Here is a 57671-nt window from a genome sequence, read left to right as displayed (position 1 = left end):
CGGCGAGTTGTTTTTTAAGGACAAGACGGTCAATATTTGGCAAATAACAGATTCGTTGCCCGTTCCTGTCTGGGTTACCCAACTTTCCAGATTGGCAGCGATTATTGGACTGTCTTTTATATTAAGTGTGAGCTTTATTGTAGTATCCGTGTTTACCCAAGTGTTGTTGGGTGGAGCTTCTTATATAGATTTAGGACAATTTGCAGAGGACCTTTTGCTCTATCGTTGGGCCTTTTTGAACTTTGTACTTTGGGCGTCTTTGGTGTTTTTTGTGGGAGCTTTGACCAGCCATCGAATTTTCACACACCTTCTTTGTGTGGCCATTTTCATCTTCTTGATTGTTTCCTTTGATATGGGCATCATTGAAGATTTAAGGCTAGGATATGGTTTTACTCCTGGAGTTGAAGATTATTCGGAAATGAGCGGTTATGGTATATTTCAAGAATCGGCCAATTGGTTCTTCCTATTGTGGTTGGCTTTGGCCATTACCTTGGTCATGACCGGTGTTTGGCTATGGAAGCGGGGCTCGGATAAAAAATGGAAAAACAGACTTTCGTTGAAGAATATGCAACTTAGCATGGTTTCCAAAGGTGTGATGGTGTTGTTTTTTGGGGCATTCTTGTTTTTGATGTCGTTCATCACCAAAAATGTGTATGATAATGGCAACTTTATCCCAGATGCCGAAGAGGAACGATTGGATGCCTAGTACGAGATAAAATACAAGTATCTGGAAACCAAACCACAGCCCAAATATGAAACAATCGATGTAAAATTGGATCTATTTCCTTCAAAAAGAAGGGCAGAATTTACTGCTGATATCACATTGAACAACGAAAAGGGGGCAGATACCTTGTTTTTCAATACCAAGGATTTTGTCCAATTATCCAATGTGAAGCTGAACGGACAAGAATTGACCATGGGAAAAGGGGATGTCGAGCAAAACCTGACCGCCTATCCAATCCCGTCTACCTTACAAAAAGATAGCGTGTTGCAGCTTTCCTTGGTAGGGAGCAAACAATATGTCGGTTTTGTGCAGAGCGATTTTCAGGCAGATTTGACCAAAAAGGGAAGTTTTGGTAGTCTTCAGGATTTTTTACCTGTGAAAGGATATGATAGCGACAAGGAGTTATTGGAAAACCGGAAACGCCAAGAACAGGGATTGGAACGTCTGGATTCCAGAATGGCCACTGTTGATAATGCCTTTGCCCTTACCCAAAATGTGTTTGCTACGGATGCCGATTGGGTTACAGGTAAAATTATTATTAGTACCGAAGAAGGCCAAATTCCGTTTACGGCCGGAGCCTTACAAAAAATGGAAACTGAAGATGGTAGAACCACTTCCATCTATACCATTAAGAAACCCCAAGTGTTCAATTGGCAGGTAGGATCATCAGACTATAGCGTTGGCAAGGGCAAGGCCGGGAATATAGACTATTCCATTCTGCATAAACCCACCCATTCGTTCAATGTGGACCTCTATCAAGAAGCATTAAAAAAAGGGGTTGCTTTTATGCAAACCAACTTTGGGGCCAATTCGGTCGACAATCAACTTCAATTGGTAGAAATACACCGTTGGCAAGACGATCGGTATACCTTTGCCAATACCATTGCACTTTCTGAAAAAGAAGGTTGGGTGGCCGATACCGAAGGTTTACAGGAAAAAGCCTATCTCTATCAAACCATCGGTAGTGGATTGGCCAAACTGTGGCTGCAAAAAAACTTGACCATTGCCAATGTGCAAGGGGCGGATATGCTTACAATAGGGTTGCCAGAGGCGTTGGGACTCTTGTATGTGAAAAATGAAATAGGTGGGGAAGCGGTAATCAGCTTATCAAGAAAAGTTGGAAAAGTATGGCAAGGACAAAAATAACGAGCCCAACCAAGAACCACCATTGCTCTATGCCGATGGAGCGGAATATCTTGAAATCAATAAAGGGGCCGTGGCATTTTATAAGCTGATCCAAACCATGGGTTTTGAAGGATTCAATGGATATTTGGCAGAATGGGTCAACGGTAACCTGGACAATCCTACATTGTTCAATGACTTTTGCCAAAAAGCAGTAACTCATATAAAATCATCCGAAAAAAGGGAGATAAGGGCACTTTTTGAAACCAACGAACCGTATACAAACAATACTACAAACAGTAACTAGGACAGATTGATTTTTGGGTGATAACTTATATGCATGTGCATTACACTTATTGGAAAATTTAAGTAATGTCGATTGGGTTTCTGTTATTTCTTCTTTTTGACAGGAAAGCCAGATAAAGAATATGTCAAAGCAGAATGCAATAACAGTCCCTTATAGAATTCAGTGGGAATGTCACAGTATAGGAATATGACAAAACAGTGAGTTTGTTCCCAATTTGATATCAACATCCTCTGGATCACTCATAAAAACAAGAGGACGCTTTATCGCCCTCTTGCATTTATTCTCTCACCGCTACCAAAAAGATTTCTCCATTCCGTTAAATTGGTTGTTTCCCTACAAGAAACCATTGTGTTTTGGTCATGGAAGGTGGCGCCCTGTCGGGCGCTCTTTTGTGGAAAGGGAGAAAGAAGAAAGGATTGGAAATCTCTTTGGATTTCCTATGTTCCTAATCGTATAATCCAAATCACTTAATATTGAATTACATGTAGGTATCATGTTCTTGGGCCATTTAACCCTTGTCTTGTCCTAGAATAGGTTGTCATGATAGAAGCAATAATTTAAATTTAATCATGAAAAGTGTAAACTCCTATTCGGACGATTTTAAACGAAAGGTTGCCTCCCACTATCTGGGATCGGATCTCAGCATGGCGGCAACGGCAAAACTGTATGGTCTCAAAACACCTTCATCCGTGCAACAATGGGTGAAAAGGTTCTGTCCGGACCAGGCCCTGCCGAACGACGGTACCACCAAGGAACCGGCCTCAACTGTCCTACCGGACTCCCCGGAGGGGATGCTGGCCAGGATCAGGGAACTTGAGTCCGATCTGGCAAGCGAGAAGCTCAAAAATCTGGCCGCCAACAAAATGATAGACATTGCGGAAAGGGACCTTAAGATCAACATCAGAAAAAGTCTGGTGCCAAACAGTCCAAGAAATGAAAGAGACCATGCCCAAAACAAGTGTTGGGACGCTGTGCGGACTGTTTGGCAAAACGAGACAGGCCTATTATAAGTTTTTGAGATACGAGTACAGGACACTTGCCGAAAAGCAGTTGGTGCTCGAGATGGTTCAGAATGAACGCGCCATACTTCCCGGCGTGGGCGTGCGCAAGCTCCACAGCATCATCTTCGGGCCATCCTGCCCACAACAGGTTTCAATGGGCATGGATGCGCTCTTCGCCCTCCTGCGGGAAAACTCGATGCTGCTGCGACGCTCCAGAGGCAGGGCAAGGACCACCAATTCACACCATTCGTTTCGGCGGTACCCCAACCTGGCAAGGGAGATGACGGTCGATGCCCCACACCAGCTCTGGGTCAGTGACATAACCTATATCGACACGATGGAGGGATTCATGTACCTTTCGCTCGTCACGGACGCATATTCCAGGAAGATAATAGGATGGGACATATCCCCAAAACTAACGGCCTCCGGTGCGATCGGCGCCCTGAACATGGCCATATCACAGTTGCCGCATGGGACCGGTCCCAAACCGGTGCACCATTCGGACAGGGGCATCCAGTACTGCTGCGACAGGTACATAAGCATCCTTAAGGGTGCCGGCATCGGGATCAGTATGACAGAAAAGGTGGATCCCTTGGAAAATGCAATAGCCGAAAGGGTGAACGGCATACTGAAGACCGAATGGCTCAAGAACAATAGACCAAGGCTCAAAGTGGAGGCAATAGATATGTTCGGGGACATCGTCTCCTCTTACAATGGCCGTAGGCCCCATCTAAGTCTCAATATGCAGACCCCCGATTCGGCCCACATGTCCCACGGACCGATACCAAGGGCATGGAAAAATTATTGGAAGGAAAGACATAAATATGATCAGGGAACAAACCCCTGCATGATAACAAAGGGAACCTTGGGTGTAAACCTGACCTAAGATTATTGAAAAATGTGTAAACTCGTTATAGTATCAACCGCTTTAAGTGACAACTTTTTTCAGGACGAGACACATTTTTTGTACGATCGTACAAATGTATGATCATTTAAATGATCATGTGCTCCAAGGAAAATAAAGGAGGATTAAAGTAAAATATACAGGAAGGAAACTGGACAAAAGAACACTGGTAATCATCGTATAGAGGTAAGGATTTTTCAAAACGCTAATAAATTTGTCTTGATGATTTGCTATGTTAAGGCTGTTTGCGGATAAGGTGCCAAGCCTCATTATTGAACAATCACCATTTTTAAGTTCCCTTTCCTCAATGTCATACCCTTTCTGTTTTTTCCCTTTCCACTATTGGCCCAAACGGGCTTTAAAAATCAGTTTGGAAAATGACAATTGGACAACTGGTAAAGAGATTAAAATTAAGGGTATATTCATACATTGACCATTTTTCTCCCTTTCCATAGAAACTCACCCCTGTGATTTCGTCCAATTCCTTATTTCCAACACTGGATAAATTTACCGTACATATAACTCTGTACGGCAAATCCCTTGTAAACAATCAATAGACAATAGGTTTGTGGTATAGTTGATCGGAGGTCACGGAGCAAGTTGTGTTTTTGTAAACAAAAACTGCGCACTTCGTTTACAAGTGACCTTTTGAACAATACCAAAACCATAGAAAATGGCAAGACCTAAAAAGGACATATCAAAACAAAGGACGATTGTCATCGCCTTTAGGGTTTCACAAAGAGAATACGTGATCATTGCAAATAATGCGGAGACAGTCGGATTGTCCACGGCCGAATATATCCGGAGAAAATGTACTGGAAAATCCCTGCCAACCAAAAAGGTAAATCCAATGGACCGGAAACTTTTTGTCGAGCTGAGCAGGGTGGGAAACAACCTGAACCAACTTGCCAGGGTCTCGAACTCAGGTATCCGTGACCCTTTCAGCATTCATAAACAATTGGAGGAGGTAAAAATGTTGTTGCAACAGCTCAAATCAAATATCACCAACAATGATAGGTAAGATAGCCATAGGAAAGGATTTTTACGGTGTTCTTGCCTACAATGAAAAGAAGGTGAGCGAAGGTGTAGGACATGTGATCGATTCCAATATCGAACAATCCACAGCGGTAAACATGGCACAGGAATTCAATTTGATCAGGCATTTGCGTCCGGGACTTGGGAATGTGGTATTCCATGTTTCCTTGAACCTGCCCTACTCTGACCAATTGGACGATAAAGAATTTGCTTCATTGGGATGCGACTATCTGATGAAAATGGGTTTCGATAACAACCAGTTCATTATGTACCGTCATACGGACACAAAGCACGAACATATCCATATAGTGGCCAACAGGGTCAGGTATTCGAGCAGATTGGTAAGTGACAGCAACATTAAAAGAAGGAGCCGGGAAGTGATCAATGATCTGGAGAGGAAATATGGACTGACCCAAATTTCAACAAAAGCCAGTGCAACAAAATCACTTGACCAAAGAGAAATCGAGAAAACCCTAAGAACGGGCAGCTTACCCATCAAACTGATACTTCAGGAGAGGATCGGTTCGACAATTTCAAGGGCAACGGACACAACAGAATTTATCAAGTTGCTACAAGAGCAAAATATCTCGCCAAGATTCAACATAAGCAAGACCACGGGCAGGGTCTCGGGCATATCGTTCAACTATCAAGGCATAGTGTACAAAGGCAGTACGCTCGGCAAAAAATATTCATGGAACAGTATCGTAAAACAAATCGATCATGAGCAAGACAGAGACCGTACAGTTATACTATCGACTAATGGAAAAGAACGGGGAACTGATAGAGCTGGCAAAGGAAACCTTGGAACGACAATCAAACCTGAGCCAAGAAGTGAGGGAGTTGCAAAAGGCACTGAAGATCCTACTCAACAATCAAAAGGTCATGTGGGAGAAATTGAGGGAAATGGAATGACCGGGCCTTTGGCAAATGAAACGGATTGGACTCCCTTTAAACTGGAACTCAATGACCATGGTGCGAGGAAAAAGTCCAAAAGAAAGAAGAAAAGGAAAGGGCTGGGCCTGTAGAACATGAACTTATGAAAGATAACAATAAGCAGGAACATTCAGGATTGTCCCCTTCCGAGATCCAGGTATTGGAGATGGTACGCAGCAAAAGGTTCCTGTCCATCAAAGTGATCATCAAGAACGGGGAGGTCGATGCCATTGAAGGTCTGGAACGATTGGACACAGGGGAACGTATCATCGATATGTTGAAACAACATGATTTTCAAAATCTGGAAATCAAACAAAGTAATGGTAAGATCGTCTGTGTGAACAGGATCTTTAGAAAAAAGATCGACCCTGTCGCAAAAACCAAAAGTTGTTGACCGACAACCCATAAGTATGGAATAAAACAATGGTCCCACAAGGGACCGGATCGATTAAAAAAGGTAAATTAAAGCCTGCTTTACAAATACGGTAGTGACCTTCAAGATTCAGGAGCTATTGCTATTTATAGGAAATGTCAAACCCGATAATCGAGCTAAAGCGGAAAAACAGAACATTCAACAGTACATGGCTCAGAACATATAAAGGTTTTGAGGACTGCCCGGAGAAAGAAGCGAAAAAGATCGTGGAACAACTCCAGGAACTCGCCGACATAGTTTGCCGCCATGTCCAAAAAGGGAACATATGAACTTAGAGGTATTCAGTCAATTTGCGAAAAAGGAAAAGGGAAGGATCATAGGAAAGAACAATACGGCCGTTATCTACACCCGTGTTTCCAGTAAGGAGCAATTTGACAACAATGCCAGTCTCAGCACCCAACTCAAATATTGCCAGGAATATGCAATTCGAAAAGAATTGGAGGTATTGGAATATTTTGGGGGAACCTATGAATCTGCCAAGAGCGATGAGCGCAGGGAGTTCCAAAGGATGCTCAGCTATGTCAAAAGGAGAAAGAACATCGGCTATATCATCGTCTATTCCTACGATAGGTTTTCGCGCACGGGTGCGAACGGCGCGTATATCAGCGAACAGTTAAAAAAGCAGGGAGTTGCCGTTATATCGGCCACCCAGGAAATCGATGTGACCACAAGTGCGGGTACTTTCCAGGAAAACCTGTACCATATGTTCTCCCACTTCGATAACCAGATCCGTAGGGACAAATCCATTACGGGAATGCGGGAGAAGCTGCGAAGGGGCCATTGGACGGGTGCCTATCCATTTGGGTATACCAATACGAATCCCGGGAAAGGGAAGATCCCGAATTTTGTGATCTCGGAGGAAGGAAAATTGCTCAAACAAGCTTTTTTATGGAAGGCAAATTCCAACATGTCCCACGTCGAGATTGCAAAACGACTTAAAGACAAGGGCTTGGACATACGTGCAAAAAGATTGACGGACCTTTTCAGGAACCCGTTCTATTGTGGCCTTATCGTGAACAGTCTTATTCCAGGTGAAGTGATCCAAGGGAAACACGAGGCCCTGATATCGAAAGAAATGTTTCTTAAGATCCACAATCTGCTCCATGCAGGTGAACCACCGAAGAAATATTCGTTCGATGACGAAAACCTGCCGTTGAAGATGTTTGTCAGATCTTCGGTCTGTGGAACACCCTACACTGGATATATAGTCAAGAAAAAGGGCCTGTACTATTACAAGAACAGGCGTAAGGGCAGCAAGGAGAACAGAAGTGCCAATAAGCTCCATAAAGAGTTCCTGAATGTATTGGGGAGGTTTACACTGGCCGACAAAAAGTATATCGAGCCTTTGACCGATATCATACACGATACCTTGATCGATAAAAACCAAGAGGCACTTGAGGATCAAAAGCGGTTGACCAAAGAACTCGGCCAACTTAAAGAAAGGATGGACACATTGGAGAGAAGATATGTCATGCTGAACGAGATCACAAAGTCCCAGTACGACCTTTTCATGCCGGAACTGAAAGCCGAGCAAAGGGAACTGGAGATGAAATTGGAAAATGGGGGAATAAATAGTTCGAACCTCAAAAAGTCCGTAAAATTGGCACTTGGTTATGCCTGTAACCTGCCATCATTGTGGAAGTTAGGGGATCTGGAAACAAAAAGGTCCATACAATATATGGTGTTCCCAGACGGGATTGGGTATGACTTCAAAAACAAGCAAGTTCGAACTTTTCGGGTCAATGAGATTTTTGGCGCAATCTCTTTGTTTACAGGGGATTTGAAGGGTAAAGGAAAAGGGGACTTCCACTCGATCTGTAGAAAATCCCCTTTAGTGACCGCGGCAGGATTCAAACCTGCAACCTTCTGAGCCGTAATCAGATGCGCTATTCAGTTGCGCCACGCGGCCTTTAACAGGGGTGCAAATATATTTCTTTTTACCTTTACTACAAAACCACCTCATCTAAAAATATATATGGATTTTGCTGCCTACGTCCGTGATATAGAAGACTTTCCAAAGCAAGGGGTAATCTTTAAGGACATAACTCCGCTTTTAAATAATCCCGAAGCCCTCAAAAAAGCTTGCGATGCCCTATTAGGTTTTACCACAAATATGAAAATTGATAAGGTGGTGGGTGTGGATAGTAGGGGTTTTATTTTTGCCCCAATGCTAGCGGAACGACTCAACGCGGGTTTTGTTCCTGTGCGTAAAAAGGGAAAATTGCCGCATAAAACGGTTTCCGAGGCCTATGAACTGGAATATGGTTCTGAAATTTTGGAAATTCATACCGATGCCATAAAGAAAGGGGAGAAGGTGTTGATTCATGATGATGTGTTGGCAACCGGAGGAACGGCCAGTGCTGTCTGCAAATTAGTGGAAAAATTAGGTGGAGAAGTGGTGCAGTGCAATTTCTTGATAGAACTCACCTTTTTGAATGGAGCGGGAAAACTGAACGGCTATCAAATTGAGGCTCTATTGCAATATTAACTGTCCAAAGCCCTTGTGGTGACATAGTAGCGCCATCCAATTATCGCCAATTGTAATTTGGAAGCCTTGGCCAAATCCAACCCCCGTTTGGTGTAGGAGGGGAGGAGGGCTTTGTTGATTTTGGCAAGTATTTTATAGAACATGGTTCAATGGGTTGGTCTATACAAATATAACCAACTTACAACGAATCATTGTCTTCTTGATAGGTACAAAAAAGGGCCATCACCGATGACCCTTTTTAAATTTATTTGTTGGCTTCTATCCAGCCGTCAATTTTGTCTTCCAACAATGCCAAGGGTACGCATCCTGTTTCCAATACCTGGTTGTGGAACTGACCAATGTTAAACTTGTCCCCAAGTGCATCTTCTGCTTTTTTGCGCAATTCGCGAATCTTCAGTTGGCCAATTTTATAGGAAAGTGCCTGCCCTGGATTAGCCATATACCGCTCAATTTCAGAAATGATACTTGCTTCGGGTTCGGCTTCATTATCTAAAGAATATTGTATGGCCTCCTCACGCGTCCATCCCTTGGAATGTAACCCGGTATCCACAACTAGCCTGACCGCTCGGTGCATTTCGGCTCCCAGCATACCAAAATATTGATAAGGGTCTGTGTACAATCCCAATTCTTTACCCAAAGACTCTGCATAGAGGGCCCAACCCTCACCATAACCACTGTACCAAAGGGTCTTTCTGAATTGTGGTAATTCTTCATTCTCTTGCGTTAATGAAATTTGATAATGGTGGCCTGGAATAGCTTCATGCAAGAAAAGGGATTCGTCTGAATAAATATTGTATTGGGTCGCATCAGGAATCGGTACATAAAAAACGCCGGGACGGGTACCGTCCAATGAGCCCGGATTATATTCCGCACTGGCGGATTTTTCACGGAAGGCTTCGGTCCTTCGAACTACAAATGGTGTTTTGGGCTTATTGTCGAACAACTTTTCCAATTGCGGTTTCATCCGATCATGAATCTCATTAAAATGTGTAATCACTTCCTCAGGTTCGGTAAATGGCATGAGTTCTTCATTGCCACGGACATAATCAAAGAACGCTTTTAGATCGCCTTCAAAACCGACCTGTTCCTTTATTTTTTCCATTTCTGAACGAATACGTGCCACTTCGCTCAATCCCAATTCATGGATTTCGGCAGCCGTCATGTTGGTGGTGGTATATTTCTTTATTTGATGGGCGTAATAAGCATCGCCATTGGGCTCGCCCTGAATACCGCTGGATTCTCTTCCCGCATCCAAGTATTCAGTGCTCATAAAAGCATGTAATTTGGTGTAGGCCGGAACAATTTTGTTGGAAATCATATCCGAATACGCTTCAGTAAGCATAGCTTTCTCTTCGTCCGTAAAATCAGCAGGCATATTTTGTATGGGTTGGTAAAACAAATGCTGCTCCACATCTTCCTCCACTTGCGACTCCAATTGGGGTAAGACTTTAATGATCAACGATTTTGGAAGTACATATCCTTTTTCAATACCTTCCCTCATCTTATCCTCAGCACTGGAGAGCCATTCCAAATATTCTTCCACACGCTTCATCCAATTTTGGTAGTCCTCAACGGTTTCAAAAGGTTGTGCACTGGCGCCACTGGCCAATTGCCCCATGAAAAGGTTTTGGGACCACATTTGATCAATTGGAGTGAGGTCGGCATTATAGTTGAACTCTGCCAAATTAATGTCGCATTCCCATTCTAAAATGGCCTTGCTCATCTGTTCGCTTTCGGTGAGTGTTTCATCAGGAAATTCAGAAAGCTTGTTCTTATAGCTTTCGTAATACGCCTTTTCTTCGGCTTTGTATGTATCCGAAAGCACATTTGGAAACGAATCATCATATCTATGGTCACCGGCAAGTGTGGCCGTAATGGGGTTCAACTTTAAACCATCTTCATAATAATTCTCCAACAATGCTCCAAATTCCGCATTTGGGGAAGGCATTTCTTCTTTTTTGGATTCTTGTTTACAGGCCACCATGAATATTAGGGCCACCAGTAAAATTGTTATTTTTTTCACTTTTTAGGTTTGATCTGTTACAGATGTAAAGTAACTAAATCAAAACTACAAGGCATAATTCGAGTGCTAAAGTTTTAATAAAATGAAAAATACAACAGTCTAAGTAATGTGATAAATGGTAAAAAAGGACAAAATCTTCATATACTACAAAAGGATAGTTTCTATGAGCTGTATCAGCAAAAACACGAGAAACTTTACAATGGAAATCATGGTTTTGTTTGATTTAAATGGTTACGAATTAAAGCTGTAAACCGGTTCTATTTTTTGAAGATAAAATGATAAACTTCATGTTTCCAAGTATTTACCCTAAAATCTATGCAATTGCATACAAGATTGTAGTTTTTTAAACGAGATACTACTTGAATATTTTATTGACGCCTTGGTTCATGTTTTAAAATGTAACATGAAATTAACGTTTGTATTGCTATTTGTAACATTTGTAGGGGCTTTTTGAGGCTGTTTTTGAAAACCAAGGGGCGTTTCGCTTAAAAAAGGGCCTTTTTGGGTAATCTCGTTTTGGAGAAGGACATAAAAAAAGCCAACCCAAGGAGGTTGGCCTGATGCTTTTTTTGTCTTTTTTTAAAAATTAATTCTTCTTTTTGGTGGTAATTTCAATAACGCCGTTTTTGCCTTTTGTACCGTATTTTTTTTCAGCTGGGTCATCTTTCAAAACGTCAATGCGTTCAATCTCCTCGGGAGCCATTCCAAGATTGCTCATATCGGTGTTTGGGTGTTCAACACCGTCAATAACAATAAGTGGAGGGTTATCCGAAGAAATCCGTACTGCAACCTCATTATTTTTGTTGTCTACTTGGGTTGTGGCAGGTTCATCTTCGGGAGTGTCAAATTTAGTTTTAAGACCTCTATACTTTTTAGTGGTGATTTCAACAACACCGTTCTTTCCCTTTGAGCCATACTTTTCTGTGGCTGTTTCATCTTTCAGGACATTGATGCTTTTAATATCTCCAGGAGTTATTGCAAGATTGTCTATATCTACATCTTTTTTAATGATTCCATCTATGACAACCAAAGGTTTTTCTTGGGAACTGTTTCTAATACTTACAGGTTTATCAACAGAACCATAATCGGTAGCCTTTACTTGCGCAACAGTGGTGGTTTGAAAACTTAGAACAAAAACCACCAAGAAGGGTAGGACAATTCCAAATTTCCAAACGTTGCTTTTCTGGGATTTCTTTTTGTTTAACATGACTATTCGTTTTTTGATTATTGAATTATAAAATGAATTTGAAAAATAGGGATGCGTTGCGCCCACTGTGGTCTTCAACATTAAATTTTGGTACCCAACTCTATCGCTACCTGATTTTAATGCTCCTTGGTCTGCAATGAACTCCAAATTATGCTCCAGATTATCCTTGTACAGCCAGATAAAAGGATTGAACCATTGTATTAGGATTACGGTATGCATCAATAGAATGTCCAGGGAATGAAAGCCGCGGATGTGCACTTGCTCGTGGGTGACAATCGTTGCAAAATCTGATTGAGTCAACGTTTCTGGGTTATAGATCAGGTAATTGAAAAAGGAGAAAGGGGTAGTGTTATTCTGGGTTTCAACAAAGTTGATGCCGTCTTCTCTTTGGCAGTCCCCCTTTGTAACGATTCGCTTCAAGGATAAAAAGTTTACTGCCAGACGTATCAATAGAAAGGTAGTTCCCAAAACATAAACTACGGATAGCATGGTAAGCCAAACAGAAGTCGAGGATTCATTTGGGATGGTCTCAGCCATCCCATTTGCGCTGTTCAGGGACAGAGCAATCGGTTCGATCCAAACATTTTCCTCGATACTGATGAAAGGAATTAAGAATGACAAAACCAAACCAGCGATAAGGAATACCCGATTTGCGTTGAAAAAGGTTTCTTTTTTCAGAAAAAGGACATAGCAGAGCAAGAAAAGTGTGGAAATTCCTGCTGATTTCAAGATGTAAAGTAAAAACCCTTCCATTTATTTATTTTTTTCGATGAGTTCAAGGATCTCTCTCAGTTCCTCTGCCGAGATTTTCTCTTCCTTCGCGAAAAAGGAGACCAAGCTTTTATAAGAGTTATCGTAATAATCCATTATGGTGGAGTTGATGAATTTTTTTCGATACGCCTCCTTCGTTACTAATGGGTAGTATCGATGAGTGTTCCCAAAAGCCTCATGGTCCACATAATTTTTTTCCTCAAGATTTCGGACAATGGTGGATAAGGTATTGTAATGGGGTTTTTCACCGGAAAGTTCAGCCATAATTTCTTTTACAAAGGCTTTTTCCAGACGCCAAAGTATTTTCATTACTTCTTCTTCCTTGTTGGTCAATTTTTGCATGACATGAATTTTATATCGACCAAAATAAAACTAATTATTAAGTTATACAACTATTTTTATAGTTAAACTACTAAAAAAACAGTTCACTCTTTTTCGACCTTCTCCTTTACAGGCGTAAATCTTCCTCTATATTTGCCACAAATTGTTTTTTTTGGAAAACGTACTTTTTATTCTTCTTGGATTGGTTTTGCTTATTGCTGGGGGAAATTGGTTGTTGAAATCTGCTGTGGCCTTATCCCTTAGATTGGCCATTCCCAAAATTGTCATTGGAATGACCATAGTCTCTTTTGCCACCTCAGCACCAGAACTTATTGTAAGCGTCAAGGCTGCTTTGGATGGGTTTCCCGATCTTGCCTTAGGAAATGTGGTGGGGTCCAATATCGCCAATCTTGGATTGGTGCTGGCCATTACTGTGATTATGGGCAGTATTGATGTCCGCAAAAGTTTTTACACAACAGATTGGCCCGTGATGATGGTAGCTTCCTTGCTCTTTTGTGGGTTTATTTACTTTGATGGGGTTCTGCAAAAATACGAAGGGGTTATTCTTGTGGCTTTGTTGTTTGTATTTCTTATATATCTACTTCGATTTCAAAAGACAGCAGTTGTAGATGAAATGCCGGAAGATGATGTAATTCTTCCTTTGTATAAAATTGTATTGTATTTGTGCATTGGAGGCACGGCGCTTTGGGGCGGATCCGAGCTCTTGATCAATGGAGCTGTTGGAATGGCCTCAACCCTTGGGGTCAGCGATAGGATTATAGGCATAACCGTGGTATCGGTAGGGACCAGTATTCCGGAGTTGGCCGCTTCTGTCATTGCGGTACTGAAAAAGGAAAAAGCCATTTCTTTGGGAAATTTGATTGGATCCAACATTTTTAACCTTTTGGCCGTACTTGGAATTACATCCATAATAACCCCTATCACTGTTATGGATCAAGGATTGCTCTCCAGTGATATTTTTTGGATGTTGGGCATCTCTTTCTTGATACTGCCCTTGGTGTTTTTTCCAAAAGGATTGCGCCTGGGATGGAGAGACGGTTTGGTGCTGCTCCTATTTTATGGAAGCTTTGTCTATATGACCATAAAATAAAAACCGCCCCAAAATTGGGACGGTTTACATCTATAATCAACAACTAATTTATATACCTTATACCTTAGCGGATTTAACGGTCTTGATGATTCTTGCCGCTACTTTGTAGGGATCGGCATTAGAAGCAGGTCTTCTATCTTCCAACCAACCTTTCCAACCTTTTTCAACGGTCATAATAGGAATTCTAATGGAAGCGCCCCTATCAGAAACACCATAGCTGAAATCCTTAATGGAAGCAGTTTCGTGCTTACCGGTCAAACGCTCGTCGTTAAACTCACCATAAACAGCAATATGCTCGGCAGTAACAGGTCTGAACGCCTCACAAATTTTCTCATAAATTTCTTTGGAACCAGCAGTTCTCAAAGTAGTGTTGGAGAAGTTGGCGTGCATACCGGAACCGTTCCAATCCCCTTTAATGGGTTTTGGGTGGTACTCAATGTAGTATCCGTAGCTTTCGGTCAATCTTTGAAGTAAGTAGCGGGCAACCCAAATTTCATCGCCTGCTTTTTTGGCACCTTTGGCGAATAATTGGAATTCCCACTGTCCAGCAGCAACTTCTTGGTTGATTCCTTCAAATTGAAGACCAGCTTCCAAACAAAGATCGGCATGCTCTTCAACAAGGTCTCTTCCCCAAGTATTTCTTCCGCCTACGGAACAATAGTATAGACCTTGTGGTCCTGGATAACCACCAACAGGGAAACCAAGCGGTAACAATGTGGCAGTATCCATGATGAAGTATTCTTGTTCAAAACCAAACCAGAAATCATCATTTTCATCATCGATTGTCGCTCTTGAGTTGCTTTCGTGTGGAGTCCCATCTGGGTTCATAACCTCGGTCATTACCAAAAATCCATTTTTTCGTGCAGGGTCTGGATAAATGGCAACAGGTTTTAGCAAACAGTCAGAAGAACCACCCTCAGCCTGTTTTGTTGATGAACCGTCAAAAGACCACAGTGGACAATCTTCCAACTTTCCGCTGAAATCTTCCTCGATCCTTGTCTTGCTTCTAATGTTGGCCGTTGGCTCATAACCATCCAACCATAGATACTCTAATTTAGATTTGCTCATAATTCTGGTAGTTATTTGTTCTCAAATTCACGATTGACAAAAATAGTTTTTTCATTGAATAATATGCATTTTGAAGGGTTAAAATCACAAACTACATCCTATTATTTATATTACCCCATATTTTAGGTAGGGTTGACTGAAAAAAAAGTATTTTTTAGAGGATTTATTATTAAATTGTTAATTGTAGCTTTGCGGAATTAATACAAATCAAGATGCCAAAAACAAGATTTCAGGCCTTGGCCGAAAGCCAAAGAAGGGAGCACAAAAACATAGAGGAATCGGGAAAGCGTTCAGAACTTTTCGGAAAGCAGGTGTTCAATGAAGAGAAAATGCTCCAATTTCTAACAAAGGAAGCTTTTGATAATGTAAAATCGGCCATATTCCAAGGTAGTAAAATCGATAGAAAAATAGCCGACCAAGTGGCAGAGGGTATGAAAGCGTGGGCCCTGTCCATGGGTGCAACGCACTATACCCACTGGTTTCAGCCCTTAACGGGCGCCACAGCGGAAAAACACGACGCCTTTTTTGATGTTTTGCCCGAAGGAAAGGCCATGGAAAAGTTTGGCGGTGCCCAGTTGGTGCAACAAGAACCCGATGCATCAAGCTTTCCCAGTGGCGGGATTCGAAACACTTTTGAGGCCCGTGGGTATACCGCTTGGGACCCAACATCACCAGCATTCGTCTACAAGACCACACTTTGTATCCCAACCATTTTTGTGGCTTACACCGGAGAGGCTTTGGACAACAAGGCTCCACTTTTGAGAGCATTGCATGCCGTAGATCAAGCGGCTACCAGTGTAGCCCAATATTTCGATAAAAACGTACGGAAAGTGTACGCCACCTTGGGATGGGAGCAAGAATATTTTTTGGTGGACAAGGCACTGGCCCAATCCCGATTGGACTTGACCATGACTGGTAGGACATTGGTCGGGAATTTTTCAGCGAAAGGCCAGCAATTGGACGACCATTATTTTGGGGTGATACCACCACGGGTCTTGAGTTTTATGAGCGATTTGGAAAAACAGTGTACCCAATTGGGCATTCCGGTTAAAACCAGGCACAATGAAGTGGCACCTAACCAGTTTGAGCTGGCCCCTGTCTTTGAAGAGGCCAACCTTTCCGTGGACCACAACCTCTTGTTGATGGACGTGATGGAAGAAATTGCGAGCAAGCATAATTTTAAGGTGCTCTTCCATGAGAAACCCTTCGCGGGGATCAATGGTTCCGGAAAGCACAACAACTGGTCTTTGGCCACGGATACAGGTGTGAATCTGTTGAGTCCGGGTACCACCCCCATGAAAAACCTTCAATTTTTGACTTTCTTTGTCAATACCATAAAAGCAGTGGATACCTACGAGGAACTGTTGCGTTCTTCCATTGCATCTGCCAGTAACGATCACAGGTTGGGGGCCAATGAAGCCCCGCCGCCCATTCTTTCCATATTTATTGGAAAACAATTGAGCGATGTGCTGGATGAACTGGAAGGCGTTTCCAAAGGAAAACTGTCCCCAGAGGAAAAAACAGAGCTCAAACTCAATGTGGTTGGTAAGATTCCTGAAATTTTGTTGGATAATACGGATAGAAACCGAACTTCTCCCTTCGCCTTTACAGGAAATAAGTTTGAAATGAGGGGGGTTGGGGCCAAGATGAATTGCGCCAAACCCATGACACTGCTCAATACCATTGTAGCCAAACAACTCACTGATTTTAAAAAAGAAGTAGATGCGCTGATTGACAAGAAAAACCTGAAAAAGGATGAAGCTGTCTTCAATGTTTTGCGGGAATACATTAAAACCTCCAAAAGAATCCGTTTTGAAGGTGATGGCTATGGGATGGAATGGCAAGAAGAGGCAAGAAGGCGAAAGCTAAGCTTCAATAAAAACACGCCTGAAGCCTTGCAGATAATCACCTCAAAAGAAAGTGTGGGGCTGTTCAAGGAAATGGATGTTATGAGTGAGGTGGAGCTCAAGGCACGGCAAGATGTGGAGTTGGGCGCCTATATTTTCCATATCCAGATTGAGGGAAGGGTATTGGGAGAAATGGTATACAATCATATTATTCCAGCAGCTATCCGATACCAAAACCTTTTGTTGGAAAATGTTGGAGGGTTAAAAGAGGTCTATGGTGCAGCCCACAAAAAGGTGGCCGAAAGCCAATTGAATTTGTTGGAACAAGTGGGGGAGCATATTCTAGAAATCAAGAAATTGACGGATGAAATGACGGATGCCCGAAAAAGGGCCAACGGACTTTCCACCATCAACAAAAAGGCGCAGGCCTATTGCAACAATGTAAAACCGTATTTTGATACCATCCGGGAACAATCCGATAAATTGGAAAAGCTCATTGCGGATGATCTTTGGCCTTTTACAAAATACAGGGAAATCTTGTTTACAAAGTAGAAAAGGGTATCTAAAGACCACTTTTCAAAAGTGCTTAACAACCTAGCCATGAATTGATGGTTTTCCGCTATTTTTGCCCAAACCAAGATTATGTCGTCGGACACCAGTAAAAGATATGCACAGCGCGGGGTTTCCGCCTCCAAGGAAGATGTGCACAATGCCATCAAGAATATAGACAAGGGCCTTTTTCCAAAGGCGTTCTGCAAAATTGTACCCGATTATTTAACAGGTAGCGCAAATCACTGTTTGGTCATGCATGCCGATGGTGCGGGAACCAAGTCTTCCCTGGCCTATATGTACTGGAAGGAAACCGGGGACATTTCCGTATGGAAAGGCATTGCCCAAGACGCCCTTATCATGAATGTTGATGATCTTATTTGTGTGGGTGCCACGGACAATATTATGTTGTCCTCTACCATTGGACGAAACAAAAACCTGATTCCTGGAGAGGTCATTTCGGCAATCATCAACGGTACGGAAGAATTGATTTCCGATTTAAATGAACATGGCATCACCATCCACTCCACAGGTGGAGAAACCGCCGATGTGGGCGATTTGGTACGGACCATTATTGTGGATTCCACGGTCACCGCCCGAATGGAACGTTCCAAGGTAATCGACAATGCCAATATTAAGGCAGGTGATGTTATCGTGGGGCTGGCTTCCTTTGGAAAAGCGACCTACGAAAGCGAATATAACGGGGGCATGGGCAGTAATGGACTAACCTCGGCCCGACATGATGTATTTGGGAAATATTTGGCTCAAAAATATCCTGAAAGCTATGATGCCTCGGTTCCTGAAGAATTGGTGTATTCCGGAAAAACAAAACTGACCGACAAAGTACCCAACGCTCCTTTGGATGCTGGAAAATTGGTGCTTTCACCCACCCGAACCTATGCACCTATTGTCAAAAAAGTATTGAAAAAATACAGAGCAGACCAAGTCCACGGCATAGTCCATTGCAGTGGCGGGGCACAGACCAAGATTCTTCATTTTGTGGAGAACCTGCACATCATAAAAGACAACATGTTTGAAGTTCCACCACTCTTTAAATTGATTCAGGAACAATCCGGTACCGATTGGAAGGAAATGTACCAGGTTTTTAACTGTGGACATCGTATGGAACTTTATGTGAATGAGCAAGTTGCGGACAGCATCATCAAAATTTCCAAAAGTTTTGATGTTGATGCCCAGATTATTGGTCGTGTGGAAGCTTCAGAAAGCAAAAAATTGACCATACAAAGTACGTATGGCAAGTTTGTGTATTAGCATACGAATCAGCGTATTTCAACGTTCTTTCTATAAACCTCTTGCTATGGAAAGAAAAGAATTTTTAAGAAGCTTGGGTGCAGGTGCAGCATTTGCCCTTATGTTTCCGTGTGCTCAAGGATGCTCCAAAGATGGTGAACTGGAAACTTTTCCGGTCTCGAATGGGGTTGACTTTACCATTGACCTGGACTCAGCGGAAGCAGCGCCATTGGCAAACAATGGGGGCTATATTTCGGTGAAATCTTCTCAAAGTCTCTCGTATTTTGATATTGTTGTGGCCCGAAACCTTCAAGGTGAACTTATTGCAGCAAGCAAAATTTGCAGTCACCAAGGAACCGAGGAAATACGATTCATTTCTGAGGATGGGGGTGTATTCCATTGTTCCACCCATCAATCCAGATTTGCACAAGATGGTACATCGCTCAATTTGAACACTACCAGTACCCCTTTAAAAATTTTTAGTACCGAACTCAATGGCACCACTCTTCGGGTTTTTGAGTAATCGGGTGAACCCAAATCATATGAAGAAGTTCTTGACCATAGCACTTTTAGCCCTTGTTGGAACCCTACATGCCCAAAAATGGCAGACCAGTTTTAACGATGCCGTAGATGTGGCCAATAAGGAAGACAAACCCATTGTATTGGTTTTTTCAGGGTCTGATTGGTGTGCTCCCTGCATCCGATTAAAGCGAAATATTTTGGAATCCGAGGAATTCAAAAGCTATGCTTCTTCGCATTATGTGCTCTATAATGCCGATTTTCCCCGAAAGAAAAAAAATCAACTTCCTGAAGATAAAACAGCAGTCAATAGAACATTGGCTGAAAAATACAATCCCAAGGGTTATTTTCCTTTGGTAGTGGTTTTGGACAAGAAACAATCCGTTTTGGGGAAGACTGGTTTTAATGTTAGGGCTACCCCTAAAAAATACATTGCTACCCTTAATGATTTTGTAAAATGAAAACGCTCCCTGTCCTTTTTTGCAGCCTTTTTTGCATGCTGTCTCAAGGACAGTTGGTGCAACGGGACATTACGGTGAAAAAGACCCTGAAGCTTATGGGCACCCGGTTTGAGATTACCGTGGTGGCCCCCAACGAGGAAATTGGCTATCTGGATATTGATGAAGCCGTTTCAGAAATAGAGCGGATAGAAAAAATGATTTCTTCATGGGACGAAGCTTCCGAAACTTCCAAAATAAATAAGAATGCAGGTATACAGCCTGTAAAAGTGAGCCCAGAATTGTTCAGCTTGATAGAACGTGCGATAAAAATCTCTGAAATCACAGATGGGGCCTTTGACATTACCTATGCATCCATGGACAACATTTGGAAGTTCGATGGTAGCATGGATCGTACGCCATCCGAGAAGGAAATTCAAAAATCCATAGCAAAAATCGGCTACAAAAAAATAATATTGAATCCAGATGAGCAAACCGTGTTTTTAAGCGAACCCGGTATGCGAATAGGATTCGGGGCCATTGGCAAGGGGTATGCTGCGGACAAGGCCAAGGAGCTTTTAACCTCCAAACAGGTCAAGGGAGGAATTATCAATGCTTCGGGCGATTTGACCACTTGGGGCACCAAGGTAACCGGCGAAAAATGGTTGGTGGGCATTGCCAATCCCCTTAGCAAGGACAAAGTGTTCAGTTGGCTGCCTGTAGTGGAATCTTCAGTGGCTACATCAGGCAATTACGAGAAATATATCACCCTGAACGGTAAAAAATATTCCCATATCATTGACCCGCGCACTGGATACCCTACTACGGGCATCAACAGTGTGTCGGTTTTTGCCAAGCATGCCGAACTGTGTGATGCCCTGGCCACGGCGGTTTTTATCATGGGAAAGGATACTGGTATCCACATGATCAATCAGATTGACGGGGTGGAGGTAGTTGTGGTGGATTCAGACAATAAAATACACAAGAGTTCGGGAATCATTTTCGACACGAATCCGTAAATTTAATGCATGGGAAAACTTCTTTTTTTCTTTCTCCTTTTAATTTTTTCCAGTTCGTGTGTTGCGGTTCGGGAATATGAGAAGGTGTACGTGAACGATGTTGAGATGCAACTGGGTGCAAGACCTTCAGAACGTTTTGAGACCAATTTACATATCTATCGCGAAGCTTCATCAGGGGCCAATGGGGGAAAAACAGGAGGTGGTTGTGGATGTAATTAAGATATCAGTTTCAATGACCAACAACCTCAAGAAAGTTTGGGTACTAACTCTATGCATCTTTTGCATGTTTGCCGGATGGGCACAGCAGACCGATACTTCCTATAAAAGAAGGGTATTGGAGACCAGTGAAATTGATATGTTGTTCAGTTATTATGATCAGGACGGGCAGCATGCCGCCGTTACTGGTGGAGAGGGCACTGAAGAATTGACCGACGCCACCTCCACATTGGTTTTGCGCATGCCCATGAACGAGGATGACATTCTTACGGTGGATGTGGGATTGTCTGCGTACACTTCCGCATCGTCCAGTAACGTAAATCCGTGGGATGGGCGTAGGGAAGGCAACCCTTTTGATGCTTCATCGGGCGAATCTAGAAAAGACCTGTTGGCCTATATCAACCCCAGTTACCAGCACAGTTCGGAGGACCGTAATTCCATTTGGAGTGCCAATATCTATTTTTCTTCAGAATACGATTATTTTTCTTTTGGTTTTGGAGGAAGCTATACCCGATTGTTCAATGAAAACAACACAGAGCTTACACTGAGCAGCCGTGTTTTTCTGGATAAATGGAATGCCATATATCCTATAGAGCTTAGGGATGGTTTTTTTGATGATAGGATTACGGGTAGTGGAACCTACAATCCCAATTTTACGGAATTTGGAAAGGAAAATCGGAACTCTTACACACTATCATTTGGTTTTTCACAGATTTTGAGCCAAAAATTGCAAGGAGCTTTGTTTGTGGACCTCGTTACGCAAACCGGACTATTGAGCACCCCATTTCAACGAGTGTACTTTTCGGACAACAGCGACTTTTTCATTGAGGATTTTCAATTGGCCGATAATGTGGAGCAGCTACCGGACAGTCGGTTAAAGGTTCCTGTTGGGGGCCGTTTGAACTATTATGTGAACGATTTGTTGGTGTTGCGGTCCTATTACCGCTATTATTGGGATGATTGGGGGATAACCTCACATACGGCAAGTCTTGAAGCGCCTTTTAAATTAACGGACAGGTTTACGTTGTATCCTTCGTATCGCTATTATACCCAAACCGCTGCAGATTATTTTTATCCTAAGGAGACAGCCTTGTCATCTTATGAGTTTTACACATCAGATTACGATTTATCCGGATATGATGCCCATCAGTATGGTTTGGGCATTCAATACAAGGATATTTTTGCCAGCACCCGGATTTTCAACTTTGGGTTAAAGACCATCGACCTGCGTTTTAGTCAATATGACCGTAGTGATGGGCTCAATGCATTTATTATTACCTTGGGGACCACCTTTATCGGGAATTAGGCATGGTGTAGCCTTCGTTTTCCAAATCCTTAATACCCTTTATCAATTTGGAGTGTCCGTTGGTGAGAAAATAAGTATTGTCGCTAACTTCAAGAATATCTTTATAAAAATGGTCGGTGATTAAGATGATTCTATCCTTTTTTTGTTCTGCTATAATGGATTTTATCTTTTCAACATAAAGTGGAGAGATAAAGGAAAAAGGCTCATCAAGGAAGATGATTTTTTTGTTCTGATGTAAAATTAGGTAGGTCTCCAAAACTTTTACTTCCCCACTAGATAGCTCGGAAATAGTTGGGTTCTGGTAAATTTTAAAGCTCTCGAATGTTTTCGAGAACTGGTCCCAATCTACTTCAAAAAGGGTGAAGGCAGTTTGCACTTTCATTGTTTTGGGTAAGAGCGGATGTTGAGGTAGGTAAGCTACTTTGTTGATCAGAAAAAGGTTCTTCCGAATGACCTTGCTATCTATCCGAACAGATTTATACTTTGGAGTCAAACACCCAAATATGATTTTAAGGAGCGATGTTTTGCCAGAACCATTCCTTCCCAATATTCCTGTCACCGCCCCTTTTTTTGCACAAATGTATATGCCTGACAGAATCCGTTTTGTACCGAAGTTCAGTTCTATGTTGTCTACTTCAAGAATCATTAAAAAAAGATAAAATAAATGAAAATTGATATGATGAGGTCAATCAAAAAAGAGAGCCCAAAAAGTTGCATTTTGGAAAGTCCAAAATTGTTATAGAAAATCAACCTCTGTTTTGATTTGTCATCCAGAAACTTGAGAAAATAGCCCCCCAATAACAATGTCTTAACGCACACTACTGGAAAAAGGGAAATCCCCAAAATGAACAAGAGAATAGTGATAATGTTGGATATAACAAAAATAGTCTTATAGAACAGAAAGACAAGCCAGTACGTTTTGAGTCGGAACAATAACAAAGGCATTTACTAAATGTACAAATTAATCGTAAATTCGCAGTCTTAGTGGATGGACATATGCTCGATAAACTCAACATTGTTAAACAACGTTTTGATGAGGTCGCAGACCTTATCATTCAGCCTGATATTATTTCAGACCAACAACGGTATGTCAGGCTGAACAAAGAATACAAAGACCTTAAAGTACTGGTCGATAAACGGGACCAATACATAGAACTTACCAATAATATCAACGAGGCAGAGGAGATCATTTCGGATGGCAGTGATGCTGAAATGGTGGAAATGGCAAAAATGCAGTTGGAAGAAGCCAAAGGAGCCATGCCTAAATTGGAAGAGGAAATCAAATTTCTACTGATACCAAAAGATCCCGAGGATGAAAAAGATGTGGTGATGGAAATCAGGGCTGGAACGGGAGGCGATGAAGCCAGTATTTTTGCTGGGGATTTGTTCCGAATGTACACCAAATATTGCGAGTCCAAAGGTTGGAAGACCAATATCATTGATTTGAACGAAGGAACTAGCGGCGGGTATAAAGAAATCCACTTTGAAGTCACCGGGGAAGATGTGTACGGTACGTTAAAGTTTGAAGCAGGTGTACACCGCGTACAACGTGTGCCACAGACCGAAACCCAAGGAAGGGTGCATACCAGTGCGGCAACCGTTATGGTAATTCCTGAAGCTGAGGATTTTGATGTACAGATAGACCCAAAGGATGTCCGTATAGACTATTTCTGTTCTTCGGGGCCTGGTGGACAATCGGTTAACACCACCTATTCCGCGGTTCGGTTGACGCACGTTCCTACTGGGATTGTGGCCCAATGCCAGGATGAAAAATCACAGCACAAGAACAAGGACAAAGCTTTCAAAGTGCTACGTTCTCGTTTGTACGACATGGAATTGGCCAAAAAGCAGGCAGAGGATGCGGCCAAACGAAATTCGCAGGTGAGCAGTGGAGACCGTTCGGCAAAGATCAGAACGTACAATTACCCCCAAGGTAGGGTCACCGATCACAGAATTGGGCTTACACTTTATGATTTACAAAATATAATGAACGGCGATATCCAAAAAATTATAGATGAGCTGATGTTGGTGGACAACACCGAGAAGTTGAAGGAAGCGTCAGAGATATTTTAACCATAATTGAAAAAATAAAAACCTCAATCATGAAAAGAACTGCTTTACTGTTAAGCATCTTAATGTTTCTTCAGAGTTGTCAAGTATATAAAAGTGTTGATGTATCAGAGATTAAAGAAAACCGGACGTACAGAATTCATCTAGAAAGTGGACAACATGTACAAGGGGAGTGTGAAGGAATAGAAGGGGAACAAATAGCTATTAGGGTTAATGAGAATATTGTTGAATTCCCTAGAACGAATATAAAAAGGGCGGAACAACATAAAGTTTCGGTCGTAAAAGTAGTAGGAGCTGCTATATTGATTACGGCAGGGGTTTTTTTAATGGTGGATATTGCTAAAAAAGATAAATCTTCCATCAATAACCCTTAACCCACAACTGGTATAGAAATCTAGTAATGGATATAATTAAGCTCATTGAACAAATCAGTATAAAAAAATCCTTTCTCTGTGTGGGTCTGGATACTGATTTGGAAAAAGTTCCCAAGCATCTTTTAACCGAAGAAGACCCCATATTTGCTTTCAACAAGGCCATTATTGATGCCACCCATCCCTATTGTGTGGCCTACAAACCCAATATTGCGTTTTATGAAGCCTATGGCCTGCAAGGATGGACATCGTTGGGGCGCACCATGGACTATTTGAATGGAAATTATCCGGAAATTTTCACCATAGCTGATGCCAAACGTGGCGATATTGGCAATACCTCTACCCGATATGCCAAAGCATTTTTTGAAGCCCTGAATTTTGATTCAATCACCATTGCTCCTTACATGGGAAGGGATTCTGTGGAGCCCTTTTTAGCATTTGGGGATAAGCATACCATTTTATTGGCATTGACATCCAACCAAGGAGCTTTTGATTTTCAAACCAAAAAAATAGAGGGGCAGGAACTTTATAAAGAAGTTCTGATGGTTTCCAAAACGTATGCCAATGCTGAACGGTTGATGTATGTGGTAGGAGCTACAAAGGCAACTTATTTAAAAGAGATCAGGGAGATTGTACCAAACAGTTTTCTACTGGTTCCCGGAGTAGGGGCGCAAGGAGGAAGTTTGCAAGAAGTGTGTACGTATGGAATGACCAAGGACGTGGGGTTATTGGTCAATTCATCCCGTGGAATTTTATACGCTTCAACAGGTGATGACTTTGCAGAGGCTGCAGCGGAGCAAGCCAAGAAAATACAGGTTGAAATGGAGGTTGAATTAGTGAAAATCCGCAAGTAATTCAGCCTAAACTCTCCAATACTTTTTTGATGCTTTGTGCTTTTCTCTTGAAAAACTCAACCAAGTGCGTATCGCTGTTGGACACATTGGCCGCTTTTTCAATAAAATTTTTATACCTGAACTCCAAAATGGAAATTGCTTGACTGCCGCTGGTGATTGGAGTAACAGTTCCAACCCTACAATACTGATTATTCATAGCTCAAATTTTGTTCTAACAAAGATACGTTGAAAACGCAGCGATGGATTACGGAGAAACTTGATATACGTCTAGAAATCAGGTTATTTATCTAAAAATTAACAGAATCACTGCTAGCTTCACCATTATATTACCTTTTTGGCATAAAAAATTAACGTTCATTCAAAAGACCTTGACTTCCTAAGAATATAAAAAGGATGATGGTAAAATATACAGCAACCGAATCACTTCAAAAATAACATTGGGACCGTTCGGCAACATTGGGAGGTGTTACAAGACAAAGAAGCAACCATAGCCTTTGACGGACTATACAAGCCAAAAGAGCACTTTACCACAAAAAAACCGGTGCGAACACCGGTTTAAACTAACTAACTCAAAAAAATGCTAACTCAGATAACTTCTGTTTACAAAATTCCTGTTTAACCTTCAGGTCAAGGTTAAGTTAACTTTAGGAATTTGTTATAATTGTCTCGCTGAATTGAATTTATAACGACAACATTTTGAACTTATTGCATTATTCTAAAAAAATTATGATTAATCTTGAAGAGCAAACACCCTTTTTAACAAATCTGTCGTTCTAGAAGAAATTTTAGTCCTTATTTCTTGCTCTTCCACCGCGATCATGGTGTATACACCCTCAAGTGCCTCATTGGTGGTATAGTCTGTTAAATCCGGGTTTACATCATTGGTAAGGGGCAGGTTGTTGTATCGGGTAATGATGTTGCTCCAGATTTGGTCAGCACCAACTTTTTGAAATGAATTCTTAATTATTGGATTGAACTTGTTGTAGAGTTTGGACTTTGTGGAATTTTCCAAATATTGCGTTGCGGCGTTGTTGCTTCCCAAAAGAATCTGACGTGCATCAGTAAAGGTAATTCCCTTGACGGCATCAACAAAGATGGGAGTTGCTTCGCCAACAGCGTCCTCGGCGGCCCTGTTAATGATTCTTAGACCTTCATCCGCCAGATTGCCAAGTCCAACATCACGCAGTGTTTTGTCCACTTTTTGTAATTCTTCGGGCAGTAGAATTTTAACCAGTTCATTGCGGAAGAACCCGTTCTCCAGAGCCAGTTTGTTCACTTGTTTTTCAATACCCATATTTAAGGCTTCCCTGAGCCCTTGGGCAATTTCAGCATTTCCGATTCCAGTAGGTCCTTGGGGCAATTGGTTCACAACTTGTTGCAGTTCCGTACACCCAACAAGCTGAAAAACCAATACGCATAGCAGTATTTGTTTCATGGTAAATTTTTTATAGTTAGGGTGAAATTTACTTAGAAACGGTAAAAAATCGGTTTTTATTCGATAGAATTAAGCGAAAATAACCGTCTTGTTATTGTAGACCATGGTTTTTCGGGCCACATGAAGCTGTACTGCACGGGAGAGCACAATCCGTTCCAAATCCCTTCCTTTGGCAATAAAATCCTTAATGGAGTGCGAGTGGGAAACTGCCGTAACGTCCTGTTCAATTATCGGCCCGGCATCCAATTCCGAGGTCACATAATGACTGGTGGCCCCAATAATTTTTACCCCGCGTTCAAAAGCTGCATGATAAGGTTTTGCACCCACAAAAGCAGGGAGAAAGGAATGGTGGATATTGATGATTTTTTGCGGATACACATCAATCAACTTTGGAGATACTATCTGCATATATCGGGCCAATACAATGAAATCTACCTCGTGTTTTTTGAGCAATTCCAGTTGTTTCTCTTCTGCTTTTTCACGAGTGTCCTTGGTCACCGGAACATGATAGAACGGAATCTGAAACTGCTCCGCCACATACTCCAAATCCCTATGATTGCTCAGAATAAAGGGAATATCCACGGAAAGCTCTTCAGAATTATACCTGCTTAAAAGATCATACAAACAATGGTTGTATTTGGATACAAAAATGGCCATTTTGGGACGGTAGGCACCCAAATAAATATCCCATTCCATTTGAAACTGTTGGGCCAATTCTTGCTCAAACCCATTTTTAAACTCCTCCAGTGAGACTTCTTTTTCAAACTCACTTTCCAAACGCATGAAGAAAACCCCCACTTGTTTGTCCACGTGTTGATCTAGATAGACAACATTCCCCTCTTGCTGATGAACAAAAGTGGTTACGGACCGTATAATGCCAGATTGGTCAGGGCAATGGATGAGTATGGTAAGCTTCATAATACAATTTTGGCCGAGTAAAATTAGGGTATTCAAAAAAGGAACTCCAAGCTTTTTCAATTTTTTGTAATATCCTGAACAAAATCTAATTTGACTTGCATTTTCTGTAAATTGCAGGGCGAAAACAGACCTTTTATTGCAAATGGAACAACTAAAACCTTACAAGCCCAAACATAAAATCAGGATAGTGACAGCTGCTTCCCTTTTTGACGGACATGATGCGGCTATCAATATTATGAGACGTATCATTCAAGCCACTGGGGTTGAGGTGATTCATTTGGGCCATGATAGGAGTGTTGCCGAGGTGGTGGACTGTGCCATTCAGGAGGATGCCAACGCCATTGCCATGACCTCCTACCAAGGCGGGCATAACGAGTACTTCAGATATATGTTCGATTTGCTGCAGGAAAGAGGGGCGGGGCACATCAAAATTTTTGGCGGCGGCGGCGGTGTAATTCTCCCAGAGGAAATCAAGGAGTTGATGGACTACGGGATCGAACGGATTTATTCCCCCGATGACGGAAGGCAAATGGGACTTCAGGGAATGATCAATGATTTGGTGGAACGATGCGATACTGCGGTTCCCGATTTACAAGTTCCGAAAGGGAAAAAGTTGGAAGATTTACTGGCAAATAAAGATTCAAATACCATTGCTCGATTGATTTCCCTTGCTGAAAACCGACATTCAGCATTTGAAAAATATCAAAGTGGGATTCAAAATGGTCAAGGTTCAGTTCCGGTTCTTGGTATTACAGGTACCGGGGGCGCTGGAAAATCAAGTTTGGTGGATGAACTGGTGCGCCGTTTTTTAATTGATTTTCCCGAGAAACATGTGGGCATCATTTCCGTGGACCCCTCCAAACGAAAGACGGGAGGGGCTTTATTGGGAGACCGAATCCGAATGAATTCCATCAACAATGATCGGGTGTACATGCGATCCTTGGCAACGCGTCAATCCAATTTGGCCTTGTCCAAGCATGTTTCCGAAGCGGTCCAAGTGCTCAAGGCGGCACAATACGACCTGATAATCCTGGAAACCTCAGGAATAGGGCAATCCGATACTGAAATCTTGGAACACAGTGATGTGTCGCTTTATGTAATGACCCCTGAGTTTGGCGCGGCTACGCAATTGGAGAAAATTGATATGCTGGATTTTGCGGATTTGGTGGCCATCAATAAGTTCGATAAAAGAGGAGCGTTGGATGCCCTTCGCGATGTTAAAAAACAATATGCCCGCAACCATGGATTGTGGCATGCCAATGAAGATGATCTGCCTATTTACGGCACCATTGCCTCCCAGTTCAACGACCCAGGAATGAACAGCCTCTATAAAAAGGTGATGGATACGTTGGTGGAAAAAGCGGGCTCCAGTTTGGTTTCCCATTTTGAGGTGAGTGAGGAAATGGCGGAGAAAATCTATGTTATTCCACCTTCACGGACCCGTTATTTATCTGAAATAGCAGAAAACAATCGCTCTTATGATATCAAATCAGAGGAGCAATCCAAAATTGCACAGCAGCTATATGGCATTTTCATTACCCTAACCTCCATTTTGGACATGGAATCGGAAAAGTCAGAGAAACTTATTTTGGATAAAACCGGTTTGAACGAGGATGCGGTTTTTTCAAAAATCAAAAATGATGAAGAAAAGACTTTGGCCGGTTTGCTGATCAAGGAATTCGATAAAATCAAAATGAATTTGCTGCCCCAAAATTGGGATACCCTTTTAAAATGGCAGGAAAAAGTCAATCGGTATAAATCCGATGTGTATTCCTTCAAGGTACGCAACCGTGAAGTCAATATAAAAACCCATACGGAATCCTTGTCCCATAGCCAGATACCCAAAGTGGCCTTGCCCAAGTACAAGGCGTGGGGTGATATTCTCCAGTGGATATTACAGGAAAATGTACCAGGTGAATTTCCCTACACGGCCGGATTGTATCCGTTCAAACGGGAAGGGGAGGATCCCACCCGAATGTTCGCGGGTGAAGGCGGCCCGGAACGTACCAACCGGCGGTTCCACTACGTGAGTTTAGATATGCCCGCCAAGCGATTGTCCACTGCATTTGATTCGGTGACCCTTTACGGAAACGACCCAGACCACAGACCTGATATTTACGGAAAAATTGGAAATGCCGGAGTATCCATTTGCTGTTTGGATGATGCCAAAAAGCTCTATTCTGGATTTGATTTGAGCAATCCCATGACCTCGGTGAGTATGACCATCAATGGCCCGGCGCCCATGTTGCTGGGCTTTTTTATGAATGCCGCCATTGACCAAAATTGTGAGAAGTACATCAAAGAAAATGATCTGGAAGGTGAGGTAGAAAAGAAGATTGAAATCCTGTATAAAAAGAAAGATGTACCTCGTCCTACCTATTTTGGTAAACTTCCCGAAGGGAACAACGGACTGGGTTTGTTGCTTCTAGGTGTTACAGGAGACCAAGTGTTGCCCCAAGAGGTGTATGCCAAAATCAAGGGAGAAACCTTAAAACAAGTTCGAGGTACAGTGCAAGCCGATATTTTAAAAGAGGACCAAGCCCAGAACACTTGTATTTTTTCCACGGAGTTTGCCTTGAAATTGATGGGGGATGTGCAGGAATATTTCATTGAACATCAGGTTCGGAATTTCTACTCGGTTTCCATATCGGGCTACCATATCGCTGAGGCAGGAGCAAACCCCATCACGCAATTGGCCTTTACCCTTTCCAATGGATTTACCTATGTTGAGTATTATTTAAGCCGGGGAATGGACATCAACAAATTTGGTCCCAACCTGTCTTTCTTTTTTTCCAACGGAGTAGACCCAGAATATGCGGTTATCGGTAGAGTGGCCCGAAGAATTTGGGCGAAGGCACTTAAGGAAAAATACGAAGCGGACCCCAGGGCCCAAATGCTCAAATACCATATTCAGACATCGGGGAGGAGCCTTCATGCCCAAGAAATCGATTTTAATGATATAAGGACAACACTTCAAGCACTTTATGCCATTTATGATAATTGCAATTCCTTGCACACCAATGCTTATGATGAGGCCATTACCACGCCTACGGAAGAATCGGTACGGAGGGCCATGGCCATCCAATTGATTATTAACAAGGAGTTGGGACTGGCCAAAAATGAAAATCCTATTCAGGGTTCATTTATCATTGAAGAACTTACGGATTTAGTGGAGGAAGCGGTGCTGTTGGAGTTTGATCGAATTACGGAACGGGGCGGTGTGTTGGGTGCTATGGAAACCATGTACCAACGTTCCAAAATTCAGGAAGAAAGTTTGCACTATGAAACCTTGAAGCATTCCGGGGACTATCCCATTATTGGGGTAAACACCTTTTTAAGTTCCAAAGGGTCGCCCACCATTTTGCCAGCAGAAGTTATAAGGGCCACTGAAGAAGAAAAGAAGAATCAAATCAAAACCTTACAAAATTTACATCAACGGGAAAAAGCTAGGGCCGAAAAGCAGTTGAAGGAATTGCAGCAAACTGCAATCAACAATGAAAATATCTTCGACAAATTGATGGAAGTGACCAAGTATTGTTCATTGGGACAAATTACCAAAGCCTTGTTCCAGGTTGGGGGGCAGTACAGAAGAAATATGTAAAAGGGTGTTAGTCGTTTCTGTTATGAAAGGACTTTCTCCATTTTTTAAAGGAAGTTCTGAATATTTTGATTTCCCTTCGGAGCAGGTTGAGGTATTCCTTTTCCTTGACACCGTCACGTTCCAGACCATTGCAGTAGGCTAGGATATTTCGTGTCATGATGTTGATGAAGGTCAAGCTCCTCATCCGTACAGAATAGGAATTGCTCAGGGCCGCTTGCTCCACCTCTTTGGTAATGAGGGAAGCATCATTCAGCAATGATGCAGTGATGTCATCTCGAAAGCTATCAATTTTTCGCCACGACAGTTTTTCCCTGTTATGTGAAAAATAAGTGGCTACAGCTTCGCTCATATCGCGAAGCGCCAGCGATTTTCGGTAAACAACCAAAGAATTAAGAGAATTTCTCTCCATGTTTTCAAAGCAATTTTGAATTATAAAATTACATACGAAATGAAAATTTTGACTTTAGCTTTAAAATTAGAAAATAGATTATACCTTTAAATTGAAATTTTTAAAGGCTAATTTCTTTAGATATGAAGATAGATGCACTTAATTGGCAAATTTTAGATCACTTACAGAAAAATGCAAGGGAATCCTTTTCCCATATTGGTCGTGAAGTGGGTCTTACACCACCTGCCGTAGCAGAGCGTGTAAAGAAGATGGAGGACTTGGGAATCATAGAGGGTTATGGTGCCAAAATTTCCTATGTGAAGGCTGGTCACCAGTTTAAGGCGATTATTATGCTACGGGCCTTTATGGGGAAACTCAAACCTTTTTTGGACAAGGTGAAATCCCTTCAGGAAGTGGTGAATTGTTACCGAATCACAGGGAATGAAAATATTATCATGGAGGTAGTGCTCCGCGATCAATCCCATTTGGAAAAGTTTATCGATGAACTTATCGTCTACGGTGAATGCAGGACCCATATTGTGCTGTCCAATGTGGTAGCCCACGCCCCCATCAAAAGTGGAACGCAAGGAAAATAAATTCCATTAACTTTATATGACCGGAACACAGTTTTGTTTTGGCCAGATTTTTGCTATGATAGAATTATGAAAAAAAAACAGCTACTATTTTTGCTCTCCCTAGTTTGTTTAACTTCTGCTTCGGCACAACAGATGGTTCTTAAAAAAGGGGAGATCATGGACTCCATCCCTGTCCAAGATTCCATACCAAGTTCATATTCGTTGTATTTGCCCAGAGATTTCACTACCGAAAAAAAGTGGCCTTTACTCCTTGTTTTTGACATGGAAGGCAAGGAGAGACAGGCAATTTCCATATTTGTAGGCCCTGCGGAAAAGGAGGGTTATATTTTGGCGGCACCAAAGGTGAAAGACACGGTATCATTGACCAATAATATGATTGTGACCAACAATGTGTTGGAGGAAATCGTGAATTTATTGCCCATTCAAAATGGACGGATATATACCGCAGGTGCTTCCGCTGGGGGACGTTTTGCTGGTCTGGTTCCCATTTTTATCAGAGGGGTGAACGGTGCCATTTCCATGGGTGCTTCATTGACCAATACTGATTTATTGAATGTGAGACGTCCTTTTCACTTTATTGGTATGGTCAGCAAAAATGATTACAACTACACTACCATGTTGGACGATGAGAAAATTCTGGACCGCTATAAGTTTCCAAATCAGGTATTGTTGCACGATGCAAAGAGCGCATGGCCAGAGGTGACGTATCTACAAAAAGGACTGCAGCTGTTTACCCTGGCCGCCATGGGGAGAAATTTAATTCCGAAGGACTCCTTGTATGTGGAAAACGCATATGATGAAGATGTGGCCAAGGTGAATCTTTTGAAAAATTCGGGCCAATTAATTTGGGCGGAGCAGTACATGGGAGAAATGATGTCTATGTACGGTGCCCATAAAAACCTGGATTCCCTGCGGGAAGTTCAAAAAGAATTGCGTCGGGACAAGCAGTTTAGGGCCATGCGTCGCGCTGAAAATGCGGCCATTTCAAAAGAGATATTGCTCAAAGAGAATTATCAATATGATATGGAAGAAGATATGTTTGCGCACAATTTCAAGAATTTGGGCTGGTGGAATTACCAGATGACCGAGCTGGATAAGTTTATCAATGGATCCAATATCCATGAACAGGAAATGGGGCATCGCTTGATCGGATTTTTAAATGCTCTTGCTGAAGATAATATTGAGCTCGTACGGTCAGGACAGGTAATTGACGAGGATGCTTTGGCCTTTTTGTATATGCTCAAAACTATTTTAGAACCGGAAAACTTTGAGTTTTACTTGAAGACCATTTCGCTTAGCGCCAAGAACGAAGATTTTGGAACGGCTTTGTTTTATCTAGAGGAAGCCTTTAAAAATGGCTTTAAGGATAAGGACAAGTTATATAGTCTGGAAGATACCGCACTACTGCGAATTACTCCGGAATTCAACAAAATGGTGGAAAAGTATTTGAAAGATGCGCGTTACGACATTATTGAGCAATAAACTTGGGAACATCTTCCAGATTCCAATCAATGACCAATCCGCCTGCGATGGACTGGGCAATCTCCGTTCCATATAAGTATTCACAGAGATAAAGAGCGGCTTCAAAACTTTTAGCCCCTCCAGCGGAGGTAATAAACTTCCCGTCATGGACAAAAAGAACACTGTCTTTAACGCTTAGTTGGGGAAACATCTCTTTATAGGTTGGGACATCACTAGGGAAAGTGGTGGAGGCCACTTCATCCAACAGTCTGGCTTTGGCCAAAACAAAGGCGCCATCACAATGTGAAGTGACAAAAAGGGCGTCCTTGGCCACTTTTTTTACAAAATTCAGCATAACCGTGTCCTTTAAATCCGTATTCAAGTGGTGTTCGGCGCTGGGTACGACCAAAATATCAATTTTGGGGATAGAGTCTTGGGTGTAATCAAAATCCGGGAGGATTCGGATACCTTCAAATGAGGTAATTGGCTCCAGAGTATTGGCCACCGAGAACGTGTTCATAGCCTTGATGCCTTCGCGGTATTGGGTATGCTGAAAAATATCAAAAGGAGCGGTGAACTCGGTATTGTATACTCCGTCCATGATCAAAAAGGCCGTGTTGTATCGGTTGGGGTGTATTGCTGGCAACCTTCGTTCTATGGTTTTTTGGTTGTCTTCGGATGCTTTCTTTTCTGAACATGCAGATAGAAAGATGATTATACACGATAGGAGTAAGTTTTTCATCATAATAACACTAAGGTAGCATTAAGAATGATTTCTGCTACTTTTGCTGTAAAATTACACCTATGAAATATCCAGTTTTGGTCTTTGTTTTGTTGATACTTTCCTGCGGAAGAGGTAAAAAATACCATGATGAGACAACAGTAGAACAGCCCCAATCACCCTTGGTGGCCGATATTTTGGATTTTCAACAGGAACTGAACGAGAGTTTTAAGGATCCTGAGACCTCGCCGTTACCCGATAGATACCGAAAGGAATTTGAGACATTGGATTTTTTTGAACCGGACACATCCTATGTGGTCAAGGCCAAGTTTGTGCGTACTCCTGATGCCGTACCCTTTTTAAATCCTACTACCACTGATAGGAAAACAGAAGAGGTGGTCTATGGTATAGCCCATTTTACATTAAATGGAGAAGAACACCAATTGGAAGTGTATCAAAGTTTGGGTTTGTTGGATCAGGAAGGATACGAAGACTATTTATTTTTGCCTTTTTTGGACGATACCAACGGAAATGAAACCTATGGCGGCGGGCGCTATATAGATTTGAACATTCCTGAAGACGATACGTTGGTCATTGATTTTAACAAGGCGTATAATCCGTACTGTGTATATAATAAAAAGTACTCCTGCCCTCTAGTGCCAAGGCAAAATTATTTGAGAACTAATGTGAGAGCAGGAGTGAAAAACTTTTTGAAAGACTAAAAAAGCCTTAATCCCGAGGGAGTAAGGCTTTCTATTAGCATTAAAAATTAAATTTCTTGGGCCTAGAAAGAGTAGATAGCAGCAAACAATACAGAGGCCAAACTTCCAGTTGGCATTCTATCATTATCAATGAACGCATCTTCAGAAGAGCTATCCAATCTTATTTCAGGTTTTAGAATCAAATCACCAATGGTGGCACTACCGGTCAAGGTGAGTGCGAGAACGCTTGCATCTCCGTCAGCATCGGACCCAATACTGGCAGCATCTCCAAAGAAATCTCCAGTCATAAAGTACTCACCTCGAAGACCAATGGTAAAGGTTTCGGACGTGGCCAATTGAGGATAAAGAGCAACTCCAGTAAAGGAACCGCCGTCATCTTCAGCACTAAAGTGTGCAGCATTGATTCCCAAGAAGAAATCTTCTGATAAATCAAATCCGCCAGTATAATCTACTTCAAACCCACCTTGGCTATACAAGAAGTTCAAGAATTGTCCTGAGTATCCCAACTGTGCACCTACAGCATAATCACCAGTACCGTTCAACTCGGTCAAATCGGTTGGGTTCATTACAGCCAGCATGGCAGACCAGTCGCTTCCCAAGTCAAAATCAGCTTTCAAACCTGTATGGCTAAAAGGTCCGTAAGAGAATAGATAAGAAGTACTATAGTTAAAGTTGGCCACTGGAGAGATAACTTCATATCCCAAGAAGGTGTTGAAGTTACCGAAGGTCAAGGTTACGGCATCACTTACATTCCAGTATACATACAATTGGTTAACGATGTCGCCAGTTGCAGAATACATTGGAGAAGCAAAAATGGCGTCTGTACCTCTTGGACCGAAGACCAAATCAGCTACAAAACCAACTTTTTCACCTTCGTAAGCAGCAATAACGTTGGCCATACCCAAGGCAAAACCATCCAAGTTTGCAAAAGAAGAACCAGGAGCAATGGCTTCTTCACCATTAGGAGCTGTTAAGTTGCTTCTATAATAGGCATCTACGGAACCACTGAAACTAAATTTTGGTGATTCTTCCTCTTCCTGGGCAAAAGCACTTACTGAAATCAATGCCAATGCGGCGAAAGCTAATTTTTTTACGAAATTTGTATTTATAATCGTTTTCATATCATAATCATTTTAAGTTGTCCTTGTTTTGAGGACAGAGTTGTTTAAAATTGTGAGTTGTGTTTGAAAAGGTTATTCAACGGAGCGTTTGGCAGAACGCTCCGTTTCCTTTTATATGAGTTGTGTTTTTGAATTTTATTTGTCCTGTGAAATGTGCTCAGGATAGGCTTCAATACCATGTTCATGGATATCCAACCCTTCAACTTCTTCTTTCTCAGAAACACGAAGTCCAATGGTTTTCTTTAAGATGAACAGTACAATGAAGGTTGCCAACGCAGCCCAAAGGATATAGCTCAAAGAACCATAAGTTTGTACCCATAGTAGTTTGGCACCACCTCCGTAGAACAATCCACCATCCAAGGCGAAGAATCCGATTAGGGCAGTTCCTAGGAAACCACAGGTTCCGTGTACTGAAATAGCACCAACGGGATCATCAATCTTCAATTTTTTGTCGATGAACTCGATGGACAATACCACCACAATACCACAAATCAATCCTATGGCCAAGGCCCCCCATGCGTTTACAGCACCACATCCGGCGGTAATACCTACCAATCCGGCCAAAGCACCGTTCAAGGTCATGGAAATATCGGCTCTACCATATTTGGCCCATGTAAAGAACATTGCGCCAATGGCACCAATGGCCGCAGCTAAATTTGTGTTAATGATTACGCTGGAAGCGGCAATGGTGTCATCACCTCCCCAAGCCAATTGGGAACCTCCGTTGAATCCGAACCATCCCAACCAAAGGATGAATACCCCAAGGGCACCAAAGGTCATATTGTGACCTGGAATTGCTTGTGGTTTTCCATCCACGTATTTTCCAATTCGTGGCCCTACCAAAATAGCGGCAACCAAAGCGGCACCACCACCAACGGCGTGAACTACGGATGAACCTGCAAAATCGATGAAACCAGCGGTGTTCAACCAAGCATCATCGTCAAATGGCCAGTACCAGCTACCAGAAATAGGGTAGATAAGGGTGGTCATCAAAGCGGAGAAAATCAAATAGGTAGAAAATTTGGTTCTACCGGCGATTGCTCCAGATACAATGGTAGCTGCGGTTGCGCAGAACACGGTCTGGAAGAACAGGTTGTACCAGTCTGTTGCACTGAAAAAGAAATAGCCCTGCTCTGCGGGACTGGTTCTAAAAAATCCTCCGCCAACAAGTCCGCTACCGTACATGATACCATAACCAACGGCCCAGAACATGACCGAACCAACGGCCAAATCCATTAGGTTTTTCATAATAATGTTACCCGAGTTCTTGCTACGGGTAAAACCTACTTCCACCAACGTGAATCCTGCTTGCATAAAGAAGACCAAAATGCCCGCGATCAATATCCACAATGCGCCCATATCGCCAGTGATGGCTTCTACGGCTTTATCTATTGCTTCTTGTTCTTGTAAAATCATAATCTAAGTTTTTAGAGTTTTTGGTTATACTTTTAATTGATTCCAGCACTACCGCTTTCCTTGGTCCTGATTCTGTACGCCTGAATCACATCTGAGACGAAAATTTTCCCATCTCCCACATTTCCTGTGCCTGCTGTGTCCAATAATACGTTCACGGTCTTGTCCAGAAAGTCATCGGATACCACGATAACCAAATACCTCCGCTGTATATCACTGGTACTATAGGAAATACCACGATACACATGTCCTTGTTTCTCATTTCCAACTCCCGTTACATCCCAGTAACTGAAGAAGTTAACCTCAATTTGATGGAGGGCTTTTTTCACCTCATCAAATTTGGATTTTCTAATAATTGCCTCGACTTTTTTCATAATTAAGTAGTTAATTGATCTCTCAAATATATGGTAATTCACACTAGACCATAAAAAAATGGAGGGTATTGATGGAATTTTTATGGTTATAAAAAAAATACCCCACATATTTTAGGGGTATCGGATTTTAATCTATTGTTTGTTAAAAATATTTTGATTTTTTCTTAACATTTAGATTATATGCATTATGATTTCACACCAAAATCATCGATTTCAATAATTTATGTTTAGTTTTTAACAAAAATTAACTACAAAAATGAAATTTATAACTATTCTCCAAGCTTAGAGAGCCATAATCCTAAGACAACGGCCAAAACGCCAACGACAATACTGGAGATCATGTAAATAGAGAAGTGAATAAGTTCGCTGTTCTTCAGAAGAAAATGTTTTTCGAACGCAAAAGCTGAAAAAGTTGTAAAACCGCCACAAAAACCAGTAGCCAAAAAAAGTGTACTATTATAGGATAGGATATTGCCTCTAGAAGATAGGCCTAAAATCAAACCTATTAAAAGGCATCCTATAATGTTTACCAAAAAAGTTCCCAAAAAGAAATTCGAGGATAGAAGATTTAAGGGTTTGGAAATCAAGAAGCGAAGAACACTTCCAAATCCCCCACCCAAAAAAACAAGAAAAGCCTGTTTCATACCCTAAAGGTACAAACTATACCGCTTCCTTGTATTCGGTTTCAGAGCTCTCGCGGGGGAAGAGTTTGGTAATTGAGGTCTCCGAAATTTTTTGAATTGGTTTTCTAAACCTTTCGCCAGCACCGTTGACGCTAAAAATCAACAGAATTGCATTAATAGCAAGCAAAATGAAAAGAATGCTTATGAATGTTGTCATTTATTGTGCTAAATTAATGTTAAACAAAAGTACGGGTTTTCCTATACTATACGAATCAAAGTAGTATTAAAGTTGTGAAACCCATCATTTTTGTGGCGAACGCAATGGTGGTGTTAATTTTTAAGAAAGTGCTTAATTAAGAACAGGAAAATTATAAAAGTCACAAAGGAAACCAAGATCCAGATAACACCTTTGTAGTTTTTTCTGTGCAGTTTTTTATCCTTTTTGTATGAAAAAGAGATGATTGCAATAAATACAACCAAAAAAAGCGCTGCAAAAATTAACTGCCCGGTGCTGAACATATTTTATATTTTTACGCAAAGCTAAATCAAAATACCTGTAATGGAAAGTAAAATAAAAGCGGTGGAACTATTTCACAATTCCTTTGGTCTAGGCGTTTCGCATGAACCCGTGGCCAATTTGGGCAAGGAAAAGAACCAATTGCGGTTCAATTTAATGGATGAGGAGAACAAAGAATATTTGGAAGCTGCCAATGAGGGAGACTTAATTGAGGTGGCCGATGCCTTGGGCGATATGCTATATATTCTTTGTGGGACCATCTTGGAACACGGTATGCAATACAAAATTGAGGAGGTCTTTGAAGAAATCCAACGGAGTAATATGAGCAAACTGGGTGCTAATGGAAAACCTATTTATCGTGAAGATGGAAAAGTACTAAAGGGTCCCAATTATTTTAAACCGGACATTCAAACCATAATGGACAAATAAAAAAAGCACCTTAAGAGGTGCTTTTTTGTTTTAGACAACTTCGTGTCGCCATCCAAATTTGTCTTCCGCTCTATTATATTGTATATCGGTGATGCGTTTTTTCAACAATGAAGCATAGCTGTCCTCCATTTCCGGGAGGTCGTAATCCACCCCTTCATACCCAAAGGCCGATATGGGCGATACCACTGCAGCAGTGCCTGCGCCAAACATTTCTTTTAAGGAACCGTTTTTGGCAGCTTCAACAATTTCCTTCACCGAAATCTTGCGAATCTCGGTCTTGATACCTTCATCCTCTGCAATGTCCAATATACTTTTTCGGGTAATCCCATCTAGGATACGATCATTGGTGGGGGCCGTCAATAAGGTGTCATTAATGCGAACAAATACGTTCATGGCACCGGCCTCTTCAATAAACTCATGGTTATTGTCATCGGTCCAAATCACCTGTTGGTATCCTTTTTCGGCAGCCAAACGGGTTGGGTAAAACTGTCCTGCGTAATTTCCGCCGGTCTTGGCAAACCCTACACCTCCATTGGCAGCACGTGAATATTGTTTTTCAATCAATACCTTTACCTTTCCAGAGAAATAGGAGCCAGAAGGGGCTAAGGCTATAATGAATTTATACTCGTCAGCGGGCGAAGCATGAAAACCATTGCCCGATGCAAACATGAAGGGTCGAATATATAAGGAACTGCCAGCACTCTGTGGAATCCATTGGCTATCCACTTGCAAAAGCGTAGTGAGTCCATCCATAAAATAAGATTCGGGTAGTTCTGGCATGGCCATTCGTTTGGCCGATTTGTTGAGGCGCTTAAAATTTTCCAAAGGTCTAAATAGCCACACACTGCCGTTCTCGTCCTTGTATGCCTTCATTCCTTCAAAAATAGATTGACCGTAGTGGAATATTTTTGAAGATGGATCCAGTGTAATGGGTTGATAAGGAACTACCTTTGGAGCTTCCCACTGTCCATTTTTATAATCACAGACGAGCATGTGGTCGGTATAAATGCTTCCAAAGGAAAGGTTGTCAAAATCAACATCCTTAATTTTTGATGTCTTTGCTTTCTCGATCTTTACGTTGTTCATCACTGCTTCCATATCAATAACTTTTGGAAGGTTAAAATTAGCTATTTATCGCTAGTTTTTGTTATTTCATGTTTGTAATTTCAATTCTTGCCGAAGAATTTTGAAAAAGCTGGTAAAAATGAGACCTTTTAACATATATCCTACCGTTTTTTTACTGTTTTTGCTAAATCTGATAATGGCCCAAGAAACCGCAGAGGGAAATTATTATGGTGAAGCGTTCACTATTTCAGATGGAATCCAACAAAATGGGTCCGTTTTTAACCAATTGGCTGTTACAGATACTATAATGACCCAAGTGAAAGATGAAATTAGGGAGGTCTGTCAAGCCAAAGGTTGCTGGATGAACGTTGCTTTGGATTCCGGGGATGAAGTTTTCGTAAGGTTTAAGGACTATGGCTTTTTTGTGCCGAAGGATGCTGCCAGTAAAACGGTATTTATGAACGGGCTGGCCTTTTTGGAAGAAATGTCGGTAGAGGACCAAAAGCACTATGCAAAGGACAGTGGCGCTTCGGAAGAAGAAATAGCCCAGATAACGGAGCCGGCACGCATACTTCGTTTTGAAGCGGACGGTGTGCTCATCAAAGATTGAGTTTGAAGCGAAGGATAATCACAACGGGCGATGGCTCAAAGACCATCCAAATTGAGGATTGGGATGAACAGTACCACTCCAAACACGGGGCTATACAGGAAGCTTATCATGTTTTTATTGAGCACGGGCTTAGGTTGTTTAAAAATGACCACATTCACATCCTTGAAATAGGTTTTGGGACAGGATTGAACGCCTTTATTACGTTTTTGGAAGCTCAAAAACAGTATCTCACTGTAGATTATGTTGGGGTAGAAGCGTTCCCAGTTTCCTTGGATGAAGTAAACGAATTGGAGTATTGTTCACAACTCAATGCAAATGACCAACAATACATATTTGAAAGAATGCACCAATCGCCTTGGGAAGAGCACGTATCCATTTCTAATGACTTTTCGCTGTTAAAACAAAAGAAGGATTTTCGGGAAATAAGAGATACAGATTTGTTCAACCTTGTCTATTTTGATGCGTTTGGTGCCCGGGTACAACCCGAACTTTGGACCGAGGAAGTCTTTGAAAAAATGTTCCGAGCCTTAAAGAGTGAGGGTGTTTTGGTGACTTATGCGGCAAAAGGCAGTGTGCGAAGGGCTTTACAGGCTGTAGGCTTTACTGTGGAACGCCTGCCCGGACCACCTGGTAAACGGGAAATGCTCAGGGCCATCAAAAAATGATATATTGCCAATGTTGTGTTAAGAACTTTGGCTGAAATACTCTTAAAATCATATAAACTTTAAACATTTGTGTTAAACCTAAATTAATGCCTCAGATACAGTCACTTAAACCTGTAAATTTGTTACAAAATGATTGTATGAAGGTGTTGATAACAGGGGCGACGGGTTTAGTTGGACAAGCCATTGTGCGAGTCTTGCATGACCAAGGCATTGCCGTAAATTACTTGACTACCCAAAAGGATAAAATATCCCATTCGGATACATACCAAGGTTTTTATTGGAATCCCAATAAAGGGAAAATCGATTTGGAGTGTTTCAAAAATGTGGGGGCAGTTATTAATTTGGCAGGGGCCAGTATTGCCAAACGTTGGACCCCGGTTCGAAAAAAGAAAATACTTTCAAGCCGAATTAATAGTCTTCGAACTTTGTACAGAGGTATGGAGCAAGTAGACATATCATTGATGGATTCATTTGTTTCGGCGTCGGCCATTGGAATCTATCCCCATTCCCTCTCCAAGTTTTATGATGAACATGAAACAGAAGTGGATGATAGCTTTGTGGGCGAAGTGGCCCAAAAGTGGGAAAAAGAAGTGGATGCTTTCAAAAAGTTCGACATAAATGTTTCCAAGGTTCGGATTGGTATTGTGCTGTCCAGGGAAGGCGGCGCTTTACCCCAAATGGCCGCACCCATCAAGAATTTTGTTGGTGCACCTTTGGGCAATGGCGATCAATGGCAATCTTGGATACATATTGAAGATCTGGCCCAAATGTTTGTGTTTATTCTAGAAAATAATTTAAAAGGTACATACAATGCCGTGGCCCCAAATCCTGTCACCAATGCCAAAATGACCAAGGAATTGGCCCGAGTCATGGACAGACCTTTATGGATGCCCAATGTACCAAAGTTTGTGCTGAAGATGCTCTTGGGAGAAATGTCGTATTTATTGTTTTCCAGCCAACGGGTAAGCAACAAAAAAATAGAAAAAGAGGGATTCAGTTTTCAATACCCCAATATTTGTGTGGCCCTTGAAGAGTTGTATGCTGAAAAAAGTGAAAAGGAAAACGCATCCATGGAATCGGCAAAAAAGGAATTCGTTTAATTGCAGACAACTGTGTACAATCAAAATGAAATCCGCTCAGGCGGATTTTTTTATGTTTTGTGGTGACATTTTGACATTTTTGGACAATTGGCAGTACTTTTGCCACTTCAAAAAAGAATAAAATAAACGTATATGAGCAAGAAAAGTAAGGTTGAGGAAATGGATGAGGCAACACAAGATGCCCAAACTGTTGAAAATCCTGAGCTGAACGAAGAACATATAGATGCAGAAAACGCAACCGGGGAAAACGAGGAAATTTCTGTGGAAGATCAGTTGCGAGAAGATTTGGCCAAGGAAAAAGACAAGTTTCTACGACTTTTTGCCGAGTTTGAGAACTTTAAAAGAAGGACTTCCAAAGAACGTATGGAGCTATTCAAAACCGCTGGGCAAGAAGTAATGGTGTCGTTATTGCCCATTCTTGACGATTTTGAACGAGCGCTAAAGGAACTGTCCAAATCTGAGGACAAAGAAATGTTCAAAGGTGTGGAGCTCATCAGCAATAAGTTCAAAGAGACCCTAAAGGCCAAAGGATTGGAACAGATAGAAGTTGAAGAAGGTGATACATTTGATGCTGAGGTCCATGAGGCCATCACCCAAATCCCTGCACCCAACAAGAAGATGAAAGGTAAGATCATTGATGTGGTCGAGAAAGGATTTAAGTTGGGTGAGCGTATTATTAGGCATCCAAAAGTGGTTGTTGGAAACTAAGATTATATGAAAGAGGATTATTACGAAATATTGGGAGTTTCAAAAGGTGCATCCGCGGCCGAAATAAAAAAAGCGTACCGAAAAAAAGCCATTGAATTCCACCCCGATAAAAACCCAGGAGATGCCAAGGCAGAGGAAATGTTCAAGAAGTCGGCCGAAGCCTATGAAGTATTGAGCAACCCGGACAAACGCGCCAAATATGATCAGTTTGGTCACGCAGCCTTTGATGGCAGCGGCGGTTTTGGCGGCGGAGGCATGAACATGGAGGATATTTTCAGCCAGTTTGGAGACATCTTTGGCAGTGCTTTTGGCGGCGGTTTCAGTGGATTTGGCGGATTTGGCGGCGGCGGACAACGTCGGGTCAAAGGGAGCAATCTCCGTATCCGCGTAAAACTGACTTTGGATGAAGTGGCCAATGGGGTTGAAAAGAAGGTGAAGGTCCGTAGAAAAGTTCAGGCCGAAGGGGTGACCTACAAAACTTGTCCCACCTGTAACGGAAGTGGTCAAATTACCAAGATTACCAATACCATTTTAGGTCGAATGCAAACGGCTACTACCTGTACCACCTGTGGTGGTTCCGGTCAAACCTTAGAAAATAGACCTGCTGGGGCCGATGCCCAAGGGTTGAAAGTTGAGGAAGAAACCGTTTCCATTAAAATTCCACCAGGTGTGGAAGATGGCATGCAGTTAAAGGTGGCCGGAAAAGGTAACGGGGCACCTGGGAACGGAATTCCAGGGGATTTGTTGGTGGCCATCGAGACCGTTGAGCACGATACCCTAAAAAGAGAAGGCGACAACCTGCACTACGATTTGTACGTGAGTATTTCCGAGGCGGTTTTGGGCTGTTCCAAAGAGATAGATGCCGTGGGAGGAAAGGTCCGCATTAAATTGGAACCCGGAATACAGTCTGGAAAAATATTGCGATTGCGCGGCAAGGGAATCACTAGTATCAATGGGTATGGTAGTGGAGATTTGTTGGTGCACGTGAATGTGTGGACCCCAAAAGAACTGAATAAGGAGCAAAAAGAGTTTTTTGAGCGTATGCAGAACGATGAAAATTTCATCCCAAAGCCCGAAAAATCAGATAAATCCTTCTTTGAAAAAGTAAAAGATATGTTCTCATAACAATAAATTTTATTCTGTTTAAATAAAAAACGTATATTTGAGACTGATGTTGGGTGACCAATATCTAATTTTCTTTTTCATAGCAATTTTTTTCCCATCCTTGATTTTTTTAAGGGTGGGTTTTTGTTTTTAAGGGATAAGGGTCTTATTGACCAATTACATATCTTTGAAAAAATAGTTTACATGGATCATATCCTTGTTGCCAAAAATGTTTCCAAAACATACGGGAACTATACTGCACTGAGCAACATTTCACTTAACATACCTAGAAATTGTATTTATGGTCTTTTGGGGCCCAATGGTGCCGGAAAAACCTCTTTTATTCGCATTATTAACCAAATTATCTACCAAGATTCCGGTGAAATTTTGTTTGATGGCGAATCTTTGGCACCAAAACATATATCCCTAATAGGGTATCTTCCGGAAGAACGTGGTCTTTACAAAAGTATGAAGGTGGGAGAGCAGGCATTGTACTTGGCCCAGTTAAAAGGATTGTCTAAAACGGAAGCAAAAACCAGATTGAAATATTGGTTTGACCGTTTGGACATTGGCGACTGGTGGAACAAAAAAGTTCAAGAACTTTCCAAGGGTATGGCGCAAAAAGTGCAGTTTATTGTCACTGTGCTGCATCGACCCAAATTATTGATTTTTGATGAGCCCTTCAGTGGTTTTGACCCCATTAACGCCAATATCATCAAAGACGAGATTTTTCAGCTAAAAGAACAGGGCACTTCCATTATATTTTCCACCCATCGGATGGAATCGGTGGAAGAACTCTGTGAGTACATAGCACTGATCCATAAATCGGAAAAAATATTGGATGGGAAACTATCCGACATCAAAAAAGCCTACAAGAACAACATTTTTAATGTTGGACTTCAGGTGCAACAAAATGAGGAGAGCTTGATGAAAACTTTGGAGGAAAAGTTCAACATTATGGCTCCAAAGTTTGACGGTTTGGAAAATCAATTGGATTTTAAAATTCAGTTGCCATCAGAAGAAACCGCAGAAGTTTTGGCCGAATTGTCAAAAATGGCCAACGTGAACCGTTTTGAGGAAACCATCCCTTCCGCCAACGATATTTTTATTCAAACCGTAAACAATAAGGACAATGGTAGGTAAGCTCGGTTTGATCATAAGGCGGGAGTATTTGGCCAAGGTGCGGAACCGCTCTTTTATTGTAATGACGATTTTGAGCCCATTGTTGATTGTGGGCATGATTGTGCTTATTGCGTATCTCACCAAGATAAACTCCGATGAGGTTAGGGTGATTTCCGTGCTCAATGAAAGCAGTTTTTTTCAGCATCAGTTTAAGCCAGCAAAGGGAATTTCGTACCTCTATCTGGATGGGCTTACCTTGCAAGAAGCCAAAGATTCTACCAATGTACTTGGGTATGATGGACTGTTGTACCTACCCAATGAAAAAGATGTGGAGCAAGTGGCAAAGTCAGCCTATTTCTATACAAAGGATAATCCCAATACCAATGTGATTCAACAATTGGAATCGGTTTTTCAAAGGCAATTACGGCAAGACCGATTGGAAAAACTTGGAGTCTCATCAGATCAGTTCTCCAAAATTGAGCAACCTTTTGACCTTCAATTGGCCACTTTTGATGGGGAAAGAAATGTAAAGGGCATAAATGAAATCAAAGCGTTCATTGGAGGGGGATTTGGCTACGCCATAATGATGTTCATTATTATTTATGGCGGTTTTGTTATGCGCAGTGTGATCGAAGAAAAGACCAGCCGGATTATTGAAGTGATCATTTCTTCCGTAAAGCCTTTTCAATTGATGTTGGGAAAAATTATTGGCACCTCATTGGCGGGAATCACGCAATTTACCATTTGGCTCATCTCGGCCTCTGTTTTGCTATTATTGGCCGTTACTTTTTTGGGGATAGATTTGGGGGAGCTTTCGGGCAATTCTGCAATGCCTTCCGGTGCAATGCCTGGCATGTCTCAATACGCGGCCATGGACAGTGATATGATGATGTACGCACGGGAAATATTGGATATCCCGTGGACCCTTTTAATTGTCTCTTTTTTCATTTATTTTGTATTGGGGTATTTGATCTATAGTTCCATTTATGCGGCCATTGGCGCTGCAGTGGACAATGAAACGGATACGCAGCAGTTTATTTTTCCCATAATATTACCATTGATGTTGGCCATTTATGTAGGTTTCTTCTCGGTTTTCAGCAATCCACATGGCCCTATTGCTGTTGGGTTTTCGTTATTTCCCTTAACTTCACCTATTGTAATGCTCATGCGCCTTCCTGGAGGGGTGGGAGAAGGTGGAGTACCGCTGTGGCAGTTATTGTCGTCCATAGGATTGCTTATATTGACCTTTTGGGGAATTGTATCGCTGGCATCGCGGATATACAAGGTTGGCATCTTAATGTATGGCAAGAAGCCCACGTATAAAGAATTGGTCAAATGGTTAAGATATAAATAGGACATGCAGGACGGTGCAAAAGAAATAAAGAAAATCATTGAAAAGGATATCTGGGGGTCCATCAAGGATTTCTTGGACTTGGGATTCCACATTGGAACAGGGGAAAAAGCCATCCATTTAACGGTTGGGTTATTGTTGCTCCTGACCTTTGCCCTTTTTGCGACCAATTTTATACTGAAATGGCTTCGGCATTTGCTCACTCGCAAGATGGAACGGGAAGACAAGCAGAAGTTTGTCAGTATTTTTAAGTTCATCAACTATGTGGTCTACTTGGTGGCCGTTCTGGTAACACTCAGTGCTGCCGGGGTGGACATTACCTTGGTCATAACCGCCTCCGCCGCCCTTTTTGTTGGTTTGGGACTGGCCTTACAGGAACTTTTCAAGGATATTCTTGGGGGCATCTTTATTATTGTGGACAAATCCTTGCAAGTGGGCGATATTGTTGAGGTTGATGGTAAAGTAGGAAAGGTCTTTGAAATAAAACTGCGAACAACCCGGGCCATTACCAGAGATGATAAGGTATTGATTCTGCCCAACCACAAGTTTATCAGCGACATTGTATATAACTATACCCAAAACCACAAGACAACCCGTGAAAGTGTAAGTGTTGGCGTGGCTTATGGTAGTGATGTGGATTTGGTAACCCAGATTTTGCAACAAGTGGCGGCAGAGCAAAAACAAGTACTTAAAAATCCTAAACCTTTTGTACTTTTTGATGACTTTGGGGATTCGGCCCTTGTGTTTTCCATTCACTTTTTCACCAATGACAGTTTTAGCGACCCCAAGATAAAAAGTGAAATGCGTTATAAAATCAATACAAAATTCAAAGAAAATAACGTTACCATACCGTTCCCGCAACGCGACGTACATATTTTTCAGCAAAAACCCTAAGAAAATAAAAACCGTACTATACCATACTGCAACCAGGGGATTGTTGGTTTCCCTTGCAATACTCTACAGCCATATTGGATGGGGACAGAACACTGATATTTTCAGGATAGATTACATGAACATTCCAGAGAATGATTCGGGAATCAAAACGCAGCGCTATAAATTGCTTTTTAATCTGCCCATACAATTAAATGAGAAAAAAGAATATCTCATTACCGGTATGGAATACAATAGATTCGATATTGGGTACTCTCGTAATTTTCCTTTTGATAAAAGTGAACTGATTCGTTTTCATGTCATTGATATGAACTTGGGCCTTATCACCAAATGGAATGAAAATTGGAACTTGGTCACCATTCTCACCCCCCGTATGGCCTCTAATTTTACAAGCGGAACCATTACGGATGATTTTTTTCTGAACGCCACAGCCGCATTTTGGAAGGAAAAACCCAATGCGGACAGGCCTTATAGAATTGTGTTGGGATTGACTTATAACAGCACCACGGGATTGCCAGTTCCGTTGCCATTGATCAACTATTACCGGAAGTTCCATCCCAAGTGGTCCTACACCTTTGGGATACCCCGTTCCAGCTTTAGACATTACATTAATAAAAAACACTCGTTTGAAATGGCACTGTTCTTGGATGGATATTTTATAAATATCCAGGACAACATAGTTTTGCCGGACAATCAGATTGCATCCAAGATATCATTGACCGCTTTGGTGGCCACAGTAGGGTATCAATACAACGTTTCCAAGAACATGGCCCTTTTTCTAATGGCCGGACGCTCCATTGAGCAGGAAGGAAAGTTGCGGGATGATAATCAAGGTGATGTATTTTTGTTGAATGATGAGGCAAATTTTTATATTAGGACTGGCTTCAAAATAGGAATTTTTTAAAACAGGAAATTATGCCGAAGATTTTGGTTATTGAGGACGAATCCGCCATTAGAAGGGTTTTGGTGAAAATTTTGGTAGAAGAGAGTGATACCTATGAAGTTCAAGAAGCAGAAGATGGATTGAGTGGTATTGATGCCATCAAAAAAGATGATTTTGATTTGGTGCTTTGCGACATTAAAATGCCAAAAATGGACGGTGTTGAAGTTTTGGAAGCCGCCAAAAAAATAAAACCGGAAACACCCTTTATCATGATTTCAGGTCATGGTGATCTGGACACTGCCGTGAACACCATGCGCTTGGGTGCCTTTGATTATATCTCAAAGCCCCCGGATTTGAATCGCTTGTTGACCACAGTTCGCAATGCTTTGGACCGAAAAGAACTTGTTGTGGAAAACAAAATCCTAAAAAAGAAAGTCTCCAAAAACTACGAGATGATTGGGGACAGTGAAGAGATAGGCACTATTAAGGAGATGATTGAAAAAGTGGCTCCCACCGATGCGCGGGTTTTAATTACAGGTTCCAATGGTACGGGGAAAGAATTGGTGGCCCATTGGCTACACCAAAAAAGTAACCGTTCCTCGGCCCCTTTTATTGAGGTGAACTGTGCCGCAATCCCTTCAGAATTGATTGAGAGCGAACTCTTTGGCCATGTAAAGGGCGCTTTTACCTCCGCGGTAAAAGACAGGGCCGGAAAATTTGAAACCGCCAACAAGGGTACCATATTTTTGGATGAAATAGGGGATATGAGCCTATCCGCACAGGCCAAAGTTCTTAGGGCACTGCAAGAGAATAAGATTTCGCGGGTCGGTTCGGACAAGGACATTAAGGTTGATGTACGGGTTTTGGCCGCTACCAATAAAGATTTAAAAAAAGAGATTGCAGAAGGTAAGTTCAGGGAAGACCTCTATCATCGGTTGGCCGTAATCTTGATCAAGGTACCCGCATTGAACGATAGACGGGATGATATTCCACTCCTCATTGAACACTTTTCAGCCAAAGTTGCTTCGGAACAGGGTATAGCAAAGAAAAGCTTTTCCAAAAAAGCCATAGAATTGCTCAAAGGGTATGACTGGACCGGAAATGTGCGTGAGCTTCGCAATGTGGTGGAACGATTGATCATTCTTGGTGGTAAGGAAGTTTCCGAGGAAGATGTTAAACTCTTTGCCAGCAAGTAAATTACTTGGCATTGCATTCTCCCAATCGGTCAAGGGCTTCCTGAGCCAATGTTTTCACACGTTGGTGGTATTGTTTTTTATGTTCTGAAAGTTCGGTGTTGAGCAATACCAATCTAGCTTCTTCATAAATATTGTTGATGAATCTATGAGCCTCATCACAGTTCACTTCATTGACAACTTTGTCCAATGAAGATTCAAAACCCAAAAGACAACTGTGCACTTGTTCTTTTATGGTATGTGTAGGGGTCAAGAATATTCCATCTTGATCATTCAAGGCATCTTTGGTGTTCAAGACCAAAATATCATTGCCGTAAGTACTGGCAACTTCCTGTTCAAATATCCGCAACACCTTCATCCCGATCAAAGTGCTTTCCAAGGCCAAGTGCAATGATCTTTTGGCATCTTCAAGAGTTTCGGCCTTTGTTGCCTGTTTAAGTTCAGTAGTGGCACTTTCTAGGCTTTCAATGGTTCCTTCGCAACCACAATCCTCAAAGTTGGTCCTAGTTTTTTCAATGCCATTCAATGCCTTGTAAGCATGGTATTTGGACATTTTCAAGTCATTGGTAACAATGGCAGACTGTATCTTGCTTTTAATGTACTCTAAATTGGAACTGGCATATTCGCAGGCATTGCGAACGGTAAAAGAAGACATGAGCCATAGTAAAATCATGCCTAATACAAAGACCACAAGTAGGACAATAGTTCTTGTTTTCATAACGCTTAATGATTTGGGACAGTGCGTCATTGATTTCCACTAAGTTAGGACAAGGAGTCAGCCAAGTGCGAATAAAATCGATAAAAATACATTCTATGTCCATAAGTGGTAAAAGTATCGATGAACGGCACTTTTTTGATTGGGGTTGAAGGAGTGGTCAAAAAGAATTATATTCATTCCTATGGAAAAAATTGACACAGATTCATATAAGGTAAAAAGCGAGGTAAAAATAACTCAACTAAACACCTACGAAGATTTTGGCGCGTCAAATAAAGAGCTTAAAAAAGAGTTGAAGGAGATCCGCAAAAAATTGGGCGATTTTCAAGACACCCTGTACGCTCATGGAAAATATGGTGTTCTACTTTGTTTACAAGGTATGGATACCGCAGGAAAGGATAGCCTTATCCGAGAGGTGTTCAAGGATTTCAATGTACGGGGTGTCGTGGTACACAGCTTTAAGGTGCCCACTTCCTTAGAGTTAAAACACGATTACCTATGGCGACACTACATTGCCTTGCCAGAAAGAGGCAAGTTTTCGGTCTTTAACCGCACCCATTACGAGAATGTGCTGGTCACCAAGGTACACCCAGAATACATCTTGAATGAAAACCTGCCCGGAATAGAGTCCGTTTCTGATATTGATGCAACTTTTTGGGAAAAGCGGTACCAACAAATCAATGAATTTGAGGAGCATGTGGCCCAAAACGGAACCATCATATTCAAGTTTTTTCTGCATTTATCCAAAGAAGAACAACGCCAGCGTTTGTTACGGAGAATTCGACTAAAACGAAAAAATTGGAAATTTTCCCCAGGCGATTTGAAAGAGCGAAGGATTTGGGACACCTACCAAAAGTGTTATGAAGAGGCCCTGAACAAAACCTCAAAGGAACACGCTCCTTGGTATATCATTCCGGCCGACAATAAAAAAGCGGCCAGGGTCATTGTGGCCTCCATTCTGCACGAAGCGTTAAAAAAGTACAAAGATATTGAGGAACCCGAGCTAGACGAGGAAATAAAGGCTAATTTAGAAACCTTTAAACAGGAACTGGAAAAAGAGACCCCATGAGAATCGTGTTGCTTTTTACCCTTTTGTTGGTAAACACCCCATTTTTTGCACAATCTGCTGATGAAAAACAAATCAAGGCCATTTATGATATGGCACTGACCAAAGGTAAGGCCTATGACTGGCTCAACTATCTTTCCAATCAGATCGGTGGGCGACTTTCTGGATCGGTACAGGCCCAACATGCGGTGGAATACACAAAGGAACAACTGGATTCGTTGGGATTAGATCGGGTATGGTTGCAACCGGTCATGGTGCCCAAGTGGGTAAGAGGTACTCCAGAGTTTGCTTATATAGAGACCAAGCCCGGGCTTACCACCAATGTGCCCATCTGCGCTTTGGGTGGTTCTGTGGGCACTCCTGATGGAGGGCTGAAAGCCAATATTGTTGAGGTGCAGGGCATAGAGGATTTGGAAAAATTGGGACGAAAAAAAATAGAAGGTAAAATTGTGTTTTACAATCGTCCAATGGAACCAACATTGGTAAACACCTTTGCGGCGTATTCCAATTGTGTGGACCAACGCTATTCTGGCGCGGCAGAGGCTGCCAAGTTCGGTGCTTTAGGTGTGATCGTTAGATCTATGAACCTGCGTTTGGACGATTACCCCCATACAGGTTCCATGGGATATGGCGATACGCCTGTAAAAAATAGGATTCCCGCAGCGGCCATCAGTACCAATGCGGCCGAGTTGTTGAGCACTACCTTGAAGCTAAATCCCGATATCAAATTCTACTTTAGGCAAAATTGCAAACAATTGGAAGATGTGCAGTCCTATAATGTGATTGGTGAGATTACCGGAAGCACCTATCCCAATGAGGTGATGGTGGTAGGTGGCCATTTGGATTCATGGGACTTGGGTGATGGTTCCCATGATGATGGTGCAGGATGTGTTCAGAGCATGGATGTGCTACGTTTGTTAAAAGAAACAGGCTATAAACCCAAACGCACACTACGTGTGGTGTTGTTCATGAATGAGGAAAATGGCCTCAGAGGTGGGAATAAATATGCAGAAGTGGCACAAAACAAAGGTGAAAACCATGTATTTGCCTTGGAAAGTGATTCAGGTGGGTTTACGCCCAGAGGCTTTTCTTTTGACTGCTCCGATGAAAACTTTGAGCAAGTACAAAGCTGGAAAGGCCTGTTCGAGCCTTATTTGATTCATCTTTTTGAAAAAGGCCACAGTGGTGCGGACATTGGCCCCATGAAGAACGAAAGCATTGTTCTTGCCGGACTTGTACCGGATTCACAACGTTATTTTGACCATCACCATGCCGAGAACGACACTTTTGAGCATGTAAACAAACGGGAATTGGAATTGGGGTCTGCTACTATGGCCAGTTTGGTCTACCTTATGGACAAATACGGAACCGTTCCATCCAAGAAAATCAAAGGGTAAAGGTAACAAGAGCCGCCAACTATTTACTTTTATGGCGCATTGATGTCATTCAGGAAACGGCATTTACGGCACTTTTTTTAGATCTAACCTTAGGACTGGTCTTACTGGTTTTTCGCATTTTTTTGGGACCGTACCAAAGCCAAAATCCGGTAATGGTGAACATCAACAATGAAACTCCCATTACCGAAGTATATACCAATTTTATAGCTCCTGATGTCCCTAAATATCGATCAAGGATGGAGCCATCGTGCACATTTTCCAGAAAATCCGATTTTCTTTGCCCAATGGAAAGGACATTACCTGTAGCTCCGTCAAGTTGTATCTCGTAATACTGTTCCACAAACACAAACTTTACCGAACCCTTGTCCTTTCGCATGTCTATTCGGTCCAGTTCCAACGATAGGTCCGGGGATACCGACGTGCGCAATGTATGGCAGGCAATATTGTGCAAGCTGTCTACAGAAAGCCATTCCTGTAAGTTGGATGTGGTTCCTTCTTGCGTTTTTGGCAAAATAACCCCATTGGTGTCCTTTTTCCAGCCCAGCAATAGTCCGGTTACGGATATAAAAAAGAAAAATATAAAAAGTAATGCTCCCGTGGTTCGATGAATCTTTCTAAAAATGCGCAACACTCTCGCTTGCTTCTTTCTTTTGCCCATGTTGATCTCAGCTATCAATATAAAACAATCCTATAAAGATTGGCAAAGTTAAGGAGAAAGGGCAGAAGCAGGGCTACTAAATATATTGCTCATTACGCAATGTATATCGAACAAATTTTTCATTGTCAACATACGTTGTTCCATCCTCTTGAAATCCAAGTTTGGTTAAGCCCTGGACCCGTGTTCGGGTAGGTGGAAACAAAATGGTCACGGAAGGAAATCCCATTTGAATAAAAGCAAAGTGAATAATTTTATGGTAGATGACTTTGCCCATGCCCCAAAATTTTGGATGTAAAACCAAAGCCAAGTCTACGATATCATATTCGGGCTGTACGCCACCCCAACCTGCAAATTCCCCGTCGATACTAAAGGCCCAAGGGCCATACCCATGTTCAGCCCAAAACTTTTCTTTGGCAGCAATGAATCTATCGCATGCTGTTTCATCAAAATCTCCACTCAATAACGGCATTTGCCGTCTTACCAAAGGATGGTTCATGAGATCTATCAGCTCATGCTTTTCAATCTCGGTCAATCGCTTAAAAACTATCTGCGCCATATTTGGCACATTGGTCGTAAAAGTATGGTGATGTTATCAAGAAATGCTCTATTTTTTTGCTGTTTGCCCAATTGTTCATAGTACCGGCCGAGGGGGCCGCAGGCATTTTTCCCAACGGTCCGTGTACGATTAATTGCGGATTTACACGCACTATTTATTTGTTAAACACCTACCTTTTTTATATTTACTTAATTTCATTTTAGCGATTAAACCGCTATTATTTTTATACATTGTTGGCAACAGGCTTTTCAATGTCCAATGCGAAATTGATGATACTTTCAACGTGGATTTTAGTAGTATCGAATACGGGTAATTTAAAATCCTCTTGTCCAATTAACATAGGTATTTCAGTACAGCCTAAAATAATTCCTTGGGCTCCTCTCTCAATTAATCCATTTGCATATCCGATAAATTTTTTCTTGGATTCTTTAGTTACAAATCCTTTCCCAAGTTCATTTTTGACGATATCTTGTATTTCTTCTACATCTTTTTTTTCTGATGGAATAATGGTCTCAATGTTATATTCTTTCAGTTTATTTCGGTAAAAATCCATTTCCATTGTAAATTTTGTACCTAACAGTCCTACCTTGTTTAACTTTTCTTTTTTAATTTCTATTGCAGTAGCTTCTCCGATATGAATAATAGGAATGTCAATTTTTGATTGAATTTTGTCAGCGAATAAATGTGCTGTGTTAGCGCACAAAACTATAGCATCTACATTACTAGAGACCAGGTTTTTGCAAGCACCGAAAATTAGGTCAAAAGAATTAGTCCATCCTTTGTTTTGAATATCGGAAAAATTCAATGAATTTATTATACATTCGGCAGAGTTTAAACCGCCTAGTTTTTCATTGATTCCTTGATTGAGGTATTTATAATAATCCAACGTTGAAGTCCAACTAATTCCTCCTACAAATCCTATTTTTTTCATTCTCTATGTTTTTTTAGCTAGTTGCCAACGGTTTCGGCTATGAGTAGTTGCGTGGTTTAGCGGTTAACTTTGCAAGTACATAACAAATTGAAAATCCGAGAGGATTTTCAGAAGTAGGATAAAACATTGCTTATAGCCATTGTTGTGCAACGTCATTATTTTGCTTTTGTTAACGCCATTTTCACAGCAAGTCCAGTCAAAACTGAAGCCATAAACCACGTTTGAATTCTTAACCAAACTGGCTTTTTCGAAAACCAAGTTGCCATTTTAGCTGCGGAAATAACAATCATTAGATTTACTGTGAAACTTATAATTATTTGAACTATTCCTAATTGGAAACTCTGACTTAAAATCGAACCATTTTCTGGTTTTATGAATTGAGGAAAAAATGACAAATAAAATACTGCCATTTTAGGATTTAGAACATTTGTCATAAGTCCAATATTGAACAGTTTGAAAGGTTTGTCAGATTTTAAATTTTTATTGGCATTAAAGATTTTGTTTTCAGATTTAATTGAATTGTAAGCTAGATAAAGTAAATATCCTGTAGCCTTCCCTAAAAATAGGACAGTTTAAAATTCAGATTTTCTAACTTTAAATTTTAACTGTCACATGAAAAAAAGCAAGTTTACCGAGAGCCAGATCATCAAGGCACTGAAAGAGAACGAACAGGGCCGCAAGGTGGGTGACATATCCCGTGAGATGGGGATTGACACCAGCACTTTTTATTATTGGAGGAAGAAGTACGGGGGCATGGAAGTTGCGCATATGAAGCGCTTGAAGGAACTCGAGGAGGAGAACCGCAAACTCAAGCAGATGTACGCCGATGCCAGTCTTGACATCCGTATGCTCAAGGACGTACTGTCAAAAAAGTTCTAGGGCCTTCCGACAAGAAGCAGCGCGCCAAATATCTCCAGGAGGCCTATTCTGTATGTGTATCGCGTTCCTGTGGGGTACTGGACCTTGCCCGGTCGATGTGGTACTACCATAGCAGGAGGGACGACACCGAGGTCGTCGATGCCCTTTCCAGGCTGGCCGAAGAGCTGCCGACAAGGGGATTCGAGGTGTATTACAAGCGTTTGCGTCGCGAAGGCCGCAACTGGAACAGGAAACGGGTGTTGAGGGTCTACAGGTCCATGAACCTAAAACTCAGGAGGAAGCACAAGAAGAGGCTTCCTGCAAGGACAAAGAACCCACTGGGGGCCCCGATGGAGCTCAACGAGGTCTGGAGCATGGACTTTATGGCCGATGTGCTGTCCGATGGAAGGAAGATAAGGGTGTTCAATGTGATGGACGACTGCAACCGGGAGGCACTGGCCATGGACGTGGGGCTGAACTATCCGGCGATAAGGGTAGTGGAGACCTTATCACAACTGGAGGAGGAAATAGGCCTGCCAAAGACCATACGCTGCGACAACGGTCCGGAGTTCATATCCAAGGCCCTATCACA

59 protein-coding genes, 1 tRNA gene and 1 pseudogene (2 of these 61 only partly in view) are annotated in these 57671 nt (G+C 41.8%); 39 read left to right on the top strand and 22 right to left on the bottom strand.

Annotated features, from left to right (window positions below; all coding sequences use genetic code 11):
* The 9 genes from FG28_RS01710 to FG28_RS20375 all read left to right on the top strand — a co-directional run.
* Nucleotides 1-706, top strand: the final stretch of a protein-coding gene (locus FG28_RS01710) for an ABC transporter permease (protein ID WP_036379398.1). The gene continues 1139 nt to the left of window position 1, outside the view; the window shows 706 of its 1845 coding nt (coding positions 1140-1845); its start codon lies off the left edge, out of view; its stop codon occupies nucleotides 704-706.
* Between the two features lie 66 nt (nucleotides 707-772).
* A complete protein-coding gene (locus FG28_RS01705; protein ID WP_141673284.1) occupies nucleotides 773-1870 on the top strand; it encodes a hypothetical protein in 1098 nt (365 codons plus the stop codon).
* Nucleotides 1842-2153: a hypothetical protein gene (locus FG28_RS01700; RefSeq protein ID WP_036379395.1), complete on the top strand. Its 312-nt coding sequence runs from the start codon at nucleotides 1842-1844 to the stop codon at nucleotides 2151-2153. Before FG28_RS01705 ends, FG28_RS01700 begins: the two co-directional genes overlap by 29 nt.
* Before the next feature lie 569 nt (nucleotides 2154-2722).
* Nucleotides 2723-3163 carry a helix-turn-helix domain-containing protein gene (locus FG28_RS01695; RefSeq protein WP_051947138.1) on the top strand — a complete coding sequence of 147 codons (441 nt, stop codon included), beginning with the start codon at nucleotides 2723-2725 and terminating at the stop codon, nucleotides 3161-3163.
* Complete coding sequence (locus FG28_RS01690) at nucleotides 3087-4040, top strand: IS3 family transposase (protein WP_067032276.1); 954 nt, start codon at nucleotides 3087-3089, stop codon at nucleotides 4038-4040. The genes FG28_RS01695 and FG28_RS01690 overlap by 77 nt, the downstream gene beginning before the upstream one ends.
* Before the next feature lie 691 nt (nucleotides 4041-4731).
* Nucleotides 4732-5079 carry a plasmid mobilization protein gene (locus FG28_RS01680; protein WP_036379393.1) on the top strand — a complete coding sequence of 116 codons (348 nt, stop codon included), beginning with the start codon at nucleotides 4732-4734 and terminating at the stop codon, nucleotides 5077-5079.
* Nucleotides 5069-6118, top strand: a complete 1050-nt coding sequence (locus tag FG28_RS01675) for a relaxase/mobilization nuclease domain-containing protein (protein WP_036379392.1) — start codon at nucleotides 5069-5071, stop codon at nucleotides 6116-6118. Before FG28_RS01680 ends, FG28_RS01675 begins: the two co-directional genes overlap by 11 nt.
* An 11-nt stretch (nucleotides 6119-6129) precedes the next feature.
* Entirely contained in the window at nucleotides 6130-6420 is a 291-nt protein-coding gene (locus FG28_RS01670) for a hypothetical protein (protein ID WP_036379391.1), read from the top strand.
* A gap of 304 nt (nucleotides 6421-6724) precedes the next feature.
* Nucleotides 6725-8329 (top strand): recombinase family protein, encoded by a 1605-nt coding sequence (locus FG28_RS20375; protein ID WP_081894172.1) that lies wholly within the window; start codon nucleotides 6725-6727, stop codon nucleotides 8327-8329.
* Here the strand turns inward: FG28_RS20375 and FG28_RS01650 are convergent.
* Nucleotides 8295-8368 (bottom strand) — tRNA-Arg (locus FG28_RS01650). The two genes, FG28_RS20375 and FG28_RS01650, sit on opposite strands and share 35 nt — an antisense overlap.
* Before the next feature lie 66 nt (nucleotides 8369-8434).
* Here FG28_RS01650 and FG28_RS01645 point away from each other — a divergent pair.
* Nucleotides 8435-8947, top strand: coding sequence for an adenine phosphoribosyltransferase (locus FG28_RS01645; RefSeq protein ID WP_036385998.1), 513 nt, complete (start codon nucleotides 8435-8437; stop codon nucleotides 8945-8947).
* Here FG28_RS01645 and FG28_RS01640 read toward each other — a convergent pair.
* The 4 genes from FG28_RS01640 to FG28_RS01625 all read right to left on the bottom strand — a co-directional run bounded on the left by FG28_RS01640 (nucleotide 8944) and on the right by FG28_RS01625 (nucleotide 13290).
* Nucleotides 8944-9090, bottom strand: coding sequence for a hypothetical protein (locus FG28_RS01640; protein WP_036379387.1), 147 nt, complete (start codon nucleotides 9088-9090; stop codon nucleotides 8944-8946). The genes FG28_RS01645 and FG28_RS01640 overlap by 4 nt on opposite strands.
* Nucleotides 9091-9191: 101 nt before the next feature.
* Complete coding sequence (locus FG28_RS01635; protein ID WP_036379386.1) at nucleotides 9192-10970, bottom strand: DUF885 domain-containing protein; 1779 nt, start codon at nucleotides 10968-10970, stop codon at nucleotides 9192-9194.
* Between the two features lie 586 nt (nucleotides 10971-11556).
* Nucleotides 11557-12930: a M56 family metallopeptidase gene (locus FG28_RS01630; protein ID WP_051947136.1), complete on the bottom strand. Its 1374-nt coding sequence runs from the start codon at nucleotides 12928-12930 to the stop codon at nucleotides 11557-11559.
* The gene (locus FG28_RS01625) at nucleotides 12931-13290 is read right to left on the bottom strand and encodes a BlaI/MecI/CopY family transcriptional regulator (protein WP_036379385.1); all 360 of its coding nucleotides are present in this window, start codon (nucleotides 13288-13290) and stop codon (nucleotides 12931-12933) included.
* Between the two features lie 151 nt (nucleotides 13291-13441).
* Here FG28_RS01625 and FG28_RS01620 point away from each other — a divergent pair, with 151 nt between their 5' ends.
* Nucleotides 13442-14380, top strand: a complete 939-nt coding sequence (locus FG28_RS01620) for a calcium/sodium antiporter (RefSeq protein WP_036385993.1) — start codon at nucleotides 13442-13444, stop codon at nucleotides 14378-14380.
* Nucleotides 14381-14437: 57 nt separating this feature from the next.
* Here FG28_RS01620 and FG28_RS01615 read toward each other — a convergent pair whose 3' ends face one another.
* On the bottom strand, nucleotides 14438-15448 hold the full coding sequence (locus FG28_RS01615; RefSeq protein ID WP_036379384.1) for a glutamine synthetase beta-grasp domain-containing protein: 1011 nt from the start codon (nucleotides 15446-15448) through the stop codon (nucleotides 14438-14440).
* Nucleotides 15449-15660: 212 nt separating this feature from the next.
* Between FG28_RS01615 and FG28_RS01610 the strand changes: the two genes are divergently transcribed.
* The 7 genes from FG28_RS01610 (at nucleotide 15661) to FG28_RS01580 (ending at nucleotide 22592) form a co-directional block, all read left to right on the top strand.
* The gene (locus FG28_RS01610; protein WP_036379382.1) at nucleotides 15661-17847 is read left to right on the top strand and encodes a glutamine synthetase III; all 2187 of its coding nucleotides are present in this window, start codon (nucleotides 15661-15663) and stop codon (nucleotides 17845-17847) included.
* 90 nt (nucleotides 17848-17937) lie between these two features.
* The gene (locus tag FG28_RS01605; RefSeq protein WP_036379380.1) at nucleotides 17938-19116 is read left to right on the top strand and encodes an AIR synthase related protein; all 1179 of its coding nucleotides are present in this window, start codon (nucleotides 17938-17940) and stop codon (nucleotides 19114-19116) included.
* Nucleotides 19117-19162: 46 nt separating this feature from the next.
* Nucleotides 19163-19618, top strand: a complete 456-nt coding sequence (locus FG28_RS01600; protein WP_036379378.1) for a ubiquinol-cytochrome c reductase iron-sulfur subunit — start codon at nucleotides 19163-19165, stop codon at nucleotides 19616-19618.
* 19 nt (nucleotides 19619-19637) lie between these two features.
* Nucleotides 19638-20075, top strand: a complete 438-nt coding sequence (locus FG28_RS01595) for a thioredoxin family protein (protein WP_036379376.1) — start codon at nucleotides 19638-19640, stop codon at nucleotides 20073-20075.
* Nucleotides 20076-20110: 35 nt separating this feature from the next.
* Nucleotides 20111-21070, top strand: coding sequence for an FAD:protein FMN transferase (locus FG28_RS01590; protein ID WP_231562587.1), 960 nt, complete (start codon nucleotides 20111-20113; stop codon nucleotides 21068-21070).
* Between the two features lie 9 nt (nucleotides 21071-21079).
* Entirely contained in the window at nucleotides 21080-21289 is a 210-nt protein-coding gene (locus FG28_RS01585; RefSeq protein WP_036379371.1) for a DUF4266 domain-containing protein, read from the top strand.
* A 64-nt stretch (nucleotides 21290-21353) separates the two neighbouring features.
* Entirely contained in the window at nucleotides 21354-22592 is a 1239-nt protein-coding gene (locus tag FG28_RS01580) for a DUF3570 domain-containing protein (protein ID WP_231562586.1), read from the top strand.
* Here the strand turns inward: FG28_RS01580 and FG28_RS01575 are convergent.
* Complete coding sequence (locus FG28_RS01575; protein ID WP_036379369.1) at nucleotides 22579-23238, bottom strand: ATP-binding cassette domain-containing protein; 660 nt, start codon at nucleotides 23236-23238, stop codon at nucleotides 22579-22581. The two genes, FG28_RS01580 and FG28_RS01575, sit on opposite strands and share 14 nt — an antisense overlap.
* 350 nt (nucleotides 23239-23588) lie before the next feature.
* On the opposite strand from FG28_RS01575, the gene prfA reads away from it, so the two are divergent.
* Genes prfA through pyrF form a run of 3 tightly spaced genes read left to right on the top strand, consistent with a single transcriptional unit; the run spans nucleotide 23589 to nucleotide 25887 of the window.
* Nucleotides 23589-24665: a peptide chain release factor 1 gene (gene prfA / locus FG28_RS01565; RefSeq protein ID WP_036379364.1), complete on the top strand. Its 1077-nt coding sequence runs from the start codon at nucleotides 23589-23591 to the stop codon at nucleotides 24663-24665.
* 29 nt (nucleotides 24666-24694) lie between these two features.
* Nucleotides 24695-25036 (top strand): hypothetical protein, encoded by a 342-nt coding sequence (locus tag FG28_RS01560; protein ID WP_036379361.1) that lies wholly within the window; start codon nucleotides 24695-24697, stop codon nucleotides 25034-25036.
* Between the two features lie 26 nt (nucleotides 25037-25062).
* Nucleotides 25063-25887 carry an orotidine-5'-phosphate decarboxylase gene (pyrF, locus tag FG28_RS01555; protein WP_036379359.1) on the top strand — a complete coding sequence of 275 codons (825 nt, stop codon included), beginning with the start codon at nucleotides 25063-25065 and terminating at the stop codon, nucleotides 25885-25887.
* A 1-nt stretch (nucleotide 25888) separates the two neighbouring features.
* Here pyrF and FG28_RS01550 read toward each other — a convergent pair whose 3' ends face one another.
* The 3 genes from FG28_RS01550 to purU form a co-directional block, all read right to left on the bottom strand.
* Complete coding sequence (locus FG28_RS01550; protein ID WP_036379357.1) at nucleotides 25889-26083, bottom strand: hypothetical protein; 195 nt, start codon at nucleotides 26081-26083, stop codon at nucleotides 25889-25891.
* Nucleotides 26084-26617: 534 nt separating this feature from the next.
* The gene (locus FG28_RS01545) at nucleotides 26618-27322 is read right to left on the bottom strand and encodes a DUF4197 domain-containing protein (protein WP_036379355.1); all 705 of its coding nucleotides are present in this window, start codon (nucleotides 27320-27322) and stop codon (nucleotides 26618-26620) included.
* Between the two features lie 69 nt (nucleotides 27323-27391).
* Nucleotides 27392-28240: a formyltetrahydrofolate deformylase gene (gene purU / locus FG28_RS01540; protein ID WP_036385990.1), complete on the bottom strand. Its 849-nt coding sequence runs from the start codon at nucleotides 28238-28240 to the stop codon at nucleotides 27392-27394.
* A 142-nt stretch (nucleotides 28241-28382) separates the two neighbouring features.
* Here purU and FG28_RS01535 point away from each other — a divergent pair, with 142 nt between their 5' ends.
* Entirely contained in the window at nucleotides 28383-31841 is a 3459-nt protein-coding gene (locus tag FG28_RS01535) for a methylmalonyl-CoA mutase family protein (RefSeq protein ID WP_036379353.1), read from the top strand.
* Between the two features lie 7 nt (nucleotides 31842-31848).
* Here the strand turns inward: FG28_RS01535 and FG28_RS01530 are convergent, their stop codons facing one another.
* On the bottom strand, nucleotides 31849-32250 hold the full coding sequence (locus FG28_RS01530) for a hypothetical protein (RefSeq protein WP_036379351.1): 402 nt from the start codon (nucleotides 32248-32250) through the stop codon (nucleotides 31849-31851).
* 122 nt (nucleotides 32251-32372) lie between these two features.
* Here FG28_RS01530 and FG28_RS01525 point away from each other — a divergent pair, with 122 nt between their 5' ends.
* Nucleotides 32373-32825: an Lrp/AsnC family transcriptional regulator gene (locus tag FG28_RS01525; protein WP_036379350.1), complete on the top strand. Its 453-nt coding sequence runs from the start codon at nucleotides 32373-32375 to the stop codon at nucleotides 32823-32825.
* A 66-nt stretch (nucleotides 32826-32891) separates the two neighbouring features.
* Nucleotides 32892-34307 (top strand): hypothetical protein, encoded by a 1416-nt coding sequence (locus FG28_RS01520; RefSeq protein ID WP_036379349.1) that lies wholly within the window; start codon nucleotides 32892-32894, stop codon nucleotides 34305-34307.
* Here FG28_RS01520 and FG28_RS01515 read toward each other — a convergent pair.
* A complete protein-coding gene (locus FG28_RS01515; RefSeq protein ID WP_156102174.1) occupies nucleotides 34294-35028 on the bottom strand; it encodes a DJ-1/PfpI family protein in 735 nt (244 codons plus the stop codon). The two genes, FG28_RS01520 and FG28_RS01515, sit on opposite strands and share 14 nt — an antisense overlap.
* Before the next feature lie 62 nt (nucleotides 35029-35090).
* Here FG28_RS01515 and FG28_RS01510 point away from each other — a divergent pair, with 62 nt between their 5' ends.
* The gene (locus FG28_RS01510; protein WP_036379344.1) at nucleotides 35091-35729 is read left to right on the top strand and encodes a DUF1684 domain-containing protein; all 639 of its coding nucleotides are present in this window, start codon (nucleotides 35091-35093) and stop codon (nucleotides 35727-35729) included.
* Between the two features lie 62 nt (nucleotides 35730-35791).
* Here FG28_RS01510 and FG28_RS01505 read toward each other — a convergent pair whose 3' ends face one another.
* The 4 genes from FG28_RS01505 to crcB all read right to left on the bottom strand — a co-directional run bounded on the left by FG28_RS01505 (nucleotide 35792) and on the right by crcB (nucleotide 39281).
* Nucleotides 35792-36850, bottom strand: coding sequence for an outer membrane beta-barrel protein (locus FG28_RS01505; RefSeq protein WP_036379342.1), 1059 nt, complete (start codon nucleotides 36848-36850; stop codon nucleotides 35792-35794).
* Nucleotides 36851-36985: 135 nt separating this feature from the next.
* Complete coding sequence (locus tag FG28_RS01500) at nucleotides 36986-38266, bottom strand: ammonium transporter (RefSeq protein WP_036379338.1); 1281 nt, start codon at nucleotides 38264-38266, stop codon at nucleotides 36986-36988.
* A 32-nt stretch (nucleotides 38267-38298) separates the two neighbouring features.
* Nucleotides 38299-38637 carry a P-II family nitrogen regulator gene (locus FG28_RS01495; RefSeq protein WP_036379337.1) on the bottom strand — a complete coding sequence of 113 codons (339 nt, stop codon included), beginning with the start codon at nucleotides 38635-38637 and terminating at the stop codon, nucleotides 38299-38301.
* Nucleotides 38638-38906: 269 nt separating this feature from the next.
* Nucleotides 38907-39281, bottom strand: a complete 375-nt coding sequence (crcB, locus tag FG28_RS01490) for a fluoride efflux transporter CrcB (RefSeq protein ID WP_036379335.1) — start codon at nucleotides 39279-39281, stop codon at nucleotides 38907-38909.
* Nucleotides 39282-39819: 538 nt separating this feature from the next.
* On the opposite strand from crcB, the gene FG28_RS01475 reads away from it, so the two are divergent.
* Nucleotides 39820-40206 (top strand): nucleoside triphosphate pyrophosphohydrolase family protein, encoded by a 387-nt coding sequence (locus tag FG28_RS01475; protein ID WP_036379330.1) that lies wholly within the window; start codon nucleotides 39820-39822, stop codon nucleotides 40204-40206.
* A gap of 30 nt (nucleotides 40207-40236) precedes the next feature.
* Here FG28_RS01475 and FG28_RS01470 read toward each other — a convergent pair whose 3' ends face one another.
* Nucleotides 40237-41304, bottom strand: coding sequence for a branched-chain amino acid aminotransferase (locus FG28_RS01470; protein ID WP_036379328.1), 1068 nt, complete (start codon nucleotides 41302-41304; stop codon nucleotides 40237-40239).
* A gap of 106 nt (nucleotides 41305-41410) precedes the next feature.
* Between FG28_RS01470 and FG28_RS01465 the strand changes: the two genes are divergently transcribed.
* The 10 genes from FG28_RS01465 (at nucleotide 41411) to FG28_RS01420 (ending at nucleotide 50901) form a co-directional block, all read left to right on the top strand.
* Nucleotides 41411-41881, top strand: coding sequence for a DUF4920 domain-containing protein (locus FG28_RS01465; RefSeq protein ID WP_036379326.1), 471 nt, complete (start codon nucleotides 41411-41413; stop codon nucleotides 41879-41881).
* A 2-nt stretch (nucleotides 41882-41883) separates the two neighbouring features.
* Nucleotides 41884-42546, top strand: a complete 663-nt coding sequence (gene mnmD / locus FG28_RS01460; protein WP_036385987.1) for a tRNA (5-methylaminomethyl-2-thiouridine)(34)-methyltransferase MnmD — start codon at nucleotides 41884-41886, stop codon at nucleotides 42544-42546.
* A 137-nt stretch (nucleotides 42547-42683) separates the two neighbouring features.
* On the top strand, nucleotides 42684-43646 hold the full coding sequence (locus FG28_RS01455; protein WP_036379324.1) for a TIGR01777 family oxidoreductase: 963 nt from the start codon (nucleotides 42684-42686) through the stop codon (nucleotides 43644-43646).
* A gap of 132 nt (nucleotides 43647-43778) precedes the next feature.
* Nucleotides 43779-44354, top strand: coding sequence for a nucleotide exchange factor GrpE (locus FG28_RS01450; protein ID WP_036379323.1), 576 nt, complete (start codon nucleotides 43779-43781; stop codon nucleotides 44352-44354).
* A 6-nt stretch (nucleotides 44355-44360) separates the two neighbouring features.
* Nucleotides 44361-45479: a molecular chaperone DnaJ gene (gene dnaJ, locus FG28_RS01445; RefSeq protein ID WP_036379320.1), complete on the top strand. Its 1119-nt coding sequence runs from the start codon at nucleotides 44361-44363 to the stop codon at nucleotides 45477-45479.
* 183 nt (nucleotides 45480-45662) lie between these two features.
* Entirely contained in the window at nucleotides 45663-46601 is a 939-nt protein-coding gene (locus tag FG28_RS01440; RefSeq protein ID WP_197062535.1) for an ABC transporter ATP-binding protein, read from the top strand.
* A complete protein-coding gene (locus tag FG28_RS01435) occupies nucleotides 46591-47934 on the top strand; it encodes an ABC transporter permease (protein WP_036379318.1) in 1344 nt (447 codons plus the stop codon). Before FG28_RS01440 ends, FG28_RS01435 begins: the two co-directional genes overlap by 11 nt.
* A gap of 3 nt (nucleotides 47935-47937) precedes the next feature.
* A complete protein-coding gene (locus FG28_RS01430; RefSeq protein WP_036379316.1) occupies nucleotides 47938-48825 on the top strand; it encodes a mechanosensitive ion channel family protein in 888 nt (295 codons plus the stop codon).
* A 43-nt stretch (nucleotides 48826-48868) separates the two neighbouring features.
* Nucleotides 48869-49726, top strand: coding sequence for a DUF6268 family outer membrane beta-barrel protein (locus FG28_RS01425; RefSeq protein WP_231562585.1), 858 nt, complete (start codon nucleotides 48869-48871; stop codon nucleotides 49724-49726).
* A gap of 11 nt (nucleotides 49727-49737) precedes the next feature.
* Nucleotides 49738-50901: a sigma-54 dependent transcriptional regulator gene (locus FG28_RS01420; protein WP_036379312.1), complete on the top strand. Its 1164-nt coding sequence runs from the start codon at nucleotides 49738-49740 to the stop codon at nucleotides 50899-50901.
* Nucleotide 50902: 1 nt separating this feature from the next.
* Here the strand turns inward: FG28_RS01420 and FG28_RS01415 are convergent, their stop codons facing one another.
* Complete coding sequence (locus FG28_RS01415) at nucleotides 50903-51616, bottom strand: hypothetical protein (protein ID WP_156102173.1); 714 nt, start codon at nucleotides 51614-51616, stop codon at nucleotides 50903-50905.
* A gap of 181 nt (nucleotides 51617-51797) precedes the next feature.
* Here FG28_RS01415 and FG28_RS01410 point away from each other — a divergent pair, with 181 nt between their 5' ends.
* On the top strand, nucleotides 51798-52682 hold the full coding sequence (locus FG28_RS01410; RefSeq protein ID WP_036385983.1) for a PPK2 family polyphosphate kinase: 885 nt from the start codon (nucleotides 51798-51800) through the stop codon (nucleotides 52680-52682).
* Nucleotides 52679-54076 (top strand): M20/M25/M40 family metallo-hydrolase, encoded by a 1398-nt coding sequence (locus tag FG28_RS01405; protein ID WP_036379308.1) that lies wholly within the window; start codon nucleotides 52679-52681, stop codon nucleotides 54074-54076. Before FG28_RS01410 ends, FG28_RS01405 begins: the two co-directional genes overlap by 4 nt.
* A 49-nt stretch (nucleotides 54077-54125) precedes the next feature.
* On the opposite strand, the gene FG28_RS01400 is transcribed toward FG28_RS01405, so the two are convergent.
* From FG28_RS01400 to FG28_RS01385, 4 genes and pseudogenes are all read right to left on the bottom strand, one after another.
* Nucleotides 54126-54734 carry a PepSY domain-containing protein gene (locus FG28_RS01400; protein WP_051947544.1) on the bottom strand — a complete coding sequence of 203 codons (609 nt, stop codon included), beginning with the start codon at nucleotides 54732-54734 and terminating at the stop codon, nucleotides 54126-54128.
* A 76-nt stretch (nucleotides 54735-54810) separates the two neighbouring features.
* Nucleotides 54811-55290, bottom strand: coding sequence for a GNAT family N-acetyltransferase (locus FG28_RS01395; RefSeq protein ID WP_036379306.1), 480 nt, complete (start codon nucleotides 55288-55290; stop codon nucleotides 54811-54813).
* A 223-nt stretch (nucleotides 55291-55513) separates the two neighbouring features.
* Nucleotides 55514-56221, bottom strand: coding sequence for an aspartate/glutamate racemase family protein (locus tag FG28_RS01390; protein WP_036379304.1), 708 nt, complete (start codon nucleotides 56219-56221; stop codon nucleotides 55514-55516).
* Nucleotides 56222-56376: 155 nt separating this feature from the next.
* Nucleotides 56377-56751: pseudogene (locus FG28_RS01385) on the bottom strand (LysE family translocator); the annotation flags it as partial.
* A gap of 82 nt (nucleotides 56752-56833) precedes the next feature.
* Here FG28_RS01385 and FG28_RS01375 point away from each other — a divergent pair.
* Nucleotides 56834-57671 (top strand): IS3 family transposase gene (locus FG28_RS01375; RefSeq protein WP_231562584.1). Its coding sequence is split into 2 segments (ribosomal slippage): nucleotides 56834-57095 and nucleotides 57095-57671, totalling 1140 coding nucleotides; it runs 301 nt beyond the window's last position; the frame shifts between segments, so codons are not numbered across the junction.

Source organism: Muricauda sp. MAR_2010_75, assembly GCF_000745185.1.
In the GTDB taxonomy this organism is placed as follows: domain Bacteria; phylum Bacteroidota; class Bacteroidia; order Flavobacteriales; family Flavobacteriaceae; genus Flagellimonas.
Note: the sequence above shows the minus strand (reverse complement) of the source record. Positions and strands in the feature narration are given on the sequence as shown.

Bases quoted from the DNA above. Each gene is read 5' to 3' on its own strand.
- FG28_RS01465 (WP_036379326.1), top strand. From the start codon at position 41,411: ATGAGACCTTTTAACATATATCCTACCGTTTTTTTACTGTTTTTGCTA.
- purU (WP_036385990.1), bottom strand. From the start codon at position 28,240: ATGAAGCTTACCATACTCATCCATTGCCCTGACCAATCTGGCATTATA.
- FG28_RS01405 (WP_036379308.1), top strand. From the start codon at position 52,679: ATGAGAATCGTGTTGCTTTTTACCCTTTTGTTGGTAAACACCCCATTT.
- FG28_RS01520 (WP_036379349.1), top strand. From the start codon at position 32,892: ATGAAAAAAAAACAGCTACTATTTTTGCTCTCCCTAGTTTGTTTAACT.
- FG28_RS01645 (WP_036385998.1), top strand. From the start codon at position 8,435: ATGGATTTTGCTGCCTACGTCCGTGATATAGAAGACTTTCCAAAGCAA.
- FG28_RS01690 (WP_067032276.1), top strand. From the start codon at position 3,087: ATGAAAGAGACCATGCCCAAAACAAGTGTTGGGACGCTGTGCGGACTG.
- FG28_RS01605 (WP_036379380.1), top strand. From the start codon at position 17,938: ATGTCGTCGGACACCAGTAAAAGATATGCACAGCGCGGGGTTTCCGCC.
- FG28_RS20375 (WP_081894172.1), top strand. From the start codon at position 6,725: ATGAACTTAGAGGTATTCAGTCAATTTGCGAAAAAGGAAAAGGGAAGG.
- FG28_RS01420 (WP_036379312.1), top strand. From the start codon at position 49,738: ATGCCGAAGATTTTGGTTATTGAGGACGAATCCGCCATTAGAAGGGTT.
- FG28_RS01625 (WP_036379385.1), bottom strand. From the start codon at position 13,290: ATGCAAAAATTGACCAACAAGGAAGAAGAAGTAATGAAAATACTTTGG.
- FG28_RS01550 (WP_036379357.1), bottom strand. From the start codon at position 26,083: ATGAATAATCAGTATTGTAGGGTTGGAACTGTTACTCCAATCACCAGC.
- FG28_RS01400 (WP_051947544.1), bottom strand. From the start codon at position 54,734: ATGGGCAAAAGAAAGAAGCAAGCGAGAGTGTTGCGCATTTTTAGAAAG.
- crcB (WP_036379335.1), bottom strand. From the start codon at position 39,281: ATGAAACAGGCTTTTCTTGTTTTTTTGGGTGGGGGATTTGGAAGTGTT.
- FG28_RS01580 (WP_231562586.1), top strand. From the start codon at position 21,354: ATGTTTGCCGGATGGGCACAGCAGACCGATACTTCCTATAAAAGAAGG.
- FG28_RS01600 (WP_036379378.1), top strand. From the start codon at position 19,163: ATGGAAAGAAAAGAATTTTTAAGAAGCTTGGGTGCAGGTGCAGCATTT.
- FG28_RS01590 (WP_231562587.1), top strand. From the start codon at position 20,111: ATGCTGTCTCAAGGACAGTTGGTGCAACGGGACATTACGGTGAAAAAG.
- FG28_RS01640 (WP_036379387.1), bottom strand. From the start codon at position 9,090: ATGTTCTATAAAATACTTGCCAAAATCAACAAAGCCCTCCTCCCCTCC.
- FG28_RS01630 (WP_051947136.1), bottom strand. From the start codon at position 12,930: ATGGAAGGGTTTTTACTTTACATCTTGAAATCAGCAGGAATTTCCACA.
- FG28_RS01675 (WP_036379392.1), top strand. From the start codon at position 5,069: ATGATAGGTAAGATAGCCATAGGAAAGGATTTTTACGGTGTTCTTGCC.
- dnaJ (WP_036379320.1), top strand. From the start codon at position 44,361: ATGAAAGAGGATTATTACGAAATATTGGGAGTTTCAAAAGGTGCATCC.
- FG28_RS01430 (WP_036379316.1), top strand. From the start codon at position 47,938: ATGCAGGACGGTGCAAAAGAAATAAAGAAAATCATTGAAAAGGATATC.
- FG28_RS01575 (WP_036379369.1), bottom strand. From the start codon at position 23,238: ATGATTCTTGAAGTAGACAACATAGAACTGAACTTCGGTACAAAACGG.
- FG28_RS01510 (WP_036379344.1), top strand. From the start codon at position 35,091: ATGAAATATCCAGTTTTGGTCTTTGTTTTGTTGATACTTTCCTGCGGA.
- FG28_RS01435 (WP_036379318.1), top strand. From the start codon at position 46,591: ATGGTAGGTAAGCTCGGTTTGATCATAAGGCGGGAGTATTTGGCCAAG.
- FG28_RS01680 (WP_036379393.1), top strand. From the start codon at position 4,732: ATGGCAAGACCTAAAAAGGACATATCAAAACAAAGGACGATTGTCATC.
- FG28_RS01610 (WP_036379382.1), top strand. From the start codon at position 15,661: ATGCCAAAAACAAGATTTCAGGCCTTGGCCGAAAGCCAAAGAAGGGAG.
- FG28_RS01505 (WP_036379342.1), bottom strand. From the start codon at position 36,850: ATGAAAACGATTATAAATACAAATTTCGTAAAAAAATTAGCTTTCGCC.
- FG28_RS01395 (WP_036379306.1), bottom strand. From the start codon at position 55,290: ATGGCGCAGATAGTTTTTAAGCGATTGACCGAGATTGAAAAGCATGAG.
- FG28_RS01475 (WP_036379330.1), top strand. From the start codon at position 39,820: ATGGAAAGTAAAATAAAAGCGGTGGAACTATTTCACAATTCCTTTGGT.
- FG28_RS01440 (WP_197062535.1), top strand. From the start codon at position 45,663: ATGGATCATATCCTTGTTGCCAAAAATGTTTCCAAAACATACGGGAAC.
- FG28_RS01500 (WP_036379338.1), bottom strand. From the start codon at position 38,266: ATGATTTTACAAGAACAAGAAGCAATAGATAAAGCCGTAGAAGCCATC.
- FG28_RS01495 (WP_036379337.1), bottom strand. From the start codon at position 38,637: ATGAAAAAAGTCGAGGCAATTATTAGAAAATCCAAATTTGATGAGGTG.
- pyrF (WP_036379359.1), top strand. From the start codon at position 25,063: ATGGATATAATTAAGCTCATTGAACAAATCAGTATAAAAAAATCCTTT.
- FG28_RS01470 (WP_036379328.1), bottom strand. From the start codon at position 41,304: ATGGAAGCAGTGATGAACAACGTAAAGATCGAGAAAGCAAAGACATCA.
- FG28_RS01455 (WP_036379324.1), top strand. From the start codon at position 42,684: ATGAAGGTGTTGATAACAGGGGCGACGGGTTTAGTTGGACAAGCCATT.
- FG28_RS01515 (WP_156102174.1), bottom strand. From the start codon at position 35,028: ATGAAAAACTTACTCCTATCGTGTATAATCATCTTTCTATCTGCATGT.
- FG28_RS01595 (WP_036379376.1), top strand. From the start codon at position 19,638: ATGAAGAAGTTCTTGACCATAGCACTTTTAGCCCTTGTTGGAACCCTA.
- FG28_RS01525 (WP_036379350.1), top strand. From the start codon at position 32,373: ATGAAGATAGATGCACTTAATTGGCAAATTTTAGATCACTTACAGAAA.
- prfA (WP_036379364.1), top strand. From the start codon at position 23,589: ATGCTCGATAAACTCAACATTGTTAAACAACGTTTTGATGAGGTCGCA.
- FG28_RS01530 (WP_036379351.1), bottom strand. From the start codon at position 32,250: ATGGAGAGAAATTCTCTTAATTCTTTGGTTGTTTACCGAAAATCGCTG.
- FG28_RS01545 (WP_036379355.1), bottom strand. From the start codon at position 27,322: ATGAAACAAATACTGCTATGCGTATTGGTTTTTCAGCTTGTTGGGTGT.
- FG28_RS01390 (WP_036379304.1), bottom strand. From the start codon at position 56,221: ATGAAAAAAATAGGATTTGTAGGAGGAATTAGTTGGACTTCAACGTTG.
- FG28_RS01410 (WP_036385983.1), top strand. From the start codon at position 51,798: ATGGAAAAAATTGACACAGATTCATATAAGGTAAAAAGCGAGGTAAAA.
- FG28_RS01615 (WP_036379384.1), bottom strand. From the start codon at position 15,448: ATGAGCAAATCTAAATTAGAGTATCTATGGTTGGATGGTTATGAGCCA.
- FG28_RS01670 (WP_036379391.1), top strand. From the start codon at position 6,130: ATGAAAGATAACAATAAGCAGGAACATTCAGGATTGTCCCCTTCCGAG.
- FG28_RS01535 (WP_036379353.1), top strand. From the start codon at position 28,383: ATGGAACAACTAAAACCTTACAAGCCCAAACATAAAATCAGGATAGTG.
- FG28_RS01560 (WP_036379361.1), top strand. From the start codon at position 24,695: ATGAAAAGAACTGCTTTACTGTTAAGCATCTTAATGTTTCTTCAGAGT.
- FG28_RS01415 (WP_156102173.1), bottom strand. From the start codon at position 51,616: ATGAAAACAAGAACTATTGTCCTACTTGTGGTCTTTGTATTAGGCATG.
- FG28_RS01695 (WP_051947138.1), top strand. From the start codon at position 2,723: ATGAAAAGTGTAAACTCCTATTCGGACGATTTTAAACGAAAGGTTGCC.
- FG28_RS01585 (WP_036379371.1), top strand. From the start codon at position 21,080: ATGGGAAAACTTCTTTTTTTCTTTCTCCTTTTAATTTTTTCCAGTTCG.
- FG28_RS01450 (WP_036379323.1), top strand. From the start codon at position 43,779: ATGAGCAAGAAAAGTAAGGTTGAGGAAATGGATGAGGCAACACAAGAT.